Source organism: Stenotrophomonas sp. YJH_SMC_64 (assembly GCF_059371375.1).
Map to the genome: position 1 here is coordinate 112,551 of NZ_JCAFUN010000006.1, position 57,315 is coordinate 169,865.

The 57,315-nt window shown below is 67.0% G+C and carries 49 protein-coding genes and 1 riboswitch (1 of these 50 cut by a window edge); of the genes, 28 read left to right on the forward strand and 21 right to left on the reverse strand.

What is annotated here, in order from left to right:
• Positions 1-123 precede the first annotated feature (123 nt).
• Positions 124-804 carry a TetR/AcrR family transcriptional regulator gene (locus AC5P9L_RS07950; protein ID WP_005410959.1) on the reverse strand — a complete coding sequence of 227 codons (681 nt, stop codon included), beginning with the start codon at positions 802-804 and terminating at the stop codon, positions 124-126.
• 117 nt (positions 805-921) lie between these two features.
• Between AC5P9L_RS07950 and AC5P9L_RS07955 the strand changes: the two genes are divergently transcribed.
• Positions 922-2,052 carry an efflux RND transporter periplasmic adaptor subunit gene (locus AC5P9L_RS07955; protein WP_005410958.1) on the forward strand — a complete coding sequence of 377 codons (1,131 nt, stop codon included), beginning with the start codon at positions 922-924 and terminating at the stop codon, positions 2,050-2,052.
• A gap of 4 nt (positions 2,053-2,056) precedes the next feature.
• On the forward strand, positions 2,057-5,218 hold the full coding sequence (locus tag AC5P9L_RS07960; protein WP_005410957.1) for an efflux RND transporter permease subunit: 3,162 nt from the start codon (positions 2,057-2,059) through the stop codon (positions 5,216-5,218).
• Positions 5,219-5,312: 94 nt separating this feature from the next.
• Here AC5P9L_RS07960 and AC5P9L_RS07965 read toward each other — a convergent pair whose 3' ends face one another.
• Positions 5,313-6,218: a LysR family transcriptional regulator gene (locus AC5P9L_RS07965; protein ID WP_060380455.1), complete on the reverse strand. Its 906-nt coding sequence runs from the start codon at positions 6,216-6,218 to the stop codon at positions 5,313-5,315.
• 117 nt (positions 6,219-6,335) lie between these two features.
• Here AC5P9L_RS07965 and AC5P9L_RS07970 point away from each other — a divergent pair, with 117 nt between their 5' ends.
• A complete protein-coding gene (locus AC5P9L_RS07970) occupies positions 6,336-7,109 on the forward strand; it encodes an SDR family oxidoreductase (protein ID WP_005414410.1) in 774 nt (257 codons plus the stop codon).
• Positions 7,110-7,210: 101 nt separating this feature from the next.
• On the opposite strand, the gene leuB is transcribed toward AC5P9L_RS07970, so the two are convergent.
• The 9 genes from leuB to ilvC form a co-directional block, all read right to left on the reverse strand.
• Entirely contained in the window at positions 7,211-8,272 is a 1,062-nt protein-coding gene (leuB, locus tag AC5P9L_RS07975) for a 3-isopropylmalate dehydrogenase (RefSeq protein WP_012481204.1), read from the reverse strand.
• A complete protein-coding gene (leuD, locus tag AC5P9L_RS07980; protein WP_005410953.1) occupies positions 8,262-8,840 on the reverse strand; it encodes a 3-isopropylmalate dehydratase small subunit in 579 nt (192 codons plus the stop codon). Before leuD ends, leuB begins: the two co-directional genes overlap by 11 nt.
• Entirely contained in the window at positions 8,840-10,258 is a 1,419-nt protein-coding gene (leuC, locus tag AC5P9L_RS07985) for a 3-isopropylmalate dehydratase large subunit (protein WP_043034057.1), read from the reverse strand. Before leuC ends, leuD begins: the two co-directional genes overlap by 1 nt.
• Before the next feature lie 60 nt (positions 10,259-10,318).
• Positions 10,319-11,098 carry a class I SAM-dependent methyltransferase gene (locus AC5P9L_RS07990; protein WP_227415419.1) on the reverse strand — a complete coding sequence of 260 codons (780 nt, stop codon included), beginning with the start codon at positions 11,096-11,098 and terminating at the stop codon, positions 10,319-10,321.
• Between the two features lie 10 nt (positions 11,099-11,108).
• Complete coding sequence (locus tag AC5P9L_RS07995) at positions 11,109-12,695, reverse strand: 2-isopropylmalate synthase (RefSeq protein WP_227415418.1); 1,587 nt, start codon at positions 12,693-12,695, stop codon at positions 11,109-11,111.
• Positions 12,692-13,783, reverse strand: a complete 1,092-nt coding sequence (locus tag AC5P9L_RS08000; RefSeq protein WP_033835631.1) for a threonine dehydratase — start codon at positions 13,781-13,783, stop codon at positions 12,692-12,694. The genes AC5P9L_RS07995 and AC5P9L_RS08000 overlap by 4 nt, the downstream gene beginning before the upstream one ends.
• Before the next feature lie 96 nt (positions 13,784-13,879).
• A complete protein-coding gene (locus AC5P9L_RS08005; protein WP_005410947.1) occupies positions 13,880-14,131 on the reverse strand; it encodes an ACT domain-containing protein in 252 nt (83 codons plus the stop codon).
• Entirely contained in the window at positions 14,115-15,851 is a 1,737-nt protein-coding gene (gene ilvG, locus AC5P9L_RS08010) for an acetolactate synthase 2 catalytic subunit (RefSeq protein WP_227415417.1), read from the reverse strand. Before ilvG ends, AC5P9L_RS08005 begins: the two co-directional genes overlap by 17 nt.
• A 38-nt stretch (positions 15,852-15,889) precedes the next feature.
• Positions 15,890-16,864, reverse strand: coding sequence for a ketol-acid reductoisomerase (gene ilvC / locus AC5P9L_RS08015; RefSeq protein WP_005410945.1), 975 nt, complete (start codon positions 16,862-16,864; stop codon positions 15,890-15,892).
• Between the two features lie 662 nt (positions 16,865-17,526).
• Between ilvC and ggt the strand changes: the two genes are divergently transcribed.
• Positions 17,527-19,245, forward strand: a complete 1,719-nt coding sequence (gene ggt / locus AC5P9L_RS08020) for a gamma-glutamyltransferase (protein ID WP_227415415.1) — start codon at positions 17,527-17,529, stop codon at positions 19,243-19,245.
• Between the two features lie 554 nt (positions 19,246-19,799).
• On the opposite strand, the gene AC5P9L_RS08025 is transcribed toward ggt, so the two are convergent.
• Positions 19,800-21,377, reverse strand: a complete 1,578-nt coding sequence (locus AC5P9L_RS08025) for a BCCT family transporter (RefSeq protein WP_005410943.1) — start codon at positions 21,375-21,377, stop codon at positions 19,800-19,802.
• A 220-nt stretch (positions 21,378-21,597) separates the two neighbouring features.
• Positions 21,598-21,698: riboswitch (TPP riboswitch) on the forward strand.
• An 82-nt stretch (positions 21,699-21,780) separates the two neighbouring features.
• On the opposite strand from AC5P9L_RS08025, the gene thiC reads away from it, so the two are divergent.
• From thiC to AC5P9L_RS08055, 6 genes are all read left to right on the forward strand, one after another.
• The gene (gene thiC, locus AC5P9L_RS08030) at positions 21,781-23,625 is read left to right on the forward strand and encodes a phosphomethylpyrimidine synthase ThiC (protein ID WP_088429322.1); all 1,845 of its coding nucleotides are present in this window, start codon (positions 21,781-21,783) and stop codon (positions 23,623-23,625) included.
• Positions 23,626-23,764: 139 nt separating this feature from the next.
• The gene (locus tag AC5P9L_RS08035) at positions 23,765-24,436 is read left to right on the forward strand and encodes an ion channel (RefSeq protein WP_005410941.1); all 672 of its coding nucleotides are present in this window, start codon (positions 23,765-23,767) and stop codon (positions 24,434-24,436) included.
• Between the two features lie 269 nt (positions 24,437-24,705).
• Entirely contained in the window at positions 24,706-27,036 is a 2,331-nt protein-coding gene (locus tag AC5P9L_RS08040) for a winged helix-turn-helix domain-containing protein (protein WP_227415623.1), read from the forward strand.
• 114 nt (positions 27,037-27,150) lie between these two features.
• Positions 27,151-28,050 carry a helix-turn-helix transcriptional regulator gene (locus AC5P9L_RS08045; protein ID WP_005414398.1) on the forward strand — a complete coding sequence of 300 codons (900 nt, stop codon included), beginning with the start codon at positions 27,151-27,153 and terminating at the stop codon, positions 28,048-28,050.
• A 49-nt stretch (positions 28,051-28,099) separates the two neighbouring features.
• Positions 28,100-31,063 carry a TonB-dependent receptor plug domain-containing protein gene (locus tag AC5P9L_RS08050; protein ID WP_005410938.1) on the forward strand — a complete coding sequence of 988 codons (2,964 nt, stop codon included), beginning with the start codon at positions 28,100-28,102 and terminating at the stop codon, positions 31,061-31,063.
• A gap of 191 nt (positions 31,064-31,254) precedes the next feature.
• A complete protein-coding gene (locus tag AC5P9L_RS08055) occupies positions 31,255-31,449 on the forward strand; it encodes a hypothetical protein (protein WP_223846439.1) in 195 nt (64 codons plus the stop codon).
• A 57-nt stretch (positions 31,450-31,506) separates the two neighbouring features.
• Here the strand turns inward: AC5P9L_RS08055 and AC5P9L_RS08060 are convergent, their stop codons facing one another.
• On the reverse strand, positions 31,507-32,628 hold the full coding sequence (locus AC5P9L_RS08060) for an HDOD domain-containing protein (RefSeq protein WP_005410936.1): 1,122 nt from the start codon (positions 32,626-32,628) through the stop codon (positions 31,507-31,509).
• A 152-nt stretch (positions 32,629-32,780) separates the two neighbouring features.
• The gene (ppa, locus tag AC5P9L_RS08065; RefSeq protein ID WP_005410935.1) at positions 32,781-33,317 is read right to left on the reverse strand and encodes an inorganic diphosphatase; all 537 of its coding nucleotides are present in this window, start codon (positions 33,315-33,317) and stop codon (positions 32,781-32,783) included.
• 184 nt (positions 33,318-33,501) lie between these two features.
• Between ppa and AC5P9L_RS08070 the strand changes: the two genes are divergently transcribed.
• The 4 genes from AC5P9L_RS08070 to AC5P9L_RS08085 all read left to right on the forward strand — a co-directional run bounded on the left by AC5P9L_RS08070 (position 33,502) and on the right by AC5P9L_RS08085 (position 38,708).
• Positions 33,502-33,975 (forward strand): hypothetical protein, encoded by a 474-nt coding sequence (locus tag AC5P9L_RS08070; protein ID WP_044570834.1) that lies wholly within the window; start codon positions 33,502-33,504, stop codon positions 33,973-33,975.
• Between the two features lie 72 nt (positions 33,976-34,047).
• Positions 34,048-34,548 (forward strand): RNA polymerase sigma factor, encoded by a 501-nt coding sequence (locus AC5P9L_RS08075; RefSeq protein WP_005410933.1) that lies wholly within the window; start codon positions 34,048-34,050, stop codon positions 34,546-34,548.
• A gap of 104 nt (positions 34,549-34,652) precedes the next feature.
• Positions 34,653-35,588 (forward strand): FecR family protein, encoded by a 936-nt coding sequence (locus tag AC5P9L_RS08080; protein WP_227415624.1) that lies wholly within the window; start codon positions 34,653-34,655, stop codon positions 35,586-35,588.
• Between the two features lie 201 nt (positions 35,589-35,789).
• Positions 35,790-38,708 carry a TonB-dependent receptor gene (locus AC5P9L_RS08085; RefSeq protein ID WP_279915765.1) on the forward strand — a complete coding sequence of 973 codons (2,919 nt, stop codon included), beginning with the start codon at positions 35,790-35,792 and terminating at the stop codon, positions 38,706-38,708.
• Between the two features lie 150 nt (positions 38,709-38,858).
• Here AC5P9L_RS08085 and AC5P9L_RS08090 read toward each other — a convergent pair whose 3' ends face one another.
• Entirely contained in the window at positions 38,859-39,116 is a 258-nt protein-coding gene (locus tag AC5P9L_RS08090; protein ID WP_024957127.1) for a DUF2789 domain-containing protein, read from the reverse strand.
• A 107-nt stretch (positions 39,117-39,223) separates the two neighbouring features.
• Between AC5P9L_RS08090 and AC5P9L_RS08095 the strand changes: the two genes are divergently transcribed.
• From AC5P9L_RS08095 to AC5P9L_RS08115, 5 genes are read left to right on the forward strand one after another with little or no spacing between them, the layout of a single operon-like run.
• Complete coding sequence (locus AC5P9L_RS08095; protein ID WP_043034066.1) at positions 39,224-39,811, forward strand: biliverdin-producing heme oxygenase; 588 nt, start codon at positions 39,224-39,226, stop codon at positions 39,809-39,811.
• A 31-nt stretch (positions 39,812-39,842) separates the two neighbouring features.
• Entirely contained in the window at positions 39,843-40,310 is a 468-nt protein-coding gene (locus tag AC5P9L_RS08100; RefSeq protein ID WP_043034067.1) for a YbaN family protein, read from the forward strand.
• Positions 40,297-41,025, forward strand: coding sequence for a tonB-system energizer ExbB (gene exbB, locus AC5P9L_RS08105; RefSeq protein WP_043034104.1), 729 nt, complete (start codon positions 40,297-40,299; stop codon positions 41,023-41,025). Before AC5P9L_RS08100 ends, exbB begins: the two co-directional genes overlap by 14 nt.
• Before the next feature lie 9 nt (positions 41,026-41,034).
• Complete coding sequence (gene exbD, locus AC5P9L_RS08110) at positions 41,035-41,460, forward strand: TonB system transport protein ExbD (protein WP_043034068.1); 426 nt, start codon at positions 41,035-41,037, stop codon at positions 41,458-41,460.
• Positions 41,457-42,176, forward strand: coding sequence for an energy transducer TonB (locus AC5P9L_RS08115; RefSeq protein ID WP_100438087.1), 720 nt, complete (start codon positions 41,457-41,459; stop codon positions 42,174-42,176). The genes exbD and AC5P9L_RS08115 overlap by 4 nt, the downstream gene beginning before the upstream one ends.
• 77 nt (positions 42,177-42,253) lie before the next feature.
• Here the strand turns inward: AC5P9L_RS08115 and AC5P9L_RS08120 are convergent, their stop codons facing one another.
• On the reverse strand, positions 42,254-44,281 hold the full coding sequence (locus tag AC5P9L_RS08120) for a sodium-translocating pyrophosphatase (RefSeq protein WP_005410924.1): 2,028 nt from the start codon (positions 44,279-44,281) through the stop codon (positions 42,254-42,256).
• Positions 44,282-44,589: 308 nt separating this feature from the next.
• On the opposite strand from AC5P9L_RS08120, the gene AC5P9L_RS08125 reads away from it, so the two are divergent.
• Positions 44,590-45,093 (forward strand): hypothetical protein, encoded by a 504-nt coding sequence (locus AC5P9L_RS08125; RefSeq protein WP_005410923.1) that lies wholly within the window; start codon positions 44,590-44,592, stop codon positions 45,091-45,093.
• A 72-nt stretch (positions 45,094-45,165) separates the two neighbouring features.
• On the opposite strand, the gene AC5P9L_RS08130 is transcribed toward AC5P9L_RS08125, so the two are convergent.
• The gene (locus tag AC5P9L_RS08130) at positions 45,166-45,555 is read right to left on the reverse strand and encodes a DUF488 domain-containing protein (protein ID WP_227415627.1); all 390 of its coding nucleotides are present in this window, start codon (positions 45,553-45,555) and stop codon (positions 45,166-45,168) included.
• Between the two features lie 118 nt (positions 45,556-45,673).
• Positions 45,674-46,930, reverse strand: coding sequence for a 6-phosphofructokinase (locus AC5P9L_RS08135; protein ID WP_227415628.1), 1,257 nt, complete (start codon positions 46,928-46,930; stop codon positions 45,674-45,676).
• Between the two features lie 136 nt (positions 46,931-47,066).
• On the opposite strand from AC5P9L_RS08135, the gene AC5P9L_RS08140 reads away from it, so the two are divergent.
• The 3 genes from AC5P9L_RS08140 (at position 47,067) to AC5P9L_RS08150 (ending at position 49,899) form a co-directional block, all read left to right on the forward strand.
• On the forward strand, positions 47,067-47,630 hold the full coding sequence (locus AC5P9L_RS08140) for an adenylate kinase (protein WP_005410920.1): 564 nt from the start codon (positions 47,067-47,069) through the stop codon (positions 47,628-47,630).
• A gap of 329 nt (positions 47,631-47,959) precedes the next feature.
• On the forward strand, positions 47,960-49,324 hold the full coding sequence (gene mpl / locus AC5P9L_RS08145; RefSeq protein ID WP_227415629.1) for a UDP-N-acetylmuramate:L-alanyl-gamma-D-glutamyl-meso-diaminopimelate ligase: 1,365 nt from the start codon (positions 47,960-47,962) through the stop codon (positions 49,322-49,324).
• The gene (locus tag AC5P9L_RS08150) at positions 49,321-49,899 is read left to right on the forward strand and encodes an LON peptidase substrate-binding domain-containing protein (protein WP_012481182.1); all 579 of its coding nucleotides are present in this window, start codon (positions 49,321-49,323) and stop codon (positions 49,897-49,899) included. The genes mpl and AC5P9L_RS08150 overlap by 4 nt, the downstream gene beginning before the upstream one ends.
• A gap of 143 nt (positions 49,900-50,042) precedes the next feature.
• Here the strand turns inward: AC5P9L_RS08150 and AC5P9L_RS08155 are convergent, their stop codons facing one another.
• A complete protein-coding gene (locus AC5P9L_RS08155; RefSeq protein WP_012481181.1) occupies positions 50,043-52,040 on the reverse strand; it encodes a bifunctional DedA family/phosphatase PAP2 family protein in 1,998 nt (665 codons plus the stop codon).
• 85 nt (positions 52,041-52,125) lie between these two features.
• On the opposite strand from AC5P9L_RS08155, the gene AC5P9L_RS08160 reads away from it, so the two are divergent.
• Complete coding sequence (locus AC5P9L_RS08160) at positions 52,126-52,788, forward strand: serine/threonine-protein kinase (protein WP_012481180.1); 663 nt, start codon at positions 52,126-52,128, stop codon at positions 52,786-52,788.
• A 14-nt stretch (positions 52,789-52,802) separates the two neighbouring features.
• On the forward strand, positions 52,803-53,291 hold the full coding sequence (locus tag AC5P9L_RS08165) for a DUF2867 domain-containing protein (protein ID WP_217279012.1): 489 nt from the start codon (positions 52,803-52,805) through the stop codon (positions 53,289-53,291).
• A gap of 51 nt (positions 53,292-53,342) precedes the next feature.
• On the opposite strand, the gene AC5P9L_RS08170 is transcribed toward AC5P9L_RS08165, so the two are convergent.
• On the reverse strand, positions 53,343-54,026 hold the full coding sequence (locus tag AC5P9L_RS08170; RefSeq protein ID WP_099479909.1) for a hypothetical protein: 684 nt from the start codon (positions 54,024-54,026) through the stop codon (positions 53,343-53,345).
• A 108-nt stretch (positions 54,027-54,134) separates the two neighbouring features.
• Between AC5P9L_RS08170 and AC5P9L_RS08175 the strand changes: the two genes are divergently transcribed.
• Together AC5P9L_RS08175 and AC5P9L_RS08180 are read left to right on the forward strand one after the other, a co-directional pair.
• Complete coding sequence (locus tag AC5P9L_RS08175) at positions 54,135-54,953, forward strand: SDR family oxidoreductase (RefSeq protein WP_005410913.1); 819 nt, start codon at positions 54,135-54,137, stop codon at positions 54,951-54,953.
• A 93-nt stretch (positions 54,954-55,046) separates the two neighbouring features.
• A complete protein-coding gene (locus AC5P9L_RS08180; RefSeq protein ID WP_279915779.1) occupies positions 55,047-56,039 on the forward strand; it encodes a YiiG family protein in 993 nt (330 codons plus the stop codon).
• 55 nt (positions 56,040-56,094) lie between these two features.
• Here the strand turns inward: AC5P9L_RS08180 and AC5P9L_RS08185 are convergent, their stop codons facing one another.
• Complete coding sequence (locus AC5P9L_RS08185; RefSeq protein WP_005410911.1) at positions 56,095-56,967, reverse strand: ion transporter; 873 nt, start codon at positions 56,965-56,967, stop codon at positions 56,095-56,097.
• 63 nt (positions 56,968-57,030) lie between these two features.
• Here AC5P9L_RS08185 and AC5P9L_RS08190 point away from each other — a divergent pair, with 63 nt between their 5' ends.
• On the forward strand, positions 57,031-57,315 hold the start of the coding sequence (locus tag AC5P9L_RS08190; RefSeq protein WP_005414378.1) for an acetylornithine transaminase. 942 nt of this gene lie beyond the right edge of the window; the window shows 285 of its 1,227 coding nt (coding positions 1-285); its start codon is at positions 57,031-57,033; its stop codon lies beyond the right edge, outside the window.

The window sequence follows — 57,315 nt, forward strand, 5'->3', positions numbered from 1 at the left end:
AGCGCAGTGGGCCGGCCATTTTACCGGTGCCGGAGGCCGGCGGCGCGCCCAGAGCATCAGCTGCCGGGTGGCCGGGGTCGCAGTGCCGGAAGTCATCGCGACCTCCGGTTCGTTCAGTTTTGGTTATTCAGCCGTCCCGGCCCCTCGCGGCGCATAGGCGCGCAGGAAGAAGTCGATGCTGGCGGTCACGTGGGCAAGAGGGTCGCACTCCACCGGTGACAGTGGCATGCCGCACATCATATGCATGTGCACTTCGCCCTTGACCAGGGTCAGGAACTGCTCGCCAGCCAGCGAATAGTCGGTGATTTCCAGCTCGCCGCGCTCGGCGCGCGCCCGCAGGAAGTCAGCCAGGGCCTCGCAGGTACGTTCCGGTCCTGCCTTCCAGAACAGCTCGCGCAGGCGTTCGTCGGTCTCCGGCGCCATCATCATGCGCTGGATAGAGATCGCCGCATCGGAAGTGATCAGTTCGAAGAAGGCCAGGCCGATGCCGATCAGCTGGTCGCGCAGCGGGCCGTCCGCGTCGGCCACGAACAGGGCATCGGGCAGCATTTCAATGCACTTTGACTGCACGGCCTCGGAGAACAGGGTCTCCTTGTCGCCGAAGTGGCTGTACACGGTCAGCTTCGAGACGCCGGCCTGGGCGGCAATGGCGTCCATGCTCACGCCGGTATACCCCTGTTCGATGAACAGTACCTTGGCTGCTTCAAGGATCGCCGCGCGCTTGCCCAGATCCTTGGGGCGCCCGGGTCCGGCGGCCTTGGCAGCGGGCTTGGCCGACGGCTTGCGGGAAGTGGAAGAACTCATCGCAACAATACTAGACCAAGCGGTTCGATATTTATACTATACCGGCCGGTTTATTAAATTGGGCCGGCAGTCGCGGCTCCCCCTTGTTGCAACCCTGCGTTTTCAGGACGTTGACCGATGAAGATCGTGCGCTGGATGGGCGGTATGGTGTGGGTGGCTGCGCTGGCAGCCTGTTCGGGACAGGAACAGGCGCCGCAGGCGGCCGTGCCGGTACTGGTGGTTCACCCCGGCGAACAGGCCGGACAGGCGCCGGCGGCATTCCCGGGCACGGTGCGTGCCCGTCAGGAAAGCCCGCTGTCGTTCCGCGTCGGTGGCAACCTGGTCAAGCGCCACGTCGATGCCGGCCAGCGGGTGAAGAAGGGCGACGTGCTGGCCGAACTGGACGTGGCTGACTTCGCGCTGCAGGCCCGTGCCTCACAGGCGCAGCTGGCTGCTGCCGAGGCCGACCTGGTGCGTGCCCGCGATGACCTGAAGCGCTACCAGGTGCTGGCCGACCAGCAACTGGTCAGCCGCTCGCAGCTGGACCAGCAGTCCGCGGCGTTCAAGGCCGCGCAGGGCCAGGCCAATGCGGCCCGCGCCAACCTCGATGTGCTGCGCAACCAGGCTGACTACGCGCAGCTGCGCGCGCCGGCCGATGGCGTGATCGCCAGCCGCGAGGCCGAAGCCGGGCAGGTGGTGTCCGCCGGCCAGACCATCTTCAACCTGGCCGCCGATGGCGGCCGCGAAGTGCTGATCGACCTGCCCGAGGCGACCATCCGCGACTACGCGGTCGGCCAGCCGGTCGAGGTGGAACTGTGGAACCGCCCGGGCCAGCGCCTGCCCGGTACGATCCGCGAGATCGCCGCCGCCGCCGATCCGCAGGCACGCACCTATGCCACCCGCGTCAGCCTGGCCGCCGATGCGCTGGCCGATGTCGAACTGGGCCAGAGCGCACGCGTCTACAGCAGCGCCGGTCGCCACGGCACCCTGCAGCTGCCGCTGGGCGCGCTGCAGCGCGGTGCCAACGGTGCCGCCAGCGTGTGGGTGGTCGATCCGGCCAACAGCACGCTGAAGGCCGCCTCGGTCACCACCGGTGCGTTTGGCAGCGAGACCGTGCCGGTGCTGTCCGGCGTGAACGCGGGTGACTGGGTGGTTGCCGCCGGTGGCCACCTGCTGCGGGCGGGCCAGCCGGTGATCGCCGTGGACCGGCAGAACCGCCCGGTGCTGAAGCCGGCCGCGCCGGCCGCTGCCGCCAAGGCCAAGGAGTAAGCCGGTGCGCCGCTTCAATCTTTCCGAGTGGGCGCTGGCCAACCGCCCGCTGGTGCTGTTCGCGATGCTGGCCTTCGCGCTGATCGGCGCGTGGTCGTACAAGCACCTGGGCCAGTCCGAGGATCCACCATTCACCTTCAAGGCGATGGTGGTGCGCACGCTGTGGCCGGGCGCCACCGCCGAACAGGTCTCGCGGCAGGTGACCGAGCCGATCGAGAAGGCGCTGATGAACACCGGCGAGTACGAGTTCATCCGCTCCTATTCGCGCCCCGGCGAATCGCAGGTCATCTTCATGGCCCGCGACAGCCTGCGTTCCAGGCAGATCCCGGACCTGTGGTACCAGGTGCGCAAGCGCGTGGGCGACATCCGTGCGACGCTGCCGCGCGAGATCGTCGGTCCGTTCTTCAACGATGAGTTCGGCGACACCTACGGCAACATCTATGCGTTGACCGGCAAGGGCTTCGACTACGCGGTGATGCGCGACTACGCCGACCGCATCCAGCTGGAACTGCAGCGCGTGCCCGATGTCGGCAAGATCGACCTGGTCGGCCTGCAGGACGAGAAGGTGTGGATCGAGCTGTCCAACACCCGCCTGGCCACGCTGGGTGTGTCGATGCAGCAGGTACAGCAGGCGCTGGCCGACCAGAATGCGGTCACCGGCACCAGCTTCTTCGAGACCGCCACCGACCGCGTGCAGCTGCGCGTGACCGGCCAGTTCAACGACATCGAAGCGATCCGCCAGTTCCCGATCCGCGCCGGTGACCGCACCGTGCACCTGGGCGACATCGCCGAGGTCAAGCGTGGCTTCGCCGATCCGGCGTCGCCGAAGATGCGCTTCATGGGTGAAGAGGCCATCGGCCTGGCAGTGGCGATGAAGGATGGCGGTGACATCCTCAAGCTCGGCGCCAATCTCGATGCCGAGTTCGAGCGCCTGCAGAAGACCCTGCCGGCGGGCATGCAGCTGCGCAAGGTGTCCGACCAGCCGCAGTCGGTGGAAGAGTCGGTCGGCGAGTTCGTGCAGGTGCTGACCGAAGCGGTGGTGATCGTGCTGCTGGTCAGTTTCTTCTCGCTGGGCCTGCGCACCGGCCTGGTGGTGGGCGTGACCATTCCACTGGTGCTGGCGATGACCTTCTTCGTCATGCACTACTTCGACATCGGCCTGCACAAGATTTCGCTGGGTGCACTGGTGCTGGCGCTGGGCCTGCTGGTGGACGATGCGATCATCGCGGTGGAGATGATGGCCACCAAGATGGAGCAGGGTTACGACCGCCTGCGCGCGGCCAGTTTCGCCTGGGAATCCACCGCGTTCCCGATGCTGACCGGCACGCTGATCACGGCGGCCGGCTTCCTGCCCATCGCTACGGCGGCCTCGAGCACCGGTGAGTACACGCGTTCGCTGTTCCAGGTGGTGACCATCGCGCTGGTGGTGTCGTGGATCGCGGCGGTGCTGTTCATCCCGTACCTGGGCGACAAGATGCTGCCGGACCTGTTCAATCCGCAGCCGCCGAAGCCGGGCAGCGTGTCCGCGCGCTGGCACGCCAAGCGCCAGCAGTGGGCCGATCGTTATCCGGCGCTGGCCAACCTGATCGCGCCGCCGCAGCACGGGCACGACCACGATCCGTACCAGCGCCCGTTCTACCGCAGCTTCCGTCGCTTCCTCGATGGCTGCCTGCGCCACCGTTGGTGGGTGATTGCCGCGACCATTGCCCTGTTCGTGTTCTCGCTGATGATGTTCCGCTTCGTGCCGCAGCAGTTCTTCCCGGATTCGACCCGGCCGGAACTGATGGTGGACATCGAGCTGGCCGAGGGCGCATCGCTGCGCTCGACCCAGGCCCAGGCCGAGAAGCTGGAGAAGCTGCTGTCCAGCCGCGAGGGCATCGCCAACTACGTGTCCTACGTGGGCACCGGTTCGCCGCGCTTCTACCTGCCGCTGGACCAGCAGCTGCCGGCCACCAACTTCGCCCAGTTCGTGGTACTGGCCAAGGACATCAAGGCGCGCGAAAGCACCCGTGACTGGCTGCTGCACGAGGTGATTCCGAAGTTCCCGGACGTGCAGATGCGCGTGACCCGCCTGGAGAACGGCCCGCCGGTCGGCTATCCGGTGCAGATGCGCATTTCCGGCGAGCACATCGAGAAGGTGCAGGCGATTGCGCGCCAGGTCGAGGCCAAGGTGCGCGAGAACCCGCACGTGATGAACGTCAACCTGGACTGGAGCGAGCCGAGCAAGGTGGTGCGGCTGGTGATCGACCAGGAGCGTGCGCGGGCGCTGGGCGTGAGCAGTGCCCAGGTCAGCCAGTTCCTGTCCAGTTCGCTGGCCGGGCAGTCGGTGAGCGTGTACCGCGAAGGCAACCGCCAGATCGAGATGCTGCTGCGTGGCCCGGCCGATGAGCGCAACCAGCTGGAGCTGCTGTCCAGCCTGTCGATGCCGACCGCCAACGGCGGCAGCATCACGCTGTCGCAGGTGGCGACGATGGAGTACGGCTTCGAGGACGGCATCATCTGGCACCGCAACCGCCTGCCGACGGTGACCGTGCGTGCCGACATCAGCGACGGCATGCAGCCCCTGGACGTGGTGCATCAGATCCTGCCGACGCTGGATGGCATCCGTGCCGAGCTGCCGAACGGTTACCTGCTGGAAACCGGCGGTACCGTGGAGGATTCGGCACGTGGCCAGAACTCGATCAAGGCCGGCATGCCGCTGTTCCTGGTGGTGGTGGCCACGCTGCTGATGCTGCAGCTGCGCAGCTTCTCGCGTGCGGCGATGGTGCTGGTGACCGCGCCGCTGGGCATCATCGGCGCGACGTTGTTCCTGCTGCTGTTCCGCGCGCCGTTCGGCTTCGTGGCACTGCTGGGCACGATCGCGCTGGCCGGCATGATCATGCGCAACTCGGTGATCCTGATCGACCAGATCCAGCAGGACATCGATGCCGGGCATGACCGCTGGCATTCGATCATCGATGCGACGGTGCGCCGCTTCCGCCCGATCGTACTGACCGCGCTGGCGGCCGTGCTGGCGATGATTCCGCTGTCGCGCAGCGCGTTCTATGGCTCGATGGCGATCTCGATCATGGGCGGCCTGATCGTCGGCACGGTGCTGACCCTGGTGTTCCTGCCGGCGTTGTACGCGGCATGGTTCCGGGTCAAGCCGGACGAATCCGGGGCGTAATGCCCCGGGTTCTGCGGCCGGGGTCGGATCCCTTTCCCGCTGGGAATGGGCTCTGACCCCATCCACCTTGTGCACATCCACGCATGGCGTGGATCTACTGTAGCTGCAGGCCGCTCCGTAGCACTGGCAGCAGCCATTCGATGAATACCTGCACGCGTTGTGCGCGGTGCTGCCGATGCGGCTGCAGCAGGGTCACCGGCAATGGTTGCGCCACATGCTGCGGCATCACCTCCACCAATGCGCCTGACTGCAGTTCGGCCTGCACGTCGTAGCGCGGAATCTGCAGCAGCCCCAGCCCCGCCACGCAGCACGCGATCGACGCTTCTGCACTGTTCACCCGCACCCAGCCGGGCATCGGCAATGTGCGTAGCTGCGTACCCTCCTGCCACTCCCACGGTTCCACCCGCGCCGTGGTCGGTGACGCGTAGTTCACCGCCCGGTGCTGCTGCAGGTCGGCAGGTTGCTGCGGCACACCGTACTCGCGCAGGTAGGCCGGCGCGGCAACGTTGACGAAGTCGAGCTGGCCCAGCGTGCGGGCCACCAGGCTGGAATCGCCCAGCTGGCCGACCCGCAGCACCGCATCGCAGCCGTCTTCGATCAGGTTCACCGCGCGGTCGGTCATGCCCAGGTCGACTTCCACCTGCGGATGGCGCGCGAAGAAGTCGGGCAGCGCCGGGGCGATGATGCGGCGGCCGATGCGACTGGGCACGTCGATCTTCAGCAGACCCACCGGCTGCGCATCGTCCTGCCGGAACAGCGATTCGGCGTCTTCAACCTCGGCGATCAGGCGCAGGCAGCGGGCATGGAACACGTCGCCGTCGTGGGTGGTGGCCACCCGTCGGGTCGAGCGCTGCAGCAGGCGGGTGCCGAGCCGCTGCTCCAGCTCCGCAATGGCTGCCGAGACGGTGGAGCGGGGCAGGCCGAGCTGGTCGGCGGCGCGGGTGAAGCTGGAGCACTCCACCACCCGGGTGAAGATGCGGAAGCGATCGATCCGGTCCATTGTTCGCTGGCTCTGGAAGGTTAAGTCAATGCGGCGGGCTTTATCCGCATTTTCTGCACGATATCGTCGTCAGGGCAGGGTTGCCACCCCGGGCAGCCCACTTCCGAGACCGAGGCCATGACCGACCATTCCCTCAAGGGCAAGACCGTGCTGATCGCCGGTGGCGCCAAGAACCTGGGCGGACTGATCGCCCGCGACTTCGCCAGCCAGGGCGCCAAAGCCATCGTCATCCACTACAACAGCGCCGCCACCCAGGCCGATGCAGAGGCGACCGTCGCCGCCGTGCAGGCCGCTGGCAGCAAGGCGGTTGCCCTGCAGGGCGACCTGACGTCGGCGGCAGCGATGGAGCGCTTGTTCGCCGATGCCGTGGCCGCAGTCGGCCGTCCCGACATCGCCATCAATACGGTCGGCAAGGTGCTGAAGAAGCCGCTGCTGGAGATCAGCGAAGCGGAGTACGACGAGATGAGCGCGGTCAACGCCAAGGCCGCGTTCTTCTTCCTCAAGGAGGCTGGACGCCACGTCAACGACGGTGGCCGCATCTGCACCCTGGTCACCTCACTGCTGGGTGCGTTCACGCCGTTCTATTCCAGCTATGCCGGCACCAAGGCGCCGGTTGAGCATTTCACCCGCGCGGCGTCCAAGGAGTTCGGTGAGCGCGGCATCTCGGTGACTGCGATCGGGCCGGGCCCGATGGACACGCCGTTCTTCTACCCGGCCGAGAGTGCCGATGCGCAGGCGTACCACAAGACCGCGGCCGCGCTCTCGGCGTTCACCCGCACCGGCCTGACCGACATCGCCGACATCGTGCCGTGGATCCGCTTCCTGGTCACCGACGGCTGGTGGATGACCGGGCAGACCATCCTGGTCAATGGCGGTTACACCACCAAGTAAAGCAGCCACGCATGGCGTGGCTCTACAGTAGAGCCACCCCATGGGGGGCTGCCCGCAATGTGCGAAGGGAGAGGCGCCACGCGTGGCGTGGCGCTATCGGATCAGTTGAGTTTGGCCAGCACCGCGTCGGTGGCGGCCGCCGTGCTCACGGCGGAACCCCGGGCGGCTAGGTCTGCGGTGAACACGCCGTCGTCCAGCACCGCGTGCACCGCCGCTTCCACCGCTGCGGCTTCGTCCTCCAACCCCAGCGAATGGCGCAGCAGCATCGCGGCGCTGAAGATCGTCGCGTACGGATTGGCGATGCCCTTGCCAGCGATGTCCGGGGCCGAACCATGGATGGGCTCGTAGATGCCGACTGCACCGGGTTCGCCCAGCGAGGCCGACGGCAGCAGGCCGAGCGAGCCGGCCAGCATCGAGGCCTCATCGGTGAGGATGTCGCCGAACATGTTCTCGGTCACGATCACGTCGTACTCGCGCGGCTTGGCCAGCAGGTGCATGGCCATGGAATCGACCAGCTGGTGCTCCAGTGCAACGTCCGGGAATTCCTCGCGGCCGATGCGCGCGGCCACGTCACGCCACAGGCGCGAGGTCTCCAGAACGTTGGCCTTGTCCACCGAGGTGACCTTGCCGCGGCGCTGCCGGGCCAGACGGAAGGCACTGCGCAGCACGCGTTCGATCTCGGCCACGGTGTAGCGGCACAGGTCGCTGGCGCTGTCGGCGTCGCGGGTCTTGTCGCCGAAGTAGATGCCGCCGGTCAGCTCGCGTACCACCACGAAGTCCACGCCCTGCAGCAGCTCGGCCTTGATCGGCGAGGCGTGCAGCGCGGCCTCATGGGTACGCACCGGGCGCAGGTTGGCATACAGGCCCAGCGCCTTGCGGATCGCCAGCAGGCCCTGTTCCGGGCGCACCTTGGCGTTGGGATCGGACCACTTCGGGCCGCCGACCGCACCCAGCAGCACCGCGTTGGCGGCCTGGCAGGCAGTCAACGTAGAGGCCGGCAGCGGCTCGCCGTGGCGGTCGATGGCGATGCCACCGATGTCGTGCTCGCTGAAGGTGAAGGTGTGGTTGAAGCGCGTGGCGACAGACTTCAGGACGGCGACTGCCGCGGCGGCCACTTCCGGGCCGATGCCATCACCGGGCAGGACAACAATTTCAGCGTGCATGCTCACTCTCGTAGCGTTCGATTTCAGGGACACGGCCCAACAGATACCCCAACTGGTCGACGCCTTCCAGCAGGCAGGTCTGCGAGAAGCCATCCAGCGGGAAGGAATAGACGCGCCCATCGGGCGTGCGCAGCTCACGCGCGGCCACGTCGATGGTCAGCTCGTCGTCCGGGCGCTGCATCAGCGCCTGCACGTCGGCTTCGTCCAGCACGATTGGCAGCAGTCCGTTCTTCAGCGAGTTGCCGCGGAAGATGTCGGCGATCTCGCTGCTGACGATGGCGCGCAGGCCCAGATCGGTCAATGCCCACGGTGCATGCTCGCGCGAAGAACCGCAGCCGAAGTTGCGGCCCGCCAGCAGGATGCTGCGGCCGGCGTTGTGCGGCTGGTTGAAGGCGAAGTCGGCCACCGGCGAACCGTCGGCCTGCCAGCGCCAGTCATTGAACGCGTTGCGGCCCAGGCCGGCGCGTTCGGTGGTGGACAGGAACCGCGCCGGAATGATCTGGTCGGTGTCGATGTTGGTCTGGCGCAGCACCACGCTGGCCGAGGTCAGGGTACGGAAACCGGCCATCACGCCACCTCCTGTGCGAACAGTTCGCGGGTATCGGCGACGTGCCCGTTCACCGCGGCCCACGCCGCGCTCATCGGCGAGGCCAGCAGCGTGCGCGAACCAGGGCCCTGGCGGCCTTCGAAATTGCGGTTGCTGGTGCTCACGGCCAGCTGCCCGGGTGCGACCAGATCGCCGTTCATGGCGATGCACATCGAGCAGCCCGGCTCGCGCCACTCGGCACCGGCCGCGCGCACGATCTCGTGGATGCCTTCGGCCTCGGCTTCGCGCTTGACGATCTCCGAGCCCGGCACCACCAGCATGCGCACCCGGTCAGCGACGCGACGACCGCGCAGTACCTGCGCCACTTCGCGCATGTCGCTCAGCCGACCGTTGGTGCACGAACCGACGAACACCACGTCCACCGGCGTTCCGGCCAGCGCCTTGCCGGCCTGGAAATGCATGTAGTCCAGGCCCTTCTGTGCGGCGGCATCGTTGGCCGCCGGAATCGGCGCATCCACCGCGATAGCCGTGCCCGGATGGGTACCCCAGGTCAGGGTCGGGCGGATGTCGGCGGCGTCAATGTGCGCTTCGCTGTCGAAACGCGCGCCCTCATCGCTGCGCAGCTGCTGCCAGCGCGCCACGGCGGCGTCGAAATCGGCGCCCTTCGGCCCGCGCGGCGTAGCGGCGACGAAGTCGAAGGTGACCTGGTCCGGCGCCACCATGCCGGCACGCGCACCCGCCTCGATCGACATGTTGCACAGGGTCATGCGCTGTTCCATGTCCATCGCTTCGATGGTGCTGCCACGGAACTCGATGACGTGGCCGGTGCCGCCGTTGACGCCGATCACGCCGATGATGTGCAGGACCACGTCCTTGGCGCCGACGCCGGGCGCCAGCGGGCCATCGACGGTGATCGCGAAGGTCTTCGCCTTGCGCTGCAGCAGGCACTGCGTGGCCAGCACGTGGCCGACTTCACTGGTGCCGATGCCGAAGGCCAGTGAACCGAACGCACCGTGGGTGGAGGTGTGGCTGTCGCCGCAGACGATGGTCATGCCGGGCTGGGTGAAGCCTTGTTCCGGCGCGATCACGTGGACGATGCCGCGGTTGTCCGAGGCCATGTCGAACAGTTCGATGCCGTGTTCGGCGCAGTTGCGTGCCAGGGTGGCGACCTGCGCTTCGGACGCAGCGCTGGCGTAGGGCAACGTGCCGTCGGCGGCAGGCGGCAGGGTTGGCGTGGAGTGGTCCATCGTCGCCTTGGTGCGGTCCGGCCGGCGCGGCGACAGGCCGCGCTCGCGCAGTTCGGTGAACGCCTGCGGCGAGGTCACCTCGTGGATCAGGTGCAGGTCGATGTACAGCACGGCGGGCGCGCTGTCGGTTTCGGGAACCACCACGTGGGCGTCCCACAGTTTGTCGTACAGGGTGCGGGGTGCGGAAGTCATGCGTATGCCTGGCAGAAGTACGAAATAGCGAACATCAGTAGAGAAAGCGGAACGGTCAAGTCAGCGGCGGCGGGCGAGCACGCGCAGGCGCACGTAGTCGGCCAGCGGCTGGCCGGCGGCATTGCGCGGCAGCTCGGCCAGCAACGCGGTGGCGGCCTCGCGCACGGTAGCGCGGGCCTCGGCCGGCAGGTCGTCCAGCAGTGGTGCGGCGAAGACCCGCAGCCAGCCGGCCACGCCGGTCGGCAGTGCGGTCGGGCGCGGCGTGCACTCGATCAGTTGCACCTGGAAGCCATGCTGGCGCAGGCGGTCGGCGTAGGCATCGGCCGTCGGGAAATACCACTGGAAGGTGCTGGCGCCATGGCCGTGGGCCACGCGCGCGGCCTGTACCGCCGCGATGATCGTGGCCACGTTGCCGTGGCCACCGAATTCGGCGACAAAGCGGCCGCCGGGGCGCAGGGCGCGGCGCACGCCTTCCAGCACGCGGTCCGGAGTCGTCATCCAATGCAGTGCGGCATTGCTGAACACTGCATCGAACTCACTGTCGAACGACAGCGCGTGGCCGTCCATCACCTGCGCGTCGACACCGCGTGCGCGGGCGGCGACCACCAGTTCCGGCGAAGCATCCACGCCGTGGATGCGTGCGCCGCTCAGCGCCAGTTCGGTGCTGAGCACGCCATCGCCACAGCCCAGGTCGAGGATGCGCTCACCGGCGCGCGGGTCGAGCAGGCGCGAGACCGCGCCGCCGAGCAGCGGGACGAAGCCGGCGTCGATCGCATAGTCCTGGGCGTTCCACTGCTGGCCAGCGACGCTGGCCGGGGTGAAGGTGTCGAAGGCGCTCATGGCGGGTTCCTCAGGCGGTGGCAGGGGTGGGAACGTCGGTGCTGTTGTGGGTGGTGGCCTGGCGCTGGCGTAGCAGGCGGTTGGCTACATCCAGCCAGGCCAGCGCGGAGGCTTCGATGATGTCCTTGCTGGTGCCGGTGCCGTCGTACTCCACGCCTTCGTGGCGCACGCTCAGGTTGGCCTCACCGCGCGCATCGGCGCCGATGCCGACGCTGTGCACGTGGTAACTGTCCAGCATCAGCTGCACGCCGGTGGCGGCCGACAGTGCGCCGAACAGCGCATCGACCGGGCCGTCGCCCTGCGCGGTCTCGGCCACGCGGTTGCCATCCGGATCGGACAGTTCGACCAGTGCGTTGGCGCGGCTGCCGACATCGCTGATGGTCATCGAGGCCAGGCGGTAGCCCTGTGCGTTGGAACCGCCCTGCATCAGCGTCTGCAGATCGGCATCGGTGACCACGCGCTGCTGTTCGCACAGGCCCTTGAACTGCTCGAACACCAGCTTCAGTTCGTCTTCGTCCAGCCAGAAGCCCAGCGCACGCAGGCGAGCTTCAACGGCGGCACGGCCACTGTGGCGGCCCAGCACCATCTGCGAGTCCTCCCAACCCACGTCTTCCGGGCGCATGATTTCGTAGGTACCGCGATGGCGCAGCATGCCGTGCTGGTGGATGCCCGATTCGTGGGCGAACGCATTGGCGCCGACGATGGCCTTGTTGCGCTGTACCGGCATGCCGACCAGGCGCTGCAGCAGCTGCGAGGTGCCGACGATGCGCGGGGTGTTGATCGAACTGTCCTGCTCGTAGAAGGCCTGGCGCACCTTCAGCACCATCGCGATCTCTTCCAGCGAACAGTTGCCGGCGCGTTCGCCGATGCCGTTGATGGTGCACTCGACCTGGCGCGCGCCGCCTTCGATGGCGGCCAGCGAGTTGGCCACGGCCAGGCCCAGGTCGTTGTGGCAGTGCGCGCTGAAGATCACGTTGGCCGCGTTCGGCACGTCGGCGACGCCGGCGATGACCTGCTGGAACATCGCGCGGATTTCTTCCGGCGTGGTGAAGCCGACGGTGTCGGGCAGGTTGATGGTGGTGGCGCCGGCGGCGATCGCCACGCGCGCGACTTCGATCAGGTAGTCCAGCTCGGTACGGGTGGCATCCTCGGCCGAGAACTCGACATCGTTGATATAGGAACGGGCCAGCGATACGTGCTTGCGTACCGACTCCAGTACCTGTTCGCGGGTCATGCGCAGCTTGTGCTCGCGGTGCAGCGGGCTGGTCGACAGGAACACATGCAGGCGCGGGTTGGCCGCGGCTTCCAGTGCGCGTGCCGAGGTCTCGATATCGGCCTGCAGGCAGCGTGACAGCACCGCCAGGGTCAGGCTCGGGCGGCGCAGTTCGCGGCCGATCAGTGCCATCGCTTCGCGGTCGGACTGCGAGCTGGCCGGGAAGCCGGTCTCGATGATGTCCACGCCCAGTTCGTCCAGCGCACGCGCCATCACCAGCTTCTGCGGCGGGCTCATGCTGCAGCCGGGGGACTGCTCGCCGTCACGCAGGGTGGTGTCGAAGATGCGGATGCGCGGGGTGGTAATTCGTTCGATGGTGGTCACAGGGAAATCTCCTCGACAGCGGGCGTTGCGGCTTGCAGGTGGGAAGGGGAAGGCATGGGGGAGGGCGGCGCGCTGGCCTTGGCGGGCGAGCGGGGTGTTTCGCTGCGCCGTCGCCGTGGCTTGCGCGGCGGGCGCGGTCGGATGTCGGTTAGCAGGCCGGCCAGCACACCGGCATCGATGTTCCCGCCGGAGACCACCGCGCACTTGCGGCGGCCCGCGACGCGGCGGCCAGCGGCCAGCGCCAGCGCGCCGGCACCCTCGGCAATGATGTGTTCTTCCAGTGCCAGCCGGACCAGGGTTTCGCGCAGTTCGGCTTCGCGCACGATCACCACATCGTCCAGCAGCGAGGTGCATAGGCGACGGGTCAGGAAGCCGGGGATCTTCACCCGCACGCCGTCGGCCAGCGAGGCGACGGGTGCGATCTCGCGCACGTCGCCGCGGATCGCGCGTGCCATCGAATCAACGCCTTCCACCTGCGCGCCGACCACGCGCACGCCCTGTGATTTCAGCGCCAGGGCCACGCCGGAAGCCAGGCCACCGCCACCGATCGGCACGATCACCACGTCCGGGGCATGCGCGGCCAGCTCGATGCCGACCGTGCCCTGGCCGGCGATCACGTCGGCATCGTCGAACGCGGACAGGAAGCGGTAGCCGTGGCGTTGTGCCAGTTCGACCGCGAAGGCGTAGGCTTCGTCATAGCTGTTGCCGTGCTGGCGCACGGTCGCGCCCCAGTGGGCGACGCCGGCGATCTTGGTGGCGGGTGCACCATGCGGCATCACAGTGATGGCCGGCACATCCAGGCGATAGGCGGCCCAGGCCACGCCCTGGGCGTGGTTGCCGGCCGAGGCGCAGATCACCGGCCGGGTGTCGCCGCGTTCGCGGCCGGCCAGCAGTGCATTCAATGCGCCGCGTACCTTGTAGGAACCGGTGCGCTGCAGGTTCTCCAGCTTCAGCCAGGTACCGAAGCGTTCGGCGTGGTGCAGCGGGGTGGGCGGCAGGAAGCGGCGCAGGCGGGCCTGCGCTGCCAGGACGTCGGCGACGCTTACGTCGCCGACATCGCTTTCCTGGCTGGTGTCAGCGGCCGGCATGGGCCACCGGCGCGGTACGGAAGACCGCCGCATGCGGGCACGGGCGGCGAAGAAGACGCCTCCGTACCGGCACCGTGGTCGCTACGGTACGGGTGTTCATGGCGATACTCCTTCCACGGCGGTGACCTGCACGGACACGCAGTCGTAGATCTTCTCGATCTGCCGGCACAGCGTTTCCGCCGGGCGCTGGCCATCGACGACCAGCTGCAGGTGCCAGCGGCCATCGTCGGCGGCCACCGGTGCGCCGCTGATCGCACGCGGCGCAAAGCCGCGGCGTTCTGCCATGCCGATCACGCGCAGCAGCGCGCCCTCGGCCGGGTGCAGCACCAGGTCAAGCCGGTATTGCATTGGGGGTCTCCTGGCGGGCGTGGGCGGGATTGCTTTCCAGCATCGTGCTGTTGGCGGTGTTCGGCGGCACCAGCGGCCACACGTTGGCGCGTGCATCGATGGCCACGTGCAGCAGCGCCGGGCCGGGCTCGGCCAGCAGCGCGGCCAGGCCGCCTTCCACGTCGTCGCGGTTGTCGATGCGGGTGGCGGCAATGCCGAACACCTGCGCCAAGGCTACGAAGTCCGGGTTGTCGGACAGGTCGATCTCGCTGTAACGCTCGGCGAAGAACAGTTCCTGCCACTGCCGCACCATGCCCAGCGAGCTGTTGTCCAGCAGCACGATCTTCACCGGCAGGCGGCAGCGGGCGATGGTCGCCAGCTCCTGCACGTTCATCATGAAGCTGCCGTCGCCGGACACCAGTACCACGGTGCGCTCCGGGCAGGCGAACTGCGCACCCATCGCCGCTGGCAGGCCGAAGCCCATCGTGCCCAGTGCGCCACTGGTCAGGTGGTTGCGGGGATGGTTGAAGCGGCAGTGCTGGGCCACCCACATCTGGTGCTGGCCGACATCGCAGGCGATCACCGCATCGGCCGGGGCCAGCTCGCTCAGTCGCTTCAGCAGCGCCGGGGCGTAGATGTGCTGGCCCGGTGCGTCGTAGCGGGCGGCGAAGCGGTCGCGGTGCTGCGCACAGCGCTTGCGCCACGCGTCCTGGTGGGCCTTGGGGGAGGGGAAGGCCGCACGCAGGGCGCGGATGGCGTGACCGACATTGCCAGGCACGGCGACGTCGGCACTGCGCAGCTTGGAGATCTCGTAGGCGTCCGCATCGATGTGGACGACGCGGGCAAATGGCGCGAACTCGGCCAGCTTGCCGGTGGCGCGGTCATCGAAACGCGCACCCAGCACCAGCAGCAGGTCGCTTTCCTGCACCGCCATGTTGGCTGCGCGGGTGCCGTGCATGCCCAGCATGCCCAGCGACTGCGGATGGTGGGCCGGCAGTGCACCCAGGCCGCGCAGGGTCATCACGGTGGGGATGGCACTGGCCTCGACGAAGTCGCGCAGGTCCTGCACGGCATCGCCCAGGGCGATGCCACCACCTGCGTAGACCACCGGCTTCTCGGCCGCCGCCAGCGCGGCGATGGCCTCGGCGATGGCGGCCTCGGCCGGCGCCGGCGGCGGTTCGACGCTGCTGGGCACGTGCGCCGGCAGATGGCTGGCATCGGCCAGCTGCACATCCTTGGGCAGGTCGATCAGCACCGGGCCTGGGCGACCCTCACGGGCAATGCGGAACGCATCGGCCACCACGCGCGGCAGGTCATCGACGCTGCGCACCAGCCAGCTGTGCTTGACGATCGGCATCGTCAGGCCGAACACATCCAGTTCCTGGAAGGCGTCGGTGCCCAGCAGCGGCGTGCCGACCTGGCCGGTGATGCAGACCATCGGTACCGAATCCAGCATCGCATCGGCAATGCCGGTCACCAGGTTCGAGGCGCCCGGGCCGGAGGTGGCCACGCAGACGCCCACCTGGTTGCTGGCGCGGGCGAAGCCGTTGGCGGCCAGCGCCGCGCCCTGCTCATGGCGTACCAGGATGTGCTTCAGCGACGAATCCACCAGCGCGTCGTAGAACGGCATGATGGTGCCACCGGGATAGCCGAACAGCGTGCGGACGCCTTCGGCCTCCAGCGCCTGGGTCAGCCAGCGCGCGCCGTTGGGCGGCGCGCTGCGATGTGTCGAAGAGTTCATGGGGGAACCTTGCAAAGCGGGTGGGGGAGGCCGCGTGGTTACGCGGCCTGTCCTTGCAACCAGACCATCTTGGCGCGCAGTTCCTTGCCCACCTTTTCGATCGGGTGCTCCAGGTCGGCCTGCTTGAACCTGTTGTAGTTCGGCAGGCCCGCTTCGTACTCGGCCACCCAGTTCTTGGTGAAGGTGCCGTCCTGGATGTCCTTCAGCACCTCCTTCATGCGCTCCTTGGTGCCGGCATCGATCACGCGCGGGCCGCTGACGTAGTCGCCGTACTGCGCGGTCTCCGAGATGAACTCCAACATGCGCGAGATACCGCCTTCATAGAACAGGTCCACGATCAGCTTCAGTTCGTGCAGTACTTCGTAATAGGCGATCTCCGGCTGGTAGCCGGCTTCCACCAGGGTCTCGAATCCGGCCTGCACCAGCGCCGAGGCACCGCCGCACAGCACCGCCTGCTCGCCGAACAGATCGGTCTCGGTCTCTTCCTTGAAGGTGGTCTGGATCAGGTTGGCGCGCGCACCGCCGAGGCCGGCCGCATAGGCCTGCGCATGCTGCGCGGCCTTGCCGCTGATGTCCTGGTAGACCGCCCAGATGCACGGCACGCCACGGCCGATCTCGTACTCACGGCGCACCAGTGCGCCGGGGCCCTTCGGCGCGACCAGCACCACGTCCAGGTCGGCACGCGGCTCGATCATCCCGTAATGCACGTTCAGGCCATGCGCGAACAGCAGGCATGCACCCTGTTTCATGTTCGGCGCCAGCACGTCGTTGTAGAGCTTCTTCTGCACCATGTCCGGGGTCAGCACGGCAACCAGGTCGGCGTCCTTCACTGCCTCGGCGGGCGCGATCACGGTGAAGCCATCGGCCTGCGCCTTGGCTTCGGTCGGGCCGCCCGGACGCAGGCCTACCACCACGTCGAAGCCGGATTCGCGCAGGTTCAGTGCGTGGGCGCGGCCCTGGCTGCCGTAGCCGATGACGGCGATCTTGGTCTGGGGCAGGTCGTTGGTGCTCATGGGGGAGGTTCCTTGCGGTGGGAAGAAAAAAGAACGGCCGGTCGTCGAGGTGACGTGCCGGCCGGTCAGGGGAAAGCGGTGGAGGAGGAGGCGCCGCGCATCGCACAGGCGCAGCCACCACGAGGCGTGGTGGTGCAGGTCCGGGTTGTGCGATGAGCGTTGGTCATGGTGGTTGCGTCTGAAACCAGGTTCTGAAATGAAAAAACCCGCACCGGGGCGGGTGCGGGTTTTTGAAGAGTTCCGGTGTGTGTGTGTTGCTTACACGCTGGCTCGTCCCGCACCTGTTGGTTGGGTAATAAGTACGAGCACAAGAATCGAACGCAGCGAAGCGGCGCCGGTGTCGGCGGCTTCGATGTGGGTTCGCGGTGGCGTGTTGTGATGCAACATGTGATCGAGAGAAACACAGCCATTTCGACGATGTCAACCCTCGCGACGGATTTTCTATCGGTTTCCGCTGCATCCAGCGCAATCGCTTGCGGCACAAGGATGGTTGCTGCTGAAAGTGTTTCGGTGAACCCGAATTCACTCCTTTCGGGGCGGTTTTTGCGCGGAATCCGGTGGATTTTTCCGCCCAAGGATCAACGTCCATGACGTCTGTCCGATACCGCGTGAAGGCCGCAGCGGCGAAGATCGGGGAACCACCCGTCCATCGGAACCCGACCGTGTCCCGACGCCTTGCCCGTTCCCTGCTCGCCGCCGCCGTACTGGCTGCCGTACCCGCGCTGTCCTTCGGCGCCGACCGCATCACCGGCCACACCTTCGCCACCCGTTCGGAGGTGATCGCCCCGCATGCGATGGCCGCGACCTCGCAACCACTGGCCACCCAGATCGCGCTGGACGTGATGAAGGGCGGCGGTTCGGCAGTGGACGCGGCGATTGCCGCCAACGCCGCGCTCGGCCTGATGGAGCCGACCGGCAACGGCATCGGCGGCGACCTTTTCGCCATCGTGTGGGACCCGAAGACGCAGAAGCTCTACGGCTACAACGGCTCGGGCCGCTCGCCGAAGTCGCTCACCCTGGGCGAGTTCCAGCGCCGTGGCCTGAAGGACATCCCGGCCACCGGTCCACTGCCGGTGTCGGTGCCGGGTGCCGTCGACGGCTGGTTCGCGCTGCACGACCGCTTCGGTCGCAAGCCGATGGCCGACAACCTGGCGCCGGCCATCCGCTACGCCCGCGAGGGTCACCCGGTGGCCGAGGTGATCGCCTACTACTGGGACCGTTCGGTACCCAAGTTGTCGCAGTACCCGGGCTTCAAGGAGCAGTTCACGATCAACGGCCACGCCCCGCGCAAGGGCGAGATGTGGAAGAACCCGAACCTGGCCAGCACCCTGCAGAAGATCGCCGACGGTGGCCGCGACGCCTTCTACAAGGGCGAGATCGCCCACACCATCGGTGACTACTTCAAGGCCAATGGTGGCTACCTGAGCTACCAGGACATGGTTGACCATCATGGCGAGTGGGTCGAACCGGTCAGCAGCAACTACCGTGGCTACGACGTGTGGGAACTGCCGCCGAACAGCCAGGGCATCGCCGCACTGCAGATCCTCAACGTGCTGGAAGGCTACGACTTCTCGAAGATCCCGTTCGGTTCACCGGAACACGTGCACCTGTTTGTCGAAGCGAAGAAGCTGGCCTTTGCCGACCGTGCGCGTTTCTACGCCGACATGGCGTTCCAGCCGGCACCGGTGCAGAAGCTCATCTCCAAGGAGTACGCCGCGCGGCGTCGTGCGCTGATCTCGATGGACAAGGCGTTGAAGGAAGTGCAGCCGGGCACGCCGAAGCAGCTGGAGGAGGGCGACACGATCTACATGACCGTGGCCGACGCCGACGGCATGATGGTTTCGCTGATCCAGTCCAACTACCGTGGCATGGGCAGCGGCATGGCACCGCCCGGTCTGGGTTTCATCCTGCAGGACCGTGGCGAGATGTTCGTGCTGCAGAAGAACCATCCCAACGGCTACGCGCCGGGCAAGCGTCCATTCCAGACCATCATTCCGGGGTTCATCACCAAGGGCGGCAAGCCGTATGCCAGCTTCGGCGTGATGGGCGGCGCGATGCAGCCGCAGGGCCATGCGCAGATCGTGATGAACCTGGTGGATTTCGGGATGAACCTGCAGGAAGCCGGTGATGCGCCGCGCATCCAGCATGAAGGTTCCACCGAGCCGACCGGCCAGGCCACGGCGATGACCGACGGCGGCGAAGTGAATCTGGAGACCGGCTTCCCCTACGAGACGGTGCGTGCGCTGATGCGCAAGGGGCATCGCATCGTGTTCGCCGATGGGCCTTATGGCGGGTACCAGGCGATCATGCGCGATCCCGAGAGCGGGGTTTATTACGGAGCTTCGGAGAGTCGCAAGGATGGGCAGGCGGCGGGGTACTGAGTTTCCCGGCCAACGGGCTGAGCCCCCTCTGCGGTGGTGGCAGTGATACGGGGCTTGGCCGGGCGGGTGGATTGTCTGGGGGCCGCTGCAAGTACGTCCATGTAAGCTCGGTCGCCGCATCCATGCGGCTCACGCCCCCAGCCAACCCACCCGCCCGGCCACGGACAGTTTCCTGCGGCCGCCACCGCAGGAAGAGAAAGAAGAAGATCAAAAGCAAAGACAACAGCAACAGCAACAGCAACAGCCGCGCGCTGTGGGTTGGGGTCGGATCCGTTTTCCGAAGGAAAACGGATCCGACCCCTTCTTGTTTTCCGATACACCTGATCCACGCGTGGCGTGGATCTACTGCCGTCACCGGGAGATTGTCGGAGGCGGGGAGGGGGCCGATGGCGGGACCGTCCACGGCATGGATGCCGTGGCCGAGCCTACAAGGACGTACTTGCGGCGTGTCCCGCCATCGGCCCCCTCCCCGCCAGACCCTCAGAGTCCCAGAGCCGCTTTTGCTGTTGCCGTTGCTTGAAAGAAGCGGTGCAGCCGCAGGCTGCAAAACCCCCTCAATCCTGATCGTGCGCGCGCGCTGCCTCCGCCTGGGTCTCCTCCTGCGCCGCCATCTCGCGTGCGATCCACGCATCGATCATGTGCCGCTGGCGCTGCGCCTGCCGCCGCTCCCGCGTGTACTCCTGGTCCAGCACCCGGTACAGCGACACCATCACCAGCACCATCAGCAGCGCGAATGGCAATGCCGCGATCGTGATCATGCCCTGCAGCGCGTCCAGACCTCCGGCCAGCAGCAACGCCGCTGCGATCAGTGCCACCGCAATGCCCCAGGCCAGCTTGCGCTTCAACGGTGGGTCGCCGGCCTCGTCGGTGGACATGCTGGCCAGCACCAGGACCGCCGAATCGGCCGAGGTCACGAAGAAGATCATCAGCAGCACCAGCGCGATGCACGACAGCAACAGCGGTAGCGGCATGCTGTCGAACAGTGTGAACAACACCGTCTCGTAGCCATTGCCAAGCGCCTGCACCAGATCGGCGTGGCCGAAGATCTGTGCCCACAACGCAGTGCCGCCGAACACCGCGAACCAGAAGAAGCCCAGCAGCGTCGGTGCGAGCACGACGCCGATCACGAACTCGCGCACGCTGCGGCCGCGCGAGATGCGCGCAATGAACGATCCCACGAACGGCGCCCACGAGATCCACCAGGCCCAGTAGAAGATCGTCCAGTCCGCCACCCAGGTGCTGCCGGAGAACGGTGACATGCGCAGGCTCATCGTCACCAGCTGGTTGAGGTAGGAGCCCAGGGTGGTGGTGAACGTATCGAAGATGAAGCCGGTCGGCCCCAGCACCAGCAGGATGGCCGCCAGCAGGGCAGCCAACGCCAGGTTGAAGTTGGACAGCCACTTCACACCTCGCTCCACGCCACTGGCGGTGGAGGCCATGTACAGCACGAAGGCGACGGCAATGATGGTCATCTGCACGGCGACGGTAGCCTGCACGCTGAAGACGCGTTCGATACCGGCAGCAATCTGGATGGTGCCGAAGCCGAGCGTGGTGGCGACACCGATCGCGGTGGCAACTACGGCGGCGATGTTGACCACCCGACCGATCCAGCCGCGATGGTGGCGGCCGATGATCGGCTGCAGCATGTCGCTGACCAGGCCGCGTCCATTGCGGTTGAACTGGAACCAGGCCATCGCCAGGCCGATCAGTGCGTAGATCGCCCACGGGTGCAGGCCCCAGTGGAAGAACGCATAGCGCATCGATGCGCGCGCCGCATCCAGGCTTTGCGGCGCCAGGCCTTCCGGCGGCTTGCTGAAATGCGAGATGGGCTCGGCCGCACCCCAGAACACCAGGCCGATGCCCATGCCGGCGGCGAACAGCATCGACATCCAGCTGGCACGCGAGAACTCGGGTTCGGCGTCCTCGCCGCCGATGCGCAGATTGCCGAAGCGGCCGAACGCCAGGTACATCAGGAACACCAGCGCCAGGAACACCACCAGCAGGTACAGCCAGCCGACACTGCGGATGACTTCCGCCAGCATCGACTGGACCACGGTGTTGAAGGGGCCGGGGGCGATACCGGCGAGCAGCACCAGCAGCAGAACCAGTGCGATGGAAACGCGAAACACCATGAAGGAGCTTCTCCGATCAAGGGGGATTGAGGGGAGCGAGCAGAGCTTGCGGCGAAGGGCCGGCGGCATGCAGCACGGACCGGGCAGGGGCCGCGAAGGCGGCGGGGAACGCATCGATCTCAGCAACGCGATGGCGTGCACGTTACTGAACGCGGCGTCATGGTTCCGTTAACGAATGGCGACCTGGTCCCGGAGGCGGGCGGTCTATGCTCTAATGCGCACCAAGAAGCGGGGGTACCGGGCCATGTGGCCACGGTTGAGACAGTCCCTTGGAACCTGATCCGGCTCATACCGGCGTAGGGAAGCTTTGCAATGCAGCCGTGCCCGGACTCCGCCCAAGGACCGTCCGTGCGCGGGTGCCGTGCGCCGCCGCTTCGTCCCTGACCTTCCTGGACGATGCCCGATGAACGCACAGCTCTCCGCCCTGCAGCAACAGGCCCAGCAACTCTCCGCATCCGTGACCCGGCCCATTCCCGGCTCGCGCAAGATCCACGTGCCCGGTTCACGCCCGGATCTGCAGGTGCCGATGCGCGAGATCGCGCTGACCCGTACGCCGACGCTGTTCGGCGGCGAAGAGAATGCGCCGGTGACCGTTTACGACACGTCGGGCCCGTACACCGACCCGGAGGTGCGCATCGATCTTTCCGCCGGTTTGCCGGCACTGCGTCGCGGCTGGGTGGAAGAGCGCGGTGATACCGAGCAGCTCGAAGGACTGAGTTCTTCGTTCGGTCGCGATCGCGAGCATGACCCGAAGCTTGACGCGGTGCGTTTCCCCGCGCGCAGCCTGCCACGCCGCGCACGCGCCGGTGCCAACGTCACCCAGATGCACTACGCGCGCCGCGGCATCATCACCCCGGAAATGGAATTCGTCGCCATCCGCGAGAACCAGCGCCTGGACGCGATCCGCGATGCCGGCCTGCTGCAGCAGCACCCGGGCGAAGCGTTCGGTGCGTCGATCCAGAAGATCATCACCGCGGAGTTCGTGCGCGACGAAATCGCCCGTGGCCGTGCGGTGCTGCCCAACAACATCAACCACCCGGAAAGCGAGCCGATGATCATCGGCCGCAATTTCCTGACCAAGATCAACGCCAACATCGGCAACAGTGCGGTGTCTTCCGGCATCGCCGAGGAAGTGGAGAAGCTGGTGTGGGCGATCCGCTGGGGCGGTGACACGGTGATGGACCTGTCCACCGGCAAGCACATCCACGAGACGCGCGAATGGATCATCCGCAACTCGCCGGTTGCGATCGGTACCGTGCCGATCTACCAGGCCCTGGAGAAGGTTGACGGCCGCGCCGAGGCACTGACCTGGGAGATCTTCCGCGACACCCTGATCGAGCAGGCCGAGCAGGGCGTGGACTACTTCACCATCCACGCCGGCGTGCTGCTGCGCTACGTGCCGCTTACCGCCAAGCGTGTTACCGGCATCGTCAGCCGCGGCGGCTCGATCATGGCCAAGTGGTGCCTGGCGCACCACAAGGAGAACTTCCTCTACACGCATTTCGAAGACATCTGCGAAATCATGAAGGCCTACGACGTGACCTTCTCGCTGGGCGACGGCCTGCGCCCGGGTTGCATCGCTGATGCCAACGACGCGGCGCAGTTCGGCGAACTGGAAACGCTGGGTGAACTGACGAAGATCGCCTGGAAACACGATGTGCAGACCATGATCGAAGGCCCCGGCCACGTGCCGATGCAGCTGATCAAGGAAAACATGGACAAGCAGCTGCGCGAATGCGGCGAAGCGCCGTTCTACACGCTGGGGCCGCTGACGACCGACATCGCGCCGGGCTACGACCACATCACCAGTGCGATCGGCGCGGCGATGATCGGCTGGTTTGGCACGGCCATGCTCTGCTACGTGACGCCGAAGGAGCACTTGGGCCTGCCCAACCGCCAGGACGTGCGTGACGGCATCATGGCTTACCGCATTGCCGCGCACGCGGCCGACCTGGCCAAGGGGCATCCGGGCGCACAGGTACGCGACAACGCGCTGAGCAAGGCGCGCTTCGAGTTCCGCTGGGAGGACCAGTTCCACCTGGGCCTGGATCCGGAAAAGGCCAAGGAATTCCACGACGAGACGCTGCCGAAGGACGCGCACAAGCTGGCCCACTTCTGCTCGATGTGCGGACCGCACTTCTGTTCGATGAAGATCACCCAGGACGTGCGCGACTACGCCGAGGCCGGCATGAAGGAGAAGTCGCAGGAGTTCCGTGCTGGCGGGGCCGAGGTCTACCGCCAGGGGTGACGGGTAACGGGTAGTGCCGGCCGCCGGCCGGCATTCCGTCGTGCACGGGACCGGGGAGAGTGCTGGTCAATGGCCGGCACTACCGTTCATCACGCCGCGCCCGGCTATCCTCCGCGCATCGCCCAGGGGAAAGGACGCCATGCCCGTTGCCACGACCACCCGCTGGCTGGCCATCGCCCGCCGCCATCCTTCGGCCTGGCTCCTGGCCGCCCAGTTGATCGCGGTGCTGCTGTATCCCGCCCTCGATGACACCGCCGCTGGCCGGGCGGCGCTGGGCATGTTCGGCATGGCGGTACTCGGCCTGGCGCTGTGGGTGGTCCAGCGCAGTCCGTTGGGAACCTGGCTGGCATTGCTGCTGGCCATTCCATCGGTGGTGTTCTCGCTGGCTGGCGCCCTGCTTGACCGCAGCGCGCTGCTGACCACCGCGCAGCTGCTGGAAAGCCTGCTGTACTTCTATACGGCCGGGGCATTGATCGCCTACATGCTGCAGGACCATCGAGTAACACGCGACGAACTGTTCGCGGCCGGGGCAACTTTCACCCTGCTGGCCTGGGGGTTCGCCTTTGCATTCGCGGTGTGCCAACAGTGGTATCCAGGCAGTTTCCAAGGTGCGACTGCTGGCCCCGAGCGCAGTTGGATGGAGCTGCTTTATCTGAGCTTCAGCTTGTTGTCCGGAGTTGGATTGAGTGACGTCGTGCCGTTGCACCCGCAGGCACGGGCCCTGGTGATGCTCGAACAGTTCGCAGGCGTCATGTATATCGGCCTTGTGGTGTCGCGTCTGGTCGGATTGACCATGCTTCGGCGCATGTGAAAATGAACGCCAGATAAAAATTTCGCGCCCAAAAGGGCGCGAATGGTGATGCAGATTATGTGAATGCGTCGGCGAGAGAGAGCCTGAGTGTCGACCCCGTCATAGGCGGGGTAACCGGCTTAGGCTAATATCCGGGGGCGTTATTGTTTTTGCGGTATGCGCCGATGCTTTGTGCGGAATCTGGCTTTTCGATGGCCCTGTCCAGGGACGGTGGGGACGGTATTGCTGGTGAGCCCTGCCCAGGTCCCGTCCCTACTGTATAGCGGAAAATGAACAGCAGCGAACTCACGCCCATTGACGCCGACCGCGTGCAGGTCGGCGACTGTGTCATCACCTTGTCCTCGCGTGAGGTCGAGGTTGAAGGCGCGCGCCGTCCGCGACGGCTGACGCCGAAAGCGCTGGGCGTACTTCGCGTGTTGATGCGGCAGCCTGGGCGCGTGGTCACCCGTGAAGAGCTGTTTGCCGAGGTCTGGCCCGATACGTTGCCGACCAATGACGTGCTGACCCAGGCCGTCACCCAGCTGCGCAAGGCGTTCGCCAACGACGACGACAATGGCCAGGCCTACATCGAGACCATCGCCAAGAGCGGCTATCGGCTGCTGGTACCGGTGCAGGCGCTGGACGACTTCGAGCCGGTGGCGGAAGTGGACGCGCTGGCCATTGCGGATGTGATGCCGTCGCCGGACGGTGCCGGCACGATTCCGGCGCTGGCCGTGCAGGCAGCGCCTTCACGCCGGCGTGGCTGGCGCCAGCTGCGCCGCCAGCTGTTGTGGGTGCTGGGTGTGATGATGCTGGCCGCGCTGCTGGTCATGGCCACATTGTTGCTGCGGCGCGGGCCGGAGCCGAGTTCACCGGTGGATGCAGCGGTCGAGAACGGCGTGCGGGTGATCGGCAGCCCGCAGCGTCCCTATCGCCTGATCACCGCCACCAGTGGTTTTGAAACCTATCCCACACTTTCGCCGGACGGCTCCCAGGTTGCCTACGAAGGCGCCAACGAGGATGGCGCCGGAGGTGGTGTGATCAAGGTGCAGACCTCGGGCAATGCGCCGGCCCGGCAGCTGGCGCTGCCGCCCAAGGGGGCCAGTGACCGTTTCCCGAGCTGGTCACCGGACGGGCGCGAGATCGCTTTTGCCCGCTTTGGAGCCGACGGCGGTTGCCAGGTGCTGATCGCCAGCGCCACTGGCGGCGGCGTGCGCCAGGCGACCCGTTGCGATGGAACCGAGCTGCTCAGCTTCGACTGGACACCGGATGGCCGCGGCCTGGTCTTTGGCAGCATGGTGGGCCGCTATGCCCATCGCGGCATCCGTGTGCTCGACCTGGCCAGCGGCCAGTGGCGGGCGTTGGACTACGCGGTCGATCAGGATGATTTTGACTACGCGCCACGCTACTCGCCCGACGGCAAGTGGCTGGTGTTCGTGCGCAATCCACAGATGGGCGACCTGTGGCGGATGCCGGCCGGAGGCGGTGAGCTGGAGCAGTTGACCAACGAATCCGCCGAACAGCGTGGCTGGGCCTGGCTGGGCGATGGGCGCAGCATCGTGTTCGGCCGGCGCGTGGACAGCGAGGTGCGGTTGTACTACCTGGACGTGGAGCGCCGCACCTTGCGTGATGCCGGCCTCGACGACGCACAATGGCCTGCGGTGTCGCGCCACGGCGACGTGCTGGCCTTCGTTCACCGCCGTGCCCAGTTCGGCGTGTTCAAGGTGCCGATGGCCGGCGGCAGCGCCGAGCGGCTGTTCGCGTCCAGTGGGCGCGACGGGCAGCCGATGGCGGCGCCCGACGGTCGCCAGCTGGTCTTCACCTCCGATCGTTCCGGCAGTTTCGCGCTGTGGTGGGCGGACATGCAGCGGCCCGACTCACTGCGGCCGATCGAGGGCCTGCGTCCGGAGGGGCGGCAGGCGCCGGACTGGTCGGCCGACAGCCGCCAGCTGCTGGTGGTCGGGCGTGACGAGCATGGGCGTACCGTTGTCTACGAGATCGCCCCGCGCGACGAGCACCTGCAACCGCTGCCGGTTCCGGTGGATCAGCCGCTGCAGGCCCTGTACGGGGCAACCCCGGAGCAGCTGCTGGTAGTCGAGCGCGATGCGGAGCAACGCACCCGGTTGAGCCTGTTCGATCGCAGCGTGACCCCCTGGCGCCGCCTGGCCAGTATCGACGGCGTCTCCCAGGCGCGTTTCGATCGGGGCGATGGCCGCGTGCTGTTCACACGCCTGGCGTCCGGCGGCTTGTGGTCGGTGGATGCGGCACTGTCCCCGGCCAGCGTGCAGCAGGTCAGTGAAGACCGGCCCAGCCGATGGCGCTATCGCACCTGGACGGTGGCGGGCACCGGTGGTATCGGCTATCTCGGCAACTCGACCGAATGCGGTACGACCTTGATCCATATCCAGGCCGGCACCGAAGCCCCCGAGCGCTGCCTGGACCGGCAGCGGCTCAGCGCGGGCAACGGCATCAGTGCCAGCGCCGATGGCCGGGATCTGTACGTCGCCCTGGCGGTCAGCGATGGTGCCGACATCGGCGTCATGCAGCTGCCCCAGTCGACGCCAGCACTGTTCCCGGCCTTTCTCAAGTCATTGATCCTGAAGAAAAATATCTCTTCGTGATTTTTTCGTGGAGTTCTCGCCGCGAATTCGTGGCGATCTCGGTGGATTTTCCTGACGGGCTGACGCCTGATTAGGCAAAACGGAAGCCTGTATCAGGCAAACCCGTGGTGCCCCATGCGTCAACTCTCGCTGGCCGATCGTGGCCAAACCGTCTCCCTCGACAAGGCGCTGGACGATCTCGCGCCGACCTGCATGGGCGTGGCCCGGCTCGGCAGCCTGCAGACGGCAGGGTCAAGCTTCACTGTCTGGCTGCAGGTGCGGGGCAGTTCCTGGGTGGAAGCCAAGGAAGGGCGTTTCCGCCTGCGCCATGGCGAGTGGATTGCCTTCGAGAAGGAGTCGCGCCCGTTGGTGCAGGCCGGCCGTAACGGACTGTGCGTGGGCCTCAGCCTGACTGCGGAGGCGATGCGGGTGCTGTCCGAGATGGCCGACTGCGGCCTGTATGCCGGTCGTGGTCGCATGAGCCGCGGTGACGCCCGCGTTGCCCTGCGCCTGTGGCGCGATGCGCTCGACAGCGGCCTGCCAGCGCAGGCGCTGCGCCCGCTGTTGTTGCATCTGGCCGGCCTGCAGCGTGACCTGGCCGACAACGTACAGCGCTGCCCCGGTCGCTCACGCAGCCGCAAGCGCCAGGTGTTCGGCCGCATGCAGCGCGCCCGTCTCTATCTGGAGGGCAACAGCCACCGCGTGGTGCGGATCGGCGAGCTGGCCGAGCTGACCAACTTCTCCAGCTGGTACCTCTCCAAGACCTTCCAGAGCCTGTATGAAGAGAGCCCCCAGTCGCTTTCGGCACGGTTGCGCCTGGAGCGGGCCGCCGATCTGCTGCGCGACACCGACATGATGGTGGGCGAGGTCGCCGCGGCCAGCGGATTCGACAACTGCTGCAGCTTCGCGCGGGCCTTCCGCGCCCGTTACGGGCAGTCTGCTTCCCGGTTCAGGGAAAACGGCGGCTTGCTCCCGCCACACTCTGCAAAGTCTACGGTTGGGTCGCGCAAATACAGCATCGCAACGCAATCGTAACGTGCTGGAGCGTTTTAACACGCTACTAACACGTACCTTGGAGAGATTGATGAACGTTCGCACCCCTGCCGTGCGGCTGGGCCTGCTGCCCGCCGGCATCGCGCTGGCGCTGGCACCGGCATTTGCTTCCGCACAGGAAGCCAGTGCCCCGACCACCCTTGATCGCCTGGAAGTCACCGGCTCCCGCATCCGCTCGGTGGATGTGGAAACCTCCCAGCCGGTCCTCACCGTAAGCCATGAGGACATCCAGCGTTCGGGCCTGGTCAGCGTCGGCGACCTGCTGCAGAACCTGTCCGTGGCAGGCACCCAGACCTTCAGCAAGGCGGCCGTGCTGGCGTCCAACCCGGAACAGGGCGGCCAGTACGTCAGCCTGTACAACCTGGGTGAGCAGCGCACGCTGGTGCTGGTCAACGGCAAGCGCTGGAGCACCAGCCTGGCCGGCTTCACCGACATGTCGACCATCCCGACCTCGCTGATCGAGCGCATTGAAGTCCTGAAGGACGGCGCCTCGGCGATCTACGGTTCCGACGCCATCTCCGGCGTGGTCAACATCATCCTGCGCAAGAACTTCGACGGCGCCGAGGCCAGTGCCTACTATGGCCAGAACAGCCACGGCGACGGTTCCAAGACCCAGTACAGCCTGACCCTGGGTGCCAGCGGCGAGCGCTCCTCGATCGTGTTCGGCGCGAACTACATCAAGGAAGATCCGGTGTGGGCCAAGGATCGTGGCCTGACCAAGTACTCCTATGGCCAGGGCCACAAGGAAGACGGTCTGAGCCCGGCTGGCCCGTGGGGTCGTTTCACCGATCCGCGTGCCGAAGGCACCGCCGGTGCTGGCGAATACAACAAGGCTGGCAAGTGGGTCCCGAACACCTGGGTGGTCAACCACACCGGTTCCTGGGACACCCCGGTCGGCGTTGGCCAGCCGTCGAACAACTTCAACAACTACCACCTGATTGGTCTGGACGACTACTACAACGCCTCGCAGCAGATGATGCTGAACCAGGGCGCTGAGTCGAAGACCATGTTCACCTCGGCCAGCTACGACATCAACGACAACCTGCGTCTGAAGTCGACGGCGATGTACTCCGAGCGCGATTCCAAGCGCCAGATCGCCGGCTACCCGCTGACCGGCACCTCGCAGCCGCAGTTCCCGGTGGCGATCAGCAAGGACAGCATCTACAACCCGCTGGGCAACTGGGCCAACCCGGGCGCCGGCGTTGACATCGGTGGCTGGGGCCGTCGTATCTTCGAACTGCCGCGCATCACCCAGAACAACGTCAAGTCGCTGCACTTCGACGCGGCCCTGGAAGGCAACTTCGACTTCAACAACCGTCCGTTCGACTGGGATGTGGGCATCAACTACAACCAGTTCGACGTGACCCAGACCAGCTCGGGCAACATCAACCTGCTGGCCCTGAAGAACGCCCTCGGCCCGTCGTTCATCAACGCCAACGGCGTCGCCCAGTGCGGCACCGCTGCCAACCCGATCGCGCTGGGCACCAGCCCGGGCAGCTGCGTTCCGTTCGACCTGCTGGGTGGCGCCAGCGCCGCGACCCCGGATGCGCTGAAGTACATCAACACCCTGCTGAACTCGACCGGCCAGAGCAAGAGCAAGCAGTACTTCGCCAACATCACCGGTTCGCTGTTCGACATGCCGGGCGATGCGGGCGAGTTCGCCTTCGCTGCCGGTTACGAGCATCGCGAAGTGTCGGGCTACGATCACCCGGACGCACTGTCCTCCTCGGGTTACACCACCGAGCTGGCCGCGCAGCCGACCGAAGGCAAGTACAAGACCAACGAGTTCTACCTGGAACTGATGGTGCCGCTGCTGCGTGACCTGCCGGGTGCCAAGGAGCTGTCGCTGGATATCGCCAGCCGCTACTCGGACTACGACAAGTTCGGCAACACGGTCAACAGCAAGTTCAGCGTGACCTGGAAGCCGATCGACGACCTGCTGGTGCGTGCGACCTACGGCGAGGGCTTCCGTGCCCCGACCCTGGACGACACGTTCGGTGGTGGTTCGCAGACCTTCGACAAGTTCACCGATCCGTGTGATGCCGTGTTCGGCCAGCGCAGCAACCCGGCCGTTGCAGCCCGTTGCGGTGCTGAAGGCCTGGCGTCCGACTTCCGTCAGACCGACGCTGCCGGTCGTCCGATCAGTGCCCGTGACACCCAGGGTAACAACCCGTTCAACTCGGGTGTGGGCAACGACAAGCTGCAGCCGGAAACCAGCAAGACCCGCACCGCGGGCCTGGTCTGGAGCCCGAGCTTCGTCAGCGGCCTGAACGTCTCGCTGGACTGGTACAAGATCACTGTCGACAACGTGATCACCGCGCTGTCGGCGAACTACGTGCTGAACCAGTGCTACCAGAACGGTGTGCAGGCCTTCTGTGACCAGTACAGCCGTGGCGACGTCGCCAACGGCCAGCAGGTCACCGGCCTGAGCCGCGGCAACGCGAACCTGGGGTCGCTGGAAACCGAAGGCTACAACTTCGGCGTCCGCTACCGCATGCCGGAATACAGCTTCGGTACCCTGTCGTTCAACCTGGACACCAACTACCTGACCAGCTTCCGTCAGCAGGCCACCAAGGGTGCTGCATGGGATGACTACGCAGGCTACTGGAACTACCCGCGTGTCCGCGGCACCCTGGCCAGCACCTGGACCAAGGGCGACCTGTCGGCCACCTGGACCATGCGTTACTACGGCGGCTTCCGCGACTTCTGCTACGACCAGGAAAATGGCCTGGAGTGCAACCAGCCGGATTACTACACCGAGAACGGTGGCTGGAGCGGTGGCCTGGGTGCCAACAAGAAGGGCGCGATCGTCTATCACGACATCTCGGCCACCTGGCAGGCCCCGTGGAACGGCAGCGTGACCGTCGGTGCCCGCAACGTGTTCGGCAAGACCCCGCCGATCACCTACGCGGTGACCAACGCCAGTGCCGTGCAGCTGGACCCGATGCTGGATTACGACCGCTTCCTGTTCATCCAGTACAACCAGCGCTTCTGATCCATCGAAGCCTGAAGGCAAGACGAGGAGGGCGGGCCGCAAGGCCCGCCCTCTTTGCGTTTGGCAGAGCCGGGTCGGGAAATTCTGAATCGGGCAGTTCAGCGACAAAGGTCACGCTTGTCGCAACTGGACCGCTGGTAGGTTCGCAGAGGTCCATTCCGGACCAGGGAGAGCGCGAAATGAACAACGCGATGCCACGTATGTTTGCTGCTGCAGTTCTCGCCGTCCTGAGCCTGGCCGGCAGTGTGTCGGCCGGTCCGCTGGTGTGTGCCAATGGCCGTTATTGCGCGGAGGTGCGCAGCAACTGCATCAAGGCCGGTGAGGATGCGGCGTACTGCCAGTTCCTGTTCGAGCGCTGCGTGTACGACCACTGCGCGCAGCCCTGACGCAACGAAGGCGCGTCCCTGCGGACGCGCCTTCATCGTGTGGATTGCCGGTGGAACTCAGGCTTCGCTCGGCGTAAGCCCCATCAGGCTGTTGGCATGTTCACGCCACTGCGGCAGTTTGTTGAGCACGCCCGCGCGCTGCAGATAGTCCTCATCCACCGGGTCGCCGTTGACCAGCGCCAGGGCCACGTGCACCGCACCGGTCACCCAGAAGCTGCGGGTGTTGGCGCGCTGCGGCTGCAGGTGGAATGCCACCGCTTCGATGATCGGCATCGGCAGGCCCCACAGCCCCAGCAGATAGGCACCGGCTTCGGCATGGCCTGGGCGGGTATCACCGGCCAGCGACGGCTCGGTGCGCTCGTTGCGTACGCCGGGCAGCAGCAGGCCGATGTCGGCCAGCAGTGCCGCGGTTGCGCCCAGTTCGGCACTGGATTCGGGCAGCAGGCGTGCGGCCAGGCGCGAGGCGAGCAGGGCGCGCTGCTGCAGCGAGTTGCGTTCGGCAGTCGACAGCGTCGGCGCCGAGAACACTTCACTGGCCAGCACCAGGTCACGCAGCGTGGCCAGGCCCAGCCGGGTGACTGCAGTACGCAGGTCGGCAATGGTGCGGCCCTGGCTGAAGAACGCCGAGTTCGACAACTGCAGCACCTTGGCGGCGATGGCCGGATCGGCGGCCACCAGCTTGGCCACGTCGGCGCTGTCGGCGTCGTCGTCATGCTCCAGCGCCTGGGTCAGGCTCAAGTACAGGTGCGGCGGCGACGGCAGTTTCTCGATGCGGCCGATGGCATCGCGCAGGCGCGGGCTGTCCAGCACTTCGCGCAGCTCTTCCAGGCTGGTCAGCGCTTCCAGCAGTACTTCCGGTGCCAGTGGCAACGGCAGGAAACGGTGAGCGACACCGATCAGGCGTGCCGGCGGCGGCCGGTTGCCATGCTGTGCGTCCACCAGCGCGATGCGGATGGTTTCCGGACGCAGGGTCCTGATCTGGCCGAGCAGCGTGGTGGCATTGAGGTCCGGCAGCTGCGGGCAGACAATCACCGCGTCCACGCCCTGGGTGGCAACCGCGGTCATCGCGGTCTGGCCATCGGTGGCGGTCAGCGGCTGCCAGTCTTCCCCAAGATCGGCAATGAATTCGGTCAGCTCAGCCGGCAGGCTGGCTGCATCCCCAACAAGCAGAATACGCACGACACATTCCCCTGGCTGTCTCGACGATGGATGTCGATGACGTGTGAAGTGACGCAATTTACCTAATACGGCAGCAAGAGTGATGTGCCGTCATCATGAAACGTGACCCGCATCGCTCCGGCAGGGTACCGCCGGAGCGATCCGGTTCAGGCTCAGGCCTTGCTGTCGAGGTGGCGCTGGTGCGCCTCGATCAGGATCTGCTTGGCCTCAGCGGCGCCGCCCCAACCGTCCAGCTTGACCCACTTACCCTTCTCGAGGTCCTTGTAGTGCTCGAAGAAGTGGCCGATGCGCTCCAGCCAGTGGCTCGAAACCTGGGCGATGTCTTCAACGTGGGCGTAGCCACTGAAGATCTTCGAGACCGGCACGGCCAGGATCTTCTCGTCGCTGCCCGCCTCATCGCTCATCTTCAGCACGCCGACCGGACGGCAGCGCACGACCGAGCCCGGCACCAGCGGCAGCGGCAGCACCACCAGCACGTCGGCCGGATCGCCGTCGCCGCACAGGGTGCTCGGCACGTAGCCGTAGTTGCAGGGGTAACGCATCGGGGTGGACAGGATGCGGTCGACGAAGATCGCGCCGGTTTCCTTGTCCACTTCGTACTTCACCGGCTCCGAGTCCTTCGGGATCTCGATGATGACGTTGATTTCTTCCGGCGGGTTCTTGCCGGGCGAGACGAGTTCCAGACCCATGGTCGTGCTCCAGGTGGGGGATATAGACGGATAGCCCCCCATTTTATGCCTTTGCCGGGCGCTGTGCAGAGGGAGGGGCTGACCGCTGCGTGGGGCAGGGACCCACGCGGCAGGCCGGGGTTGGCTGATAGGGCCGGCCGGTGCGGGGGCGCAGGCTGGATCGACCTTGCCAAGGAGTCCGCCGATGAAAGTGTCTGCCCTGCCGTTCGCCCTGTTCTGCATGCTGCTGGTTGCGCCGTTGGCCCAGGCCTCTCCTTACGTCGACCTGATCGACTACCCGCGGCAGGAAGCCAACTGGGACCGCTTCTTTGCCCTGGAGGGACGTCTGCAGTACGGGTTCGACGCGATCTGCGGCGATACCTTCTGCGAAGGCGAGTACAGCGATATCCGCGCCCTGCGCCTGCGCTGCTCGGTGGACGCGATGCGCGGCACGGTGCATGAGTGCCTGTGGGCATTTGCCGCCAGTGACCTGGCTGTGTCGCGGCATGACGGTGCGATCGTCGCCCGGCAACCGACCTGGCTGTGCCGCCTGCCGCTGGAGCCTGGCACACCGGTGGAGGCCTTCCATGCCGCGCTCGCCGCCCGCAATCCACTGCATGACCCGTTGCCGGGGACCTCGCAGAGCGTCTATGACGGGCTGACCGGGTGCATCCATTGATGCGAACGTGACTGATTCTCATTAACGGAGTAGCATGCGCGGCGCCTTCCGTCTGTCGTCCCGGTTCCGCGCATGTCCTCCAATGCCGCCTCCCTCACCGAACTGCTGATCCGCGAGCGGCCTGCGCTGCTGCGCCGGGTGCAACGCATCCTGGGGGGCGACAACGGCGCCGAGGACGTGATCCAGGCGGTGTGGTTCAAGGCGCGTGGTGTCGATGACAGCCAGGCCATCGACAATCCGCGTGCCTACCTGTACCGGCTGGCCGCCAACCTGGCCACCGACCATGGCCGCGAATCGACCCGGCGCAACCGCCTGCTGGCCGACCACTACCTGTGGGGAGCGGACGAGGTCATCTCGACCGAGGAACAGGCCATGGCCCAGGACGAGCTGCAGCGTGTGCTGGATGCGGCCGGACACCTGCCGGAGCCGACCCGCACCATCTTCCGGCTCAACCGCCTGCAGGGCCTGACCCAGGCCGAGATCGCCCGCCGCCTCGGGGTGTCGGTGACCACCGTCGAGAACCATGTGCGCACCGCGTTGCAACGCCTGGCCTGGGCGCGCAGCGGCCGATGATCGCCCCGGCTTGGGGCTGGCCCTCGCTGAAACGTCTTGATCACTGGACCGTGGATGCGGTCTAGTTCCCCCGCCCGCGCTTGAATGCGCCTGTCCGCCAGCCGATGAGCCCGCCGAACACGCTGCCCGCCGCCAATGACGATGCCCTGGCCGAACAGGCCCGGGGCTGGATTGCGTGGCTGGCCTCGGGTGACATCGGCGAGGGGCGCATGCACGAGTTCGAGCGCTGGCTGGCAGAACCGGGGCACCGTCGGGCCTTCGAGCACGAGCGAGCGCTGTGGCGCAGTGTCGGGCCACGCCCGCAGGCCCGGTCCGCCGAACGCCGCCGCCCGCATCGAATGCGCTGGGCGATGGCCGCTGCAGCTGTGCTGGCGATGCTGGTGGCATGGCCGGAGGCCTGGTTGCGGCTGCAGGCCGACCATCGCAGCACGCACGTCGTGCAGAACGTAACGCTGCCCGATGGCAGCCGCGCAGTGCTGGATGCGGACAGCGCGATCGCCGTGCGCTTCGATGCGCACGCACGCGAGGTCGAGCTGCTGCGCGGGCGCGTCTGGTTCGAGGTCAGCCCGGATGCGCAGCGGCGTTTCAGCGTGCGTGCCGGCAATGGCGTGGTCGAGGACATCTCCACCGCGTTCACCGTCGCGCGTGGCGATGGCGGGGTGGAAACCCAGGTCGGGCAGGGCAGGGTGCGCGTGGCCAGCCCGGCCGACGGTGGCTGGACCTACCTGCAGGCGGGCCAGCGTGCCGTCTATGGCGAGCGCAACGGCGTGACGCGCCTGCAGGATGTGGCGGCCGACAGCGTGGGCGCGTGGCGCCAGGGCGAGCTGCTGCTGGAGCAGGCCAGCGTCGCCGACGCCGTGCAATGGGTGGGGTGCTATCGTGCCGGCCCGACGTTCGTGCGCGGTGATCTGTCGCGACTGCCGGCGATCAGTGCGGCGCTACGCATCGATCGCCCGGAACAGGCGCTGGACGCGTTGGCGGCGACGGCAGGTCTGCAGGTCACCCGCCTGCCGCTCGGCGTCGCCATCATCCATCAGTAGATCCACGCCATGCGTGGATGATGTTTCCGATGTGCCGGCCAACGGTCGGCACCCTCTGCGGCCGCAAATCGCCCTTGGGGTTGCCGCGCGCCCAACCGTCTTACCCCGCGAACGTACCCGCCGCCGCCACGTACGTCGCCGTGTCCGCCTGTGTTGCGGATGACGCCGCGCCTGCGGCACCGATTACCTGACAGGTTCCCCATGTTCGACTCCCACCGTCCGGGCCGCGCGCCGCGCCCGTCCCGCCTGTGCATTGCATTGCTGGCTGCCGGCCTGGCCAGTGCCACGCCATCCGCGCTGGCACAGAACGCCCGTGGCGATCACGCCGCCGTACAGCGCTTCGACATTCCGGCGCAGCCCCTGGACGAGGCGCTGCGCAGCTACATGCGCCAGTCCGGCGTGCAGGTCGTGTATCCGGCCATCCTGGCCCACGGGGTGAGCTCGCGTGCGGTCAATGGCAGCCTGCCGGCCAACGAGGCGCTGCAGCAGCTGCTGCAGGGCAGTGGCCTGGCGGTGCGCCGGGTCAGCGCAGATGCAGTCGCGCTGGAAGCGGCGACGCCGGCGCAGGCCGACAGCGGCGTGATCGTCACCGACACGCTCAGCGTGGCCGGCGACCGCGTCGACAGTGGCGCGGCCAGCGACGAGGCGCGCCTGCTCGACAGCTATCGCAGCGTCGGTTCCACCACCACGCTCAACCGCACGCAGCTGGAGCGTTTCCGCGGTACGTCCAACGGCGACATCGTCAAGGGCGTGGCCGGCGTCACTGCCGGTGACCCACGCGTCGGCAATGGCTTCGACGTCAACATCCGCGGCATCCAGGGCCAGGGCCGCGTGCCGGTGATCATCGACGGTGGCCAGTCCAGCATGGATACCTACCGTGGCTATGCCGGTCAATCGCAGCGCACCTACCTCGACCCGGACCTGATCTCCAGCCTGACCATCACCAAGGGCCCGAGCCTGCAGGCCAACGCCTCTGGCGGCATCGGCGGCGTGGTCGAGATGGAGACGCTGAAGATCGGCGACGTGCTGCGCGAAGAGCGCGACTTCGGCGTGCGCGTGCGTGGCGGCCTGGCCAACAACAGCGCCAACAACCTGCCTTCCTACAGTGCCGCGCCTCGCAACGATCGCAGCGCCACCGGCAGTCAGTTCTTCAACGTGGCCGCTGCGGGACACTGGGATCGCTTCGAACTGGTCGCCGCCTACGCCTACCGCGACAATGGCAACTACTTCTCCGGCAAGCACGGCTACGATGATTTCCCACAGACCCGGCGCACGCTGGCACCGCTGAATCCGCCGCGTACCGAGGTCTTCAATACCTCGGCCCGCTCGAAGTCGGCGCTGCTCAAGGGCACCTGGCGTATCGACGATGCACAGACCCTGGAGGCGGGCTACCGCCGCTACGAAGGCACCGCCGGCGAGATCATGGCCTCGCAGATCATCCGCGTCGATCGCGACCGCATTCCGCAATGGGATCCGGGCCACGTCGACATGGACAGCTACACCCTGCGCTATCGCTTCAACCCGGACAGCGAGCTGGTCGACCTGCGCGTCAATGCCGCGTACACCGACACCGACAGCGTGATGTACAACAGCCTGACCGGCATCACCCCGTGGTATTTCGATCGTCGTACCGAGTGGTACGACGCGCCCAGCTTCAGTGGCGACCCCGGCTACAAGGATGCCTACCGCAATCCGCTGCGACAGAAGCGCTTCGGACTGGATGCCAGCAACACCTCGAAGTTCGACACACGTGCTGGCGCGTTCACCCTCGACTACGGCCTGTCCTACAGCGACGAAGACATCGCGCCAGGCAGTTCGGGGCCGGTCATGCACGACGATCTGGTCAACAACCGCTTCCTGCGCAACGCCGAGCGCAAGGAATACAGCGCCGTGGCCTCGCTGAAGTGGCAGCCCGATGAGCACTGGGAACTGCTGGCCGGCGGCCGCTGGAACCGCGTGGATGTGCATGACCGCAACCGCCTGGCCACGCCCGATGCCTACGAGGTGCAGGGCCAGTATCGCTACACCGAACTGCTCAATGGCAACCCGGCACTGCCGTCGTGGCGGGCCAAGCGCATCGCGCTGCTGAACTGGTATCCGGATGCCAACGGCAACTTCACCCAGGAATCGCTGCTGGCCTCACCGTACAAGAAGGGCACGGTGCGCGACATCGGTGGCTGGAACTTCTACGACGCCGGCAAGGCGCAGGACCTGGAAGTGCCGGTCAGCTGGACCTGGTCGCAGCCGATCCGCCGTCGTGACACCGCGTTCTCGCCGACCGCCAGCGTGGCCTACCGCTTCAGCGAAGACACCATGGTCTACGTGAAGTACGCCGAAGGCACCAAGCTGCCGAGCCTGTTCGAGACCACGCTGGGCTTGTTCACCGCGGCCAAGCCGGTGGGCGAGCTGAAGCCGGAGCGTGCGCGCAGCTGGGAAATCGGCGCCAGCACCCTCCGCTATGACCTGTTCACCGCCGGCGACCGCCTGGCGCTGAAGCTGGCGTACTTCGATACCCGCATCGACGACCTGATCACCCGTGACTACCGCACGCTGTCGGCGGGCCTGATCCGCAACGTCGACCAGTTCAAGGTCTCGGGCATGGAGTTCCAGTCCAGCTATGACAGCGGCAAGGTATTTGCCGATCTGTCCGCGCACTATTACTTCAAGGCCAAGACCTGCGCGCCGGACATCGCCGCCGAGCGCCGTGCCTATGGGGCGCAGCGCAGGAACGGCGAGCTGGCCAACACGCCCGACTGCGTGGACGGCGGCTTCGAGGGCTCGTACACCAATACCCAGAACCCGCCGCGCTACATGGTCAACCTGACCCTGGGCTCGCGCCTGTTCGACGAGCGCCTGACCTTCGGCACCCGCGTGGTCCACAACGCCGGCCCGATCAGCAAGCTGGACAAGGACTGGAACGTGGGCTTGTCGGCGATCCAGCAGCTGTACCGGCCAACCACGCTGGTGGATCTGTTCGCCAGCTGGAGCTTCAACGACCAGCTGTCGGTGGAAGCCGGCGTGGACAACCTGACCGACCGCTACTACCTGGACCCGCTGGCCCTGGGCGTGATGCCAGCCCCGGGCCGCACCGCGCGACTGGCGTTGACCTGGAAGTACTGATCGGTCGCGGATGAGTGGTGGGGTCGGATCCCTTTCCTGCGGAAAGGGCTCTGACCCCAGCGAGCCCCAACCGCCCTCGGTGGGCGCGGACCTTGGTCCGCACCGCTTCTGCCGTGCAATCGACAGCGCCGGGCCATGCCCGGCGTCTATTTACAGCCCGCTCGAAGCCTTTACCGCATCTTCGTGCAGCGACTCGTTCAGCTCATCCACCACGGTGCTCCATGCCGCATCGGCCTGCAGCGATTCAGACAGGAACTGGCGTTGGGCATCGTTCCAGTAGGGCGCCTCGACCACTTCGACATCGGTGGCCAGCTGGTGTTCGCGGATGAAGCGGGCGATGCCCTCTGCGCTGGCATCCAGGCCCAGCTGCAGGAACAGGTTGGTCATGCGCGGTTCGGTGGTGATCATCGTCGGTTCCGGATGGACAAGGGGATGGCCCATTATCGGTGTAGACGGCCTTGGGGAAAGCCCCGTGGCAGACGTCTACAGCACGACGACCCCCTTGGCATTCCCCCATGAACGCACACATCGCCCCTGAAGAAAGCCGCAGCCTGCGGCTCAAGGCCGCCACCCGCGACAGCCACGGTGCCCTGGACAAGCGCATCATGGCCGGCGACATCTTCGCCGACCGCAGCAATTTCGCCCGTTTCCTGCGCGTGCAGTATCGCTTCCACCGCAGCATCGATGCGCTGTATGCCAACCCTGCGCTGGACGCACTGCTGCCGGACCTGGGCGAGCGCCGCCGCCTGACCCAGGTCGCGCGCGACCTGCAGGACCTGGAGCAGACCCTGCCGGGGGCTGACATCGCGGCGTTGCCGTCCGATCTGGAACTGCCCGCCGCGTTGGGGTGGCTGTACGTGGCCGAAGGCTCCAACCTGGGCGGCACCATTCTGTACAAGATGGCTGCCAAGCTCGGCCTGGACCGTGATTTTGGCGCCCGCCACCTGGCCGCGCATCCGGATGGCGCGGCGCGCCACTGGCGTGAGTTCACCGCGGCGCTGGACGCGGTACCGCTGAGTGTCGAGCAGGAGCAGGAGGTGATCGATGCGGCCGACGCCGCGTTCCGCAGCGTGCACGGCCACGTCGAAGTGGAATTCGCCTGATGCACGGCGCACGCCCACAGGTGCAGCGCTGATGCGCTGGCTCTGGTTCGCGCTGGGCTGGCTGATGGTCGGGCTCGGGGTGATCGGCGCGTTGCTGCCGGTGATGCCGACCACCATCTTCCTGATCCTGGCCGTGGGCTGCTTCGCGCGCAGCTCGCCGAAGTTCGAGCAGCGCCTGTTGGCGCATCCGCGCTACGGCCCGTCGCTGCGGTTGTGGCGCGAGCAGGGCGCGGTATCGCGCAAGGGCAAGGCGTTTGCCAGTGCCGGCATGGCGCTGGGCTTTGCCCTGTTCTGCTGGGGCGCGCACCCGTCCTGGCGCCTGCTGTTGGGCGTGGGCCTGTTCTTCGCGGTCAGCGCCGGCTACGTGCTGAGCCGACCGGCCCCCCGGCTGGAGTCCCATCCGGTCGTGGAAGTGGACGACGCCAATGATCCGCGCGCGGCCCGTCGTCGCGCAGCGACCCCTGATGCTGATGGAAACCGAGACGATGCTGCCTGCTGACCTGGCCCCCGTGGCCGCCCCCGCATTGACCCCATGGGGCATGTACCTGGCCGCCGACGTGGTGGTGAAGGCCGTGATGATCGCGCTGGCACTGGCGTCGCTGGCCACCTGGACCGTGCTGCTGGCCAAGGGCTGGGAGCTGGCCCGCCAGGCCCGGCAGCTGCGCGCGGCGCGCGCGCTGTTGCTGCAGTCCGCACAGCTGCCGCCGCAGAGCGAAGAGGCAAGTCTGCAGCAGGGCATCGCGCTGGCGATGCTGGACGCCGCCCGCACCGAACTGCATCTGTCGCAGGATCTGGATAGTCGCGACGGCATCAAGGAGCGCATCGCCTCGCGCCTGGACCGCATCGAACTGGAGACCGCGCGCGTGCAGCGGCGCGGCATCGGTGTGCTCGCCAGCATCGGCGCGGTGGCGCCCTTCGTCGGCCTGTTCGGCACGGTGTGGGGCATCATGAACAGTTTCATCGGCATCGCACACAGCAACACCACCAACCTGGCGGTGGTTGCGCCCGGCATCGCCGAGGCCCTGCTGGCGACCGCACTCGGCCTGGTCGCGGCGATTCCCGCGGTACTGGTCTACAACCATTTCAGCCGCGTGCTGGCCGGCCTGCGGGGCCTGCTCGGCGATCTGTCGGCGGCCGTGCAGCAGCTGGTCTCGCGCGATCTTGATCGTGTCGTGCCGCGTAGCGCAGCGGCACCGCTGCGCGCCGTGCACTGAGGCGCGACGATGGCGATCAGGACCGCGTCCGACCGCGACGACGCACCGGAAGAAGCACACGAGATCAACGTCACGCCCTTCATCGACGTAATGCTGGTGCTGCTGATCATCTTCATGGTAGCCGCACCGCTGGCCACCGTATCAGTGCCGGTGCAGCTGCCGGCCAGCAGCGCCAGTGCCACGCCGCCCGAACAGGCGCCGGTGTATGTGACCGTGCAGGCCGATCTGTCGCTGCGCGTGGGCGAGCAGGCGGTGGCGCGTGACGGGCTGGCCGCTGCATTGCAGGCGGCCACCCACGGCGACACCGCGCAGCGCATCTTCCTGCGTGCCGATACCCACGTGCCTTACGGTGAACTGATGGCGACGCTGGACGCGCTGCGTGGCGCAGGCTACTTGAAGGTGGCACTGGTTGGACTGGAGCAGGGCGCGCGATGAGTGGACTGCGGCGCTGGGCGACCAGCCTGGCGATCGTGCTGCTGGTGCACGCGCTGCTGATCGGCGCAGCCTGCTGGTGGGCGACGCGCGCACCGGTGCTGGCTGCGACGGCGCCGCCCGCCGCGCTGATGCTGGAACTGGCACCGATGGCGCAGGCACCGCCGGTGCCGCCGCGCGAGGTCGCCACCGGTCCACTGCAGCAGCAACAGCAGCGGCAGGCGCCGAAGCCGGCGCTGCGCGAGCAACCGGAGGCGCCGGTGCAGCCGCAGGGTGACCTGCCACCGCCGCGGGCACCGGATCCGACCCCCTCGCCGGACACCGCCGACGCCAACGTCGCGCAGACCAGCGCGCCACCACAGGTGGCCGCCGATGCGGCCACGCGCTATACCGCGCCGCAGACGACGGCCGGCGAGCGCAGCCGTGCCGAGGCCACCTGGGAAGGGCGCCTGCTCGGGCACCTGCAGAAGCATCGTCGCTATCCGCGCCAGGCCGAGCGGCTGCGCCAGCAGGGCGTGGTCTACGTGCGCTTTGCCGTGGCCCGCGATGGCGCGGTCTCGGGGTTGAAGCTGGGCCGCAGCAGTGGCTTCGCGCTGCTTGACCAGGAGACGCTGGACACCGTGCAGCGCGCCAGCCCGGTACCGGCGCCGCCGGCCGAAGTGGCCGGCGACCCGGTGGACGTAATGGTGCCGGTGTCGTTTTTCCTGCGCGGGCGGTGATTGACGGTGGGGTCGGATCCCTTTCCTGGGAAAGGGCTCTGACCCCATCGAGGCCGTCATCCACGCATGGCGTGGATCTACAACAACGGCACCAGCAGCAGCGCCACGATGTTGATGATCTTGATCAGCGGATTGATCGCCGGGCCGGCCGTGTCCTTGTACGGGTCACCGACGGTATCGCCGGTCACCGCAGCCTTGTGCGCCTCGCTGCCCTTGCCGCCGAAGTGGCCATCTTCGATGTACTTCTTGGCGTTGTCCCAGGCGCCACCGCCGGTGGTCATCGAAATGGCCACGAACAGGCCGGTCACGATCGTGCCGATCAGCAGGCCACCCAGTGCGCGTGGCCCCAGCAGCAGGCCGACCACCACCGGCACCGCCACCGGCAGCAGCGAGGGCACGATCATTTCGCGGATCGCCGAGCGGGTCAGCATGTCCACCGCCTTGTCGTACTGCGGCTTGCCGGTGCCCTGCATGATGCCGGGGATCTCGCGGAACTGGCGACGTACTTCCTCCACCACCGCACCCGCCGCGCGGCCGACCGCTTCCATCGCCATCGCACCGAACAGGTAGGGAATCAGGCCGCCGATCAGCAGGCCGATGATCACCGTGTGGTCGCTGAGGTCGAAGCGGAATTCCTGCCCCGGATGTGCAGCCTGCAGGTTGTGCGTGTAGTCGGCGAACAGCACCAATGCGGCCAGTGCGGCCGAACCGATCGCATAGCCCTTGGTCACCGCCTTGGTGGTGTTGCCCACCGCATCCAGTGGATCGGTGATGTCGCGGATCTCCGAGGGCAGCTCGGCCATCTCGGCAATCCCACCGGCGTTGTCGGTGATCGGCCCGTAGGCATCGAGAGCGACGATCATGCCGGCCATCGACAGCATCGCGGTGGCGGCGATGGCGATGCCGTACAGCCCGCCCAGCGCGAACGCGCCCCAGATCGCCGCACACACGGCCACCACCGGCAGCGCGGTGGACTTCATCGAGATGCCGAGGCCGGCGATGATGTTGGTGCCATGGCCGGTGGTCGAGGCCTGCGCCACGTGCTGCACCGGCTTGTACTGAGTGCCGGTGTAGTACTCGGTGATCCACACGATCAGCCCGGTCAGGACCAGGCCGATCAACGCGCAACCGTACAGGGCCATCGGCCCGTGCACGTTGTCACCCATCAGGCCGGTAGTGATCGGGTAGAAGGCGATGGCGGCCAGCACGCCGGAGACGATCACGCCCTTGTACAGCGCGCCCATGATCGAGCCGCCAGGCTTCACTTTGACGAACAGCGCGCCGATGATCGAGGCGATGATCGACACGCCGCCCAGCACCAGCGGATACAGCACGGCGTTGGCGCCTGCCTCGGCCAGCATCAGGCTGCCCAGCAGCATGGTGGCGATCACGGTCACCGCATAGGTCTCGAACAGATCGGCGGCCATGCCGGCGCAGTCGCCCACATTGTCACCCACGTTGTCGGCGATCACCGCCGGGTTGCGAGGGTCGTCCTCGGGAATGCCGGCTTCCACCTTGCCGACCAGATCGGCGCCGACGTCGGCGCCCTTGGTGAAGATGCCACCGCCCAGCCGCGCGAAGATCGAGATCAGCGACGAGCCGAAGGCCAGGCCGACCAGCGCATGCAGCGCCTGTTCCATCGGCAGGCCCATGCGCAGCAGCAGCGCGTAGTAGCCGGCCACACCCAGCAGGCCGAGGCCGACCACCAGCATGCCGGTGATGGCGCCGCCGCGGAAGGCGACGTCCATTGCGGCGCTGATGCCGTGGCGTGCAGCTTCGGCGGTGCGCACGTTGGCGCGTACCGACACGTTCATGCCGATGTAGCCGGCCGCGCCGGACAGTACCGCGCCGACCGCGAAGCCGATCGCGGTGTACCAGCTGAGGAACACACCGACCAGCACGAACAGCACCACACCGGCCACGCCGATGGTCAGGTACTGGCGGTTGAGATAGGCACGCGCACCTTCCTGGATCGCCGTGGCGATCGCGATCATGCGTTCATTGCCGGTGGGTTGGCGCAGGATCCAGCGCGCCGAGACGATTCCGAACAGGATCGCGAGAATGGCGCAGCCCAGCGCCAGTGACAGCCCGTGACGTTCCAGCATTAGACCCCTCCGCAGAATGGATGTAGGCATCCAGTGGCGATGAACGGCACCACGAGGGGGACGACGGGCTGCAGCCTGGAACCAACCCGTACCGACCTTGGCGGTCGTCCGACGTATGGCGGTGTTCAGCATTCCCTGGTGCCCGCAGTATGCGTTCGGCGCACTGTAGAGTCGAGCCGTGCTCGACTGGCTCCTGCGAGTCGTGCCGCATGGCGCCGGGCTAGGGGCATGATTCGAGAGCCACAGGCCTTTGCACCCCGTTAAGCCAAGCTCTGCAAGCCTGTGCTCAGTCCTGTAGGAGATCTCCCATGCGCCTGTCCCTGTTGATGCTTGCCGCCCTGGTCCCGGCTGTACCGGCATTGGCTGCGGAAACCCCGGAGCTACAGCGCGCCGTGGGTGCTCCGCAGGCGGTAGGCGCGGTGCATACGCTGCGGCAGATCCCCGAGGCCTGTGCGCGCCTGGAAGGCGCCTTCACCGGGCAGGCGGCCGAGCCGTACCGCTTCTCTGCGGTGCGCACGAGCGAACAATGCCAGCCGCGCGCGCGCTTCGTCGACTACGCCAAGGCGCAGCCAAGTGCCGACAAGGGCTGGAAGCTCAATGATGTGATCCGCGTGCCCAGCGCAGCATGCCCGGCACAGCAGGCGGTGGTGCGCGTGTGGCGCCTGCCGTCGACCAACAAGGTCGAGCTGGACGGTCAGGGCCAGTCGCGCATCTATCTGGAGGAAGCGAAGAAGCAGGCCGCTGCCGGCCAGATTCCGCAGGTGACGATGTTCGCCGCGCAGCTGCAGATGGAAGGCAAGGCCTGCAACTGAAATTGCCTGGGCGGTGTACCCAAGCGGTCATCCACGGGTAGTGCCGGCCGCTGGCCGGCAACCCTGCAATCATCACTCCGCCAGCGTCGCCCCGCGCGCCACCAGCAGCTCGCGCAAAGCCCTGCGATGGCAGTGCGCCTCATCCTCGCAGTAGCACCCCACGCTGATGTCGTTGTGCTGCGACAGTGCGGCAAGCAGGTCCAGTGCATGGGCGGCATCGGGCGCTTTCATCTCGGCCTTGTAGTGGCGGAAGAACGCGGTCCAGTCGGCGGCCGTCTTCGCCTCATGCGCCCGCTTCACCAGTTCCGCGCTGGGTGACAGGGCCGGGAACCAGACGTCGTACCAGTCCTGTCGGGCGAACTCGCTGCGCGGCACGCCGCGCGGCGGCCGCCGCACGGTGCCGATGCGCAGGCCCTCGCCAGGCACGCGCGGCGTACCGAGTCGAACAACACGCAATGCCATGGTGTTCCTCCACTAAAAGGGGACGGAGGGGATTAAGCCGTATCCGACCCACTGCTGACGCTGTTGGAGATGACAGAGGGGCGTATGCGACTTAATCCCCTCCGTCCCCTTTTTCGGGTCAGCCCTCGAACGGCGGCAGCTTCTGCTTCACCGCCACGTTCTTCAGGGTGACGTATTTCGGCAGGCCGTCGGCGCCATACGGCAGCGGCGCTTCGCCCTTGATCAGCGGCGACAGGTAGGCCCGCGCCCTGGCGGTGATGCCGAAGCCGTCGCGGCGGATGAAGCCGGCGGGCATCTTCCTTTCATGGTTGGCGATCTTCGACAGTGGCGCCGCTTCGATCTTCCAGCGGTAGGGCGCATCGCTGCTGCGCACGATCACCGGCATCACGCCGTTCTGGCCCTTCAGCGCCAGCTGCACGGCGGCCTTGCCGACCGCCTGCGCCTGCTCCCAGTCGGTCCTGCTGGCCAGGTGCCGGGCCGAGCGCTGCAGGTAGTCGGGCAGCGCCCAGTGCACCTTCAGGCCCAGCTGGTCCTTGACCCGGCCGGCCAGGTGCGCGGCCACGCCGCCCAGCTGCGAGTGGCCGAACGAGTCCTTGCCGCCGCCAGCGTCAGCGACGAAGCGGCCATCGGCGGTGGCGATGCCCTCCGACGCCACCACCACGCAATAGCCGACGCGCTCGACCACCGCTTTCACCTTGGCCAGGAACGCCGCCTCGTCATAGGCGCGTTCGGGCAGCAGGATGATGTGCGGCGCTTCGTCATCGCCATTGCCGGCAAGGCCCGCGGCCGCGGCCAGCCAGCCGGCGTGGCGGCCCATCGCTTCGTAGATGAAGACGCGGGTGGAGGTTTCGGCCATCGCCGCCACGTCCAGCGCTGCCTCGCGTACCGACACCGCGGTGTACTTGGCCGCCGAGCCGAAGCCGGGGCAGGTGTCGGTCACTGCCAGGTCGTTGTCGATGGTCTTGGGCACGCCGATGCAGGTCAGGTCGTAGCCGGAGGCCTTGGCCAGCTGCGAGACCTTCAGCGCGGTATCGGCCGAGTCGTTGCCGCCGTTGTAGAGGAACCAGCGCACGTCGTGCGCGCGCAGCACCTCCAGCAGGCGGTCGTAGCGGGCGCGGTCGGCGTCCAGCGATTTCAGCTTGACCCGGCAGGAGCCGAACGCACCGCCCGGGGTATGGGCGAGGGCGCGGATGGCCGCAGCGCTCTCCTTGCTGGTGTCGATCAGTTCCTCGCGCAGCGCGCCGAGGATGCCGTTGCGCGCGGCCAGGACCTTGATGCCCTTGGCCCGGGCCTGCTCGATCACTGCCGCCGCCGTGGCGTTGATGACCGCGGTGACACCACCGGATTGGGCGTAGAGGAGAGTACCGTTGCGCATGCGTCTACCTGCTCGGGGGAAAGGACATTGCAGGGACATTACCCGGATGCGGTAAAGTGGCGCTATTGCGGTGCAGCGATACCGGTCCGTCCGGGACGCGAACCTTCTTTGTTTTCAACACGTTGGAGTCAGGTCAATGCGATTGGTTCTGTTGGGACCGCCCGGTTCGGGCAAGGGGACACAGGCGACGCGCCTGAAGGAAAAGCTGGGGATCGCCCACATTTCGACCGGTGACATGCTGCGCGCGGAAATCGCCGCGGGCACGGAGCTGGGCAAGCAGGCCAAGACGGTGATGGATGCCGGCAACCTGGTGTCGGATGACATCCTGCTGGGCATGCTGGAGTCGCGCCTGACCCAGCCCGATGTCGCCAAGGGCTTCATTCTTGATGGCTACCCGCGCAATGTGGCCCAGGCCAATGCGATGGACGGCCTGCTGGCCAAGATCGGCCAGCCGCTGGATGCCGTGGTGCAGCTGGACGTGGCCACCGAGCTGCTGGTCGAGCGCATCGCCGGTCGTGCCAAGGAACAGGGCCGCGCCGACGACACGCCGGAAGCGGTGCGCCAGCGCCTGCAGGTCTACAACGACCAGACCGCCCCGGTGGTCGACTTCTACGCCGGCCGTGGCACCCTGGCCCGCGTCGATGGCGTCGGTGAGCTGGACGAGATCGAAGCCCGCATCCTGGCGGCGATCAAGGCCTGATCCGGCGGGGCCGGCCTGTTGCCGGCCCTTCGGGCGCAAAAAAACACAGGCCTGGTCCGTGAGGATCAGGCCTGTGTCGTTTGACAGGCGCCAGCGAAGGGCTTGCTCAGGGCCCCGCAGCATGAGCTCCCTTGGGGATGGCCTCTTGGGGAGTAGGACCGGTTCGGGTACTGCGGCTGGCAGTTCGAATTGTGTCCGGGTTCACAGAACATCGCTATCGGGAATTCCCTGACAGGTGATTGGAGTTTTCTCACATCCCGTGTAGGACTTGTCTTACCCGGGGGCGGACATTGGCCCTATACAGCCGTCATCGGTCACAATCCTCGGTCATGAGCAGCGTACATATCCTTGCAATTGCCGGCACCTTCATGGGCGGCGTGGCCGCCCTGGCGCGGGAACTGGGCCATACGGTCAGCGGCAGCGACCAGGCCATCTATCCGCCAATGTCGACCCAGCTCGAGCAGCTGGGCATCGCCCTGGACCAGGGCTACCGCGCCGACAGCGTGCCGGCCGGCACCGATGACGTGGTGATCGGCAACGCCCTCTCGCGCGGCAATGCCGCCGTTGAGGCCGTGCTCGACGCCGGCCAGCGCTACATTTCCGGAGCGCAATGGCTGTCCGAACAGGTACTGCCGGGTCGCGACACCCTGGCCGTGGCAGGTACCCATGGCAAGACCACCACCACCACCATCCTCACCTGGCTGCTGGAAAGCGCCGGTCGTTCGCCCGGTTTCCTGATCGGCGGCGTCGCCGAGGATTTCGGCGTCTCCGCCCGGCTGGGCCAGGGCCGCGAGTTCGTAGTCGAGGCCGACGAGTACGACACCGCGTTCTTCGACAAGCGCAGCAAGTTCGTGCACTACCGGCCGCTGGTGGCCATCCTCAACAACCTTGAATACGACCACGCCGACATCTTCCCGGACGTGGCCGCGATCCAGCGCCAGTTCCACCACCTGGTGCGCACGGTGCCGGCGCGTGGCCGACTGATCGTCAACGGCGAGGACCCGCATCTGGCCGAAGTGCTGGCGATGGGCTGCTGGACCCCGGTCGAGCGCTTCGGTTTCGACCCGTCGCTGGAATGGCATGCCGAGCTGCTGGCCGCCGATGGCAGCGCCTTCCGCGTACACCACCGCGGGCAGGCAATGGGCGATGTGCACTGGTCGTTGCTGGGCCGCCACAACGTGCTCAACGGCCTGGCTGCGCTGGCTGCCGCACATGCGGTGGGCGTGGCGCCGGCCGACGTGATTCCTGCGCTGGCGCGCTTCCGCAGCGTCAAGCGCCGCATGGAAGTGATCGGCCGCCATGACGGCATCACCATCTACGACGATTTCGCCCATCACCCGACCGCGATCGCCACCACGCTGGAAGGCCTGCGTGCCAAGGTGGATGACGCGCGCATCGTGGTCGCGATGGAGCCGCGCAGCAATTCGATGCGGCTGGGGGCGCACGCGCAGGCGCTGGCCCCGTCGCTGGCGTTGGCTGACGAGGTGGTGTTCCTGCATCGCCCGGAACTGGCCTGGGATGCGGCCGCGGTGATCGCCGCAGTGCGCGGCGAAGCGCACGCGGTGCCCGATACCGACGCGCTGCTGGCGCAGCTGCAGGCCAGCGCGCGCAGCGGCGACCACGTGGTGTTCATGTCCAATGGGGGCTTCGACGGCGCACCGCGTCGCTTCCTCGCCGCGCTGCAGGCCCGATGAGCAGCGACACATCACTGCCGCTGTTTCCGCTGCACACCACGCTGGTGCCGGGTGCAGCGGTCGGCCTGCGCGTGTTCGAGCGGCGGTACCTGGATCTGGTCCGCGACAGCGGCCGCAGTGGCGAGGGCTTTGGTGTCTGCCTGATCCTCGACGGCCAGGAAGTGGGAGCTCCGGCGACACCGGCAGCGTATGGCGTGCAGGTACGCATCGAAGACTTCGATGTCGGCGCCGACGGCGTGCTGCAGTTGCGCCTGCGAGGCACCCGCCGCTTCCATGTCGAGCGCACCCGCGTACGCGACAACGGCTTGGTGGTGGCCGACGTGCGCTGGTGCGACGAAGACCCCGACGATGAGCTGCGGCCGCAGCATGCGCTGCTGGCCACGGTGCTGGGGCACATCATCGAGCAGGCCGGTGAGGCCTATGCGCCGGCCAATCCGGCGTTGCTGGACCAGGCCAGCTGGGTTGGCTGGCGGCTGGCCGAACTGCTGCCGCTGAGCGAGCAGCAGCGCCTGCAGCTGCTGCAGATGGACGACCCGCACCAGCGGTTGCAGCAGTTGCTGGGCTGGATGCCGTAGCCGGTAACCGCCAACCAAGGTTGGCAACTAACCAAGGCAGGCGACGACCGCGGCGCGGCGGAACCGGTAGCTGCCAACCTTGGTTGGCGGCCTTCCTCGAAACGCCAACCAAGGTTGGCATCTACCAGAGCGCCGCGGCGGCCTCAGGGAGTTGTCGTCTTCAACCGCAGCACCGGCAACCCGGTTTCGCTGTGCACGTCCTCGCGCTGCGGCAGGTCCTGCACGGCGTCCTTCACCGCGTTCAACGCCGGGTCGACGCCGCGCAGCGGGTGCCACATGCCGATCCACTCGAAGTGGCGTTCGTAACGCAGGGTCTGTGCGCTGCCCAGCCACAGCGGCGTGTTGCCCGCCTGCAGCTGCGCGGGTGCCGGCCACAGGCGCAGCACATAGCGTTCGTCCGGCTTCGCACCCTGGCGTACCATCAGCAGTGCTTCCACGCGGGTGTCCAGCGTGGCCGGCAGCACCGGCAGTTCATCGGCGCCGGTGTTCTTGTCCAGCATCAGCAGCGCCTGCTGCCAGCCGGCCTGTTCCTGCCGCTTCCAGCCACGCGCTTCCAGCTGCGCCTGCAGCGGTGCCAATGGCCCGGCCACCTGCACGTCCAGCGGCCAGCGCTGGTCGTCGTCGAACTCGTTGCGGCGCGCCGGCAGCGTGGCCCAGTCGTGCTGCCACCAGGCCTGCATGTCCATCGCCTGCGGGGCCGGCAGGGTCGGTTCGAAGCGTTCCAGCTTCACCGGGATGTTGCGCGGTGCGTACCACATCGCCGCCACGGCGAAGACGCCGTAGAACAGCCAGGCCACCGGCTTCACCCAGAACGAGCGGTTGAAGCGGCGGCGATAGGCGATGCCCAGCACCAGCAGCCAGAACGTGCCGAACAGCATGCCGCCGATCACGTCGCTCAGCCAATGCGCGCCCAGGTACAGGCGCGAGAAGCCGATCAGGCTGACCACGATGCCCGAGACCAGGTACGGCCAGACGCGGGTGCGGCCGGGCATCTCGCGTGCGATCAGCACCGCGAAGAAGCCGAAGGTGATGGTGGCCATGGTCACCGACACCGACGGGAAGCCGAAGCCGCTGCTGGCGTCGATCGGGCGCACCACATCCACGGTGGCGCCCAGCAGCATGGTCAGCGCCAGGCCGAAGGCCAGTGCCGCCAGCCAGTGAGCAGCGGCCATCCAGCGTCGGCGCCAGATCAGATAGCCCATCGCCGCGGCGGTGGCCGGCAGCAGGACCTGCCAGGCCCCGAGCGACGCCAGCGCAGCCATCGGGTAGTCGGCCAGCGGATTGCGCAGCGCCAGCATGGCCTGGTGCACCAGCAGGTCGATCGCCAGCGGCTCGCCATGTGCGACCACCACGGTCAACAGCGCGAACCAGCCCCAGCCCAGCAGAAGCAGCATCAGCGCCAGCATCGCCAGTGGCACCGATTCGCGCCGCTTCGGGTCCAGCACGCCAACGGTGTAGCGGCCCAGCGTCGGGTGGCGGTTGGACCAGTCCAGCAGGCGTGCCAGCCAGTTGTCCATGCGTGCGGCCGACCAGCGGTAGCCGTACAGCACGATGGCCCAGACCAGGCCAAGGATCACCGCCAGCAGGCCGACCACCACCACCAGCCGCCCGGCCACAGCAGCCACCGCGTCGTACGCTTCGCCGAGGATCCAGCCCGGCGCCAGGAACAGCACCGCCCAGGAAATGCTGGCGATACCGCTGGCCTGCACGTAGCGGCTGGCGGGCATCTTCATCATGCCGGCGATGGCCGGCACGAACGGGCGGATCGCGCCGACGTAGCGTGCCACCAGGATGCTCTTGAAGGCATTGCGGCGGAACAGGTTTTCGCCGCGGTCGAGCAGCTGCGGGTAACGGCTGAACGGCCACACGCCACGCAGGCGGTCACCCCAGCGGCGGCCGATCCAGTAACTGATGCCATCGCCGGCAAACGCACCCAATGCCGCAGCCGCCACCGCGTACGGCCCGGAGATCTGGCCCAGGCCAATGAACACGCCCACCGCGAACAGCAGTGGCAGCGCCGGCACGATGGCGCCAAGAATGATGACCGCATCGCAGAAGGCGATGAGGAAGATAACGGCGCCCGCCAGCACGGGGTGAGCGGCAATCCACGCGAGCGTGGCGTCGATCCATGAAGAGTCCATTGCCCGATTATAGGGGCGTGAAGGTGACTGGTTCCCAGCCGCTTCGTGACCGTTTGCAACCGGCGCCATCGCCTAGAATGGAGTCATGCCGCATACGCCAGACGCTCCCCACCGTGCTTTGAAGGCCGACAGTTTCGGTCAGATCCTTCTGGTTGAAGGGCCCGATGGCCCGTTCGTACGCCGCGATCTGGGGGCCACGCCGCTGTGGCTGCGGTTGCCCGCGTGGTGGCTTGCACGTCGCGAAGCACGCGCGCTGCGCCATATCCATGGCATGGCCGATGTGCCGCAGCTGCTGGCCTGGGATGGCCGCCACCTCGACCGCAGCTTCATGGCCGGCGATGCCATGTACCAGCGTCCGCCGCGCGGCGATCTGGCCTGGTTCCGCGCCGCGCGTCGCCTGCTGCAGCAGCTGCATCGCAATGGCGTGGCCCACAACGACCTGGCCAAGGAAGCCAACTGGCTGGTCACTGAAGATGGACGACCGGCGCTGATCGACTTCCAGCTGGCGGTGATCGGCAACCCGCGCTCGCGCTGGATGCGGCTGCTGGCCCGCGAGGACCTGCGCCACCTGCTCAAGCACAAGCGCATGTACTGCCGCGAATCACTCACCCCGGTGGAGAAGCGCGTGCTCAAGCGTACGTCGTGGGTGCGCGAGCTGTGGTTCGCCACCGGCAAGCCGGTCTACCGCTTCGTCACCCGCCGCATCCTGCACTGGGAAGACAACGAGGGGCAGGGACCGAAGCCGTGAGTGCATCGCAGGTGATGAGCGCGCCGCCGAGCGCGGGCAGCGTGCTGCGAACTCAGCTGCCCGGTGCGGATTTCGTGCATGCGTGCCATGCGACCACCCGTCGTGATGGGCGCTCGGCGTTGCAGGCCTATCGTGACATGGCCGCGAGCATTCCCGGTTGGTTCGATGGTCTGATGGCGCTGCGCAACCACGGCATGCGCCTGCTTGGCATGAAGCACCTTGGCTCATTGCGTGCGGTGCAGGACACCGACGATCCGGCGGCCGGCCAGCGGCTGGGCATCTTCACCCTGCAGTCGCTGGATGACGATGCCATCGTGCTGGAAGACGATGATCGCCACCTGCGCGTACAGCTGGCCCTGCAATGGCAGGGCGATGTGCTGGAAGTGGTGACGGTGGTGCATACGCATAACGCATTCGGGCGCCTCTACATGCTGCCGGTCGCGCCCGTGCACAGGTTGATCGTGCCGCATCTGCTGCAGAAGCAGGTGCAGGCGTACCGGTGATTCGACACCGCGCTCGCCGGGCCATGCCCGGCGACACGCGGCGTTTCCGGATTACGGCGTCGCCGGCACCACCTGCTGGCCGATGAAGTTGCGCTTGGCATCGAAGTCATAGGCGATCTGCAGCTGGCCCACGTCCGGGCAGGCGTGGCAGTCGCGCAGCGGTGTGCGGTACAGCAGGCGGATCCCGCCGCCCTCCAGCGGTGTCGCTCCGGCCGATTGCGCCGGCGCGAATGGCGTGGCCTGCGGGTTGGCCTTCAACAGCTCCTGCACGGCCGGGTCGGCACGCAGCGTGTCGTCCAGCTGTACGGCATCCACATCGATGCGCTTGCCGCTGGCGTCGACCAGGCGGGTGCCTTCGTTGGTGTTGGCCCGGAAGGGATACTCGACCGTGGCAATGCCCAGCCCCTCGTTCTCATGCCAGGCGGTCACATACGCCAGTTCCCCGGCGCTGGACAGTTGCTCGGCCGCGGTGATCGCCTCGGCGCTTGCTCCCCCCGCTCGCATCGCATCGCGCAGGCAATCCCGGGTGGCGGCATTCTCGCCGTGGCGGCATGCGTTCAGATCGCCATCCCAGACCACGGCCTCGCTCCAGCGCATCTTGCCGTCGGCGGCGGCCTTCTCCGCGCTGGGCGCGTCACCGGCGGGTGGCTCCTTGCCGGGTTCCGGCGAACGGCCCTGGCAGGCAGTCAGCAGGGCAAGCCCCAGGGCAGGCAGCAACAGGCGGGAACGGCGCATGGCGTGGACCTCGTGCGTTGGCTGGAGGCCCGAGTATCGTCAAGGCCGGGTGAACTCCGCGTCGGCGCGGCATACTAGCGGCTCATTGCATACGCTGGAGTGTGGAACGTGGGCAGTCTGCAGGGCAAAACGCTTTTCATCACTGGAGCCTCGCGTGGGATCGGCCTGGCCATCGCACTGCGCGCTGCGCGCGACGGCGCCAACGTGGCCATTGCGGCCAAGTCGTCGGTGCCGAATCCGAAGCTGCCGGGCACCATCCATACCGCGGCCGAAGCGGTGACGGCGGCAGGCGGGCAGGGCCTGGCCCTGAAGTGCGACATCCGCGAGGAAGAGCAGGTGCACGCGGCGGTTGCGGCCACGGTCGATACCTTCGGTGGCATCGACATCCTGGTCAACAACGCCAGCGCGATCTGGCTGCGCGGTACGCTGGATACGCCGATGAAGCGTTTCGACCTGATGCAGCAGGTCAATGCGCGCGGCAGTTTCCTGTGCGCGCAGGCCTGCCTGCCGTACCTGCTGCAGGCGCCGAATCCGCACATCCTCACCCTTGCACCGCCGCCCAGTCTGGAGCCGAAGTGGTGGGCACCGCATACCGGCTACACGCTGGCGAAGATGGGCATGAGCTTCGTTACCCTGGGCCTGGCCGCGGAATTCGGCCCGCAGGGCGTGGCGGTGAATGCGCTGTGGCCGCGCACGGTCATCGCCACCGATGCGATCAACATGATCCCGGGCGTGGATGCGGCCGGCTGCCGCACGCCGCAGATCATGGCTGATGCCGCGCATGCGGTGCTGGTGCGCGAAGCGGCGGGCTTCCATGGCCAGTTCCTGATCGACGATGACGTGCTGGCGCAGGCGGGTATCACCGATCTTTCGGGCTACGCAGTGGATCCGTCGCGTCCGTTGCTGCCGGATCTGTTCCTGGATTGATCGCACGTCGCCGGAAGAGGCCGAGGGCTGCGACCTTCGGCCTGCTGCGCTAGAATGCGCGGCTGTAATCGTTTTCAACAGGGATGTGAACACATGTCACGCACTCTTTCCGTCGCGGCGCTGGCCGCTTCGCTGTCGTTGATCCTGGCCGCCTGCGGTGGCAAGGCACCCGCCGCTGCGGGCGGCGCCGCTGCCTCCGGCACGCCGGACGCCAGCGCGGCGCCGTCCGACCCGCAGCAGCAGTTGACCGCCAAGCTCAACGCCTACATCGGCTGCTTCAACGCGCTTGATTCGAAGACCCACGGCAGCATCGAGTCCTATACGCGCTGGATCAAGGATGTCGCCGCCGGCCCGACCGGTCGCGAGACACAGGTGTACGGTCCGTTCGAGATCAGCGATTACGACATGAAGCAGTGCGATGCCCCCGTGACCGAGGCGATGGCTGCCAAGCCAGTGCTGGCCGAACTCGATGCTGCTGCCGGCCACTACCAGCAGGCGCTGAAGGCACTGGTGCCGATCAGCAAGGACGCGCACGACTACTACGATCGCCAGGACTACGAAGACGACCAGTTCGCCAAGGGCAAGCAGCTGCACGCGCCCCTGATGGTCGCCTTCAAGGATTTCGTGGCTGCCAGCGAAACGTTCAATGCCGAGCTGGAGCGCCAGAACGACGCCGCCCAGCGCGAGCAGCTCAAAGCACTGGAGCAGGCCGAGGGGCGCACGCGCGAGTACTACCGCCTGGCGATGATGCTGGAAGCCAAGGCCATCATGGATCTGATGAGCGAGGATGATTTCGATCAGGCCAAGGCCCGCGAGCGTCTGGATGCGTTCAACCGCATTTCCGACGAAGCGCATGCGAAGGTGGCTGATCAGGAGCCGGGCAAGCTGGACTGGAACAGCTTCGAGCGTGAGGCCGAGAACTTCCGTCGGGAAGGCAAGGCGCGGCTGCAGCGCGTCAGCGAGAAAGAGCCTTACACCGATTTCGAACGACGCATGCTTGATTCGCCGTCGATGGCGCCGCGTGGATCGGCCAGCAAGCGGATGCAGGAATACAACACGCTCGTTTTCCAGAGCAACCGCCAGTAGTGCTCCCGCTCATGGCGTGATCAGCGTGCGCCGGTGTACATCGCCGGCGCTCGCATCAATGACTGAACGCATCCGGCAGCTTGCCGCCGCACTTGCGGCAGTGCAGTGCATCTGGTTCATGGCCTTCCAGCCCACAGTCCGGGCAGCCACGCGCATCGCGGCGTGCGGCCTGCTCGGCTTCACGCATGGTGCTGGCCAGTTCGGCGGTGTAGATGCCGGTGGGCACGGCGATGATGCTGTAGCCGATCAGGATCAGCACCGAGGTGACGAAGCGGCCGAGCACGGTCTGCGGCACGATATCGCCGAAGCCGACCGTGGCCATGGTCACCACCGCCCAGTACATGCTGGCCGGGATGTTGGTGAAACCGTGTTCGGGGCCCTCGATCACGTACATCAGCGCACCGGCGATGATGGTGATGGTGATCACCGTGAACAGGAACACCAGCACCTTGCGCCGGCTGCGCCACAGCGACGTCATCAGGACGCCGCTTTCCTCGATGTAGCGGGTCAGCTTCAGGATGCGGAACACCCGCAGGATGCGCAGCGCGCGCACCACCAGCAGGCTCTGCGCGCCGGGGATGAACATCGACAGGTAGGCGGGCAGGATCGACAGCAGGTCGATGATGCCCCAGATGCTCACTGCATACCGCAGCGGGCGCTTGACCACCGCCAGCCGCAGCAGGTACTCGGCGGTGAAGATGATCGTGAAGCCCCATTCCAAGATGTACAGGCCGGTGGACCATTCGGCATGCAGGTGCTGCACGCTGTCGATCATCACCACCAGGATGCTGGCGACGATCGCCACCACCAGGATCAGGTCGAAATTGCGCGAAGGGCGGGTGTCATGGCGGTAGATGATGTCGAACCACCGACGGCGCCAGCCGGTCTCGGTGGCGGGGTTGAGCTGGGGGGCGGAAAACGGTCGCATGGGCGCATTGTGCCGCAGGGGTTCCGGCGCGAGAATGGGCGTTCCTGAACCCTGCCGACTGCCATGACCGCCGCGACCGATCCGCTGATCTCCCTTTCGCACTATTACCTGCCGGTCTACAAGCCCCGCCAGGTGGTACTGGAGCGAGGCCAGGGCGCCCGCGTATGGGACAGCCAGGGCCGTGAGTTCATCGACCTGGCTGCCGGCATCGCCGTGTGCGGCCTGGGCCACAACGATCCGGACCTGGTGGCCGCGCTGGTCGAGCAGGCCGGCAAGCTCTGGCACACCAGCAACGTGTTCTACAGCGCACCGCCGCTGCACCTGGCCGAGGAACTGGTGAAGGCCAGT

Bases quoted from the DNA above. Each gene is read 5' to 3' on its own strand.
- AC5P9L_RS07950 (WP_005410959.1), bottom strand. From the start codon at position 804: ATGAGTTCTTCCACTTCCCGCAAGCCGTCGGCCAAGCCCGCTGCCAAG.
- AC5P9L_RS07955 (WP_005410958.1), top strand. From the start codon at position 922: ATGAAGATCGTGCGCTGGATGGGCGGTATGGTGTGGGTGGCTGCGCTG.
- AC5P9L_RS07965 (WP_060380455.1), bottom strand. From the start codon at position 6,218: ATGGACCGGATCGATCGCTTCCGCATCTTCACCCGGGTGGTGGAGTGC.
- AC5P9L_RS07970 (WP_005414410.1), top strand. From the start codon at position 6,336: ATGACCGACCATTCCCTCAAGGGCAAGACCGTGCTGATCGCCGGTGGC.
- leuB (WP_012481204.1), bottom strand. From the start codon at position 8,272: ATGCACGCTGAAATTGTTGTCCTGCCCGGTGATGGCATCGGCCCGGAA.
- leuD (WP_005410953.1), bottom strand. From the start codon at position 8,840: ATGGCCGGTTTCCGTACCCTGACCTCGGCCAGCGTGGTGCTGCGCCAG.
- leuC (WP_043034057.1), bottom strand. From the start codon at position 10,258: ATGACTTCCGCACCCCGCACCCTGTACGACAAACTGTGGGACGCCCAC.
- AC5P9L_RS07990 (WP_227415419.1), bottom strand. From the start codon at position 11,098: ATGAGCGCCTTCGACACCTTCACCCCGGCCAGCGTCGCTGGCCAGCAG.
- AC5P9L_RS08000 (WP_033835631.1), bottom strand. From the start codon at position 13,783: ATGCCGGCCGCTGACACCAGCCAGGAAAGCGATGTCGGCGACGTAAGC.
- AC5P9L_RS08005 (WP_005410947.1), bottom strand. From the start codon at position 14,131: ATGCAATACCGGCTTGACCTGGTGCTGCACCCGGCCGAGGGCGCGCTG.
- ilvG (WP_227415417.1), bottom strand. From the start codon at position 15,851: ATGAACTCTTCGACACATCGCAGCGCGCCGCCCAACGGCGCGCGCTGG.
- ilvC (WP_005410945.1), bottom strand. From the start codon at position 16,864: ATGAGCACCAACGACCTGCCCCAGACCAAGATCGCCGTCATCGGCTAC.
- AC5P9L_RS08025 (WP_005410943.1), bottom strand. From the start codon at position 21,377: ATGGTGTTTCGCGTTTCCATCGCACTGGTTCTGCTGCTGGTGCTGCTC.
- thiC (WP_088429322.1), top strand. From the start codon at position 21,781: ATGAACGCACAGCTCTCCGCCCTGCAGCAACAGGCCCAGCAACTCTCC.
- AC5P9L_RS08035 (WP_005410941.1), top strand. From the start codon at position 23,765: ATGCCCGTTGCCACGACCACCCGCTGGCTGGCCATCGCCCGCCGCCAT.
- AC5P9L_RS08040 (WP_227415623.1), top strand. From the start codon at position 24,706: ATGAACAGCAGCGAACTCACGCCCATTGACGCCGACCGCGTGCAGGTC.
- AC5P9L_RS08045 (WP_005414398.1), top strand. From the start codon at position 27,151: ATGCGTCAACTCTCGCTGGCCGATCGTGGCCAAACCGTCTCCCTCGAC.
- AC5P9L_RS08050 (WP_005410938.1), top strand. From the start codon at position 28,100: ATGAACGTTCGCACCCCTGCCGTGCGGCTGGGCCTGCTGCCCGCCGGC.
- AC5P9L_RS08055 (WP_223846439.1), top strand. From the start codon at position 31,255: ATGCCACGTATGTTTGCTGCTGCAGTTCTCGCCGTCCTGAGCCTGGCC.
- ppa (WP_005410935.1), bottom strand. From the start codon at position 33,317: ATGGGTCTGGAACTCGTCTCGCCCGGCAAGAACCCGCCGGAAGAAATC.
- AC5P9L_RS08070 (WP_044570834.1), top strand. From the start codon at position 33,502: ATGAAAGTGTCTGCCCTGCCGTTCGCCCTGTTCTGCATGCTGCTGGTT.
- AC5P9L_RS08075 (WP_005410933.1), top strand. From the start codon at position 34,048: ATGTCCTCCAATGCCGCCTCCCTCACCGAACTGCTGATCCGCGAGCGG.
- AC5P9L_RS08080 (WP_227415624.1), top strand. From the start codon at position 34,653: ATGAGCCCGCCGAACACGCTGCCCGCCGCCAATGACGATGCCCTGGCC.
- AC5P9L_RS08085 (WP_279915765.1), top strand. From the start codon at position 35,790: ATGTTCGACTCCCACCGTCCGGGCCGCGCGCCGCGCCCGTCCCGCCTG.
- AC5P9L_RS08090 (WP_024957127.1), bottom strand. From the start codon at position 39,116: ATGATCACCACCGAACCGCGCATGACCAACCTGTTCCTGCAGCTGGGC.
- AC5P9L_RS08095 (WP_043034066.1), top strand. From the start codon at position 39,224: ATGAACGCACACATCGCCCCTGAAGAAAGCCGCAGCCTGCGGCTCAAG.
- AC5P9L_RS08100 (WP_043034067.1), top strand. From the start codon at position 39,843: ATGCGCTGGCTCTGGTTCGCGCTGGGCTGGCTGATGGTCGGGCTCGGG.
- exbB (WP_043034104.1), top strand. From the start codon at position 40,297: ATGCTGCCTGCTGACCTGGCCCCCGTGGCCGCCCCCGCATTGACCCCA.
- exbD (WP_043034068.1), top strand. From the start codon at position 41,035: ATGGCGATCAGGACCGCGTCCGACCGCGACGACGCACCGGAAGAAGCA.
- AC5P9L_RS08115 (WP_100438087.1), top strand. From the start codon at position 41,457: ATGAGTGGACTGCGGCGCTGGGCGACCAGCCTGGCGATCGTGCTGCTG.
- AC5P9L_RS08120 (WP_005410924.1), bottom strand. From the start codon at position 44,281: ATGCTGGAACGTCACGGGCTGTCACTGGCGCTGGGCTGCGCCATTCTC.
- AC5P9L_RS08125 (WP_005410923.1), top strand. From the start codon at position 44,590: ATGCGCCTGTCCCTGTTGATGCTTGCCGCCCTGGTCCCGGCTGTACCG.
- AC5P9L_RS08130 (WP_227415627.1), bottom strand. From the start codon at position 45,555: ATGGCATTGCGTGTTGTTCGACTCGGTACGCCGCGCGTGCCTGGCGAG.
- AC5P9L_RS08135 (WP_227415628.1), bottom strand. From the start codon at position 46,930: ATGCGCAACGGTACTCTCCTCTACGCCCAATCCGGTGGTGTCACCGCG.
- AC5P9L_RS08140 (WP_005410920.1), top strand. From the start codon at position 47,067: ATGCGATTGGTTCTGTTGGGACCGCCCGGTTCGGGCAAGGGGACACAG.
- mpl (WP_227415629.1), top strand. From the start codon at position 47,960: ATGAGCAGCGTACATATCCTTGCAATTGCCGGCACCTTCATGGGCGGC.
- AC5P9L_RS08150 (WP_012481182.1), top strand. From the start codon at position 49,321: ATGAGCAGCGACACATCACTGCCGCTGTTTCCGCTGCACACCACGCTG.
- AC5P9L_RS08155 (WP_012481181.1), bottom strand. From the start codon at position 52,040: ATGGACTCTTCATGGATCGACGCCACGCTCGCGTGGATTGCCGCTCAC.
- AC5P9L_RS08160 (WP_012481180.1), top strand. From the start codon at position 52,126: ATGCCGCATACGCCAGACGCTCCCCACCGTGCTTTGAAGGCCGACAGT.
- AC5P9L_RS08165 (WP_217279012.1), top strand. From the start codon at position 52,803: ATGAGCGCGCCGCCGAGCGCGGGCAGCGTGCTGCGAACTCAGCTGCCC.
- AC5P9L_RS08170 (WP_099479909.1), bottom strand. From the start codon at position 54,026: ATGCGCCGTTCCCGCCTGTTGCTGCCTGCCCTGGGGCTTGCCCTGCTG.
- AC5P9L_RS08180 (WP_279915779.1), top strand. From the start codon at position 55,047: ATGTCACGCACTCTTTCCGTCGCGGCGCTGGCCGCTTCGCTGTCGTTG.
- AC5P9L_RS08185 (WP_005410911.1), bottom strand. From the start codon at position 56,967: ATGCGACCGTTTTCCGCCCCCCAGCTCAACCCCGCCACCGAGACCGGC.